We start from the raw sequence: 55,680 nt of genomic DNA, 5'->3' as shown, positions 1-55,680 counted from the left end.
TTTTCAGGACAATCGAGCAAAAATCGCTCGGCTTCGGCGATTTTTCGCTCGCGTGCGACCGAAAAATGGTCGTGAACGACCGAAAATCACTCGCGCATGGCCGAAAATGGTCGTGACCGACCAGAAATCGCTCGTGCACGGCCGCAAAACGGTCGCGCACGAGCCGGGAACGGCCAGCGGGCGGCGCCAATTCCGGCCAGCGGACAAAACAAAGGCGCCCTGCGGCGCCTTTGTCATCCCGCCCCCGCGGTGGCTCAGGCCACGCCGTGGTGCCGGCGCCAGCTGGCCAGGAACACCGCCGTGGCCGAAGCCACGTTCAGGCTTTCCACCGCACCGGTGCCCGGGATCGACAGGCGCAGGTCGCAGCCCTGCGCGAATTCGCGGTCCATGCCCTGCCCTTCGGCACCCATCACATAGACCATGCGCGCCGGCAGCGCCGTGTTGAACACATCGTCGCCGTCCTCGACCAGCGTCGCGGCCAAGCTGAAGCCGGCATCGCGCAGCTGCGCCATAGCCTGCGGCAGTGCCGGCAGGCGAACCAGCGAGACGAACTCGGCGCCGCCCTCGGCCACCCGCGCCGCGGCGCCAGACAGGGCCAGCGTCGATTCAGACGGCAGCAGGATCGCGTTGACCCCGAAATGCGCGGCCGAGCGCAGGATCGCGCCGAAGTTGTGCGGATTGCCCACGCCATCGAGCCACAGCGCCAGCACCGGGCCGTCCTGCAGTCCCCCCAGCCAGGTCGCCAGCGGCAGCGGCTCGGTACGCAGCACGTCGGCCACCACGCCTTCGTGGTGGGTGGTCGCCGCCAGCTTGTTCAGATCGCCCTCGCCCACCACGCGGTAGCCGACGCGGTTGGCCACGCACCACTTCAGCATCGGCTGAAGCCGCGGGATCATCGCCTCGGCCAGGTACAGCTTGCGCATGGCCTCCGGGCGGCGCGCGAACATGGTCTGCACGGCATTGACGCCGTACAGGCGCAGCTCGTCGTTGCCGCGGATCGGCGGGCCGCCGGCGCCGCCCTCACGCGATGGCGCCGGCGGGATCGCCCGCGGCGGGCGGACGGAAGGACGGCGGTTGTTCCAGGGGTTGCTCACTGCATGTCTCTCTTATTTTTTGACGCGCCAGAAATCGGCGTTCTTGATGCCCAGCGCATCCGGATCGAAGACCGGGTCCAGCCCCAGTTTCTTCTGCCGTTCGTAATCGCGCAGCGCCAGCATTGCCGGCTTCTGCAGGATGAAGATGGCGATGACGTTCAGCCAGGCCATCAGACCGACGCCGATATCACCCAGCGCCCACGCCATTTTGGCATTGTGGAAGGCACCGAACACGACCATGCCCATGATGCCCAGGCGCAGCACCAGCGTCGCGGCCGGATGGGTGCGGTTGCTGCCGGCCAAGTAGGTGAGGTTGGTTTCGGCCATGTAGTAATAGGCCATGATCGTGGTGAAAGCGAAGAAGAACAGCGCGATCGCCACGAAGCCGGCGCCCCAGCCGGGCATGACCGATTCCACCGCGGCCTGGGTGAACAGCGCCCCTTCGGAAGGCTGCACGCCGGGCACGCCGCTGATGATGGCCTCCAGCTTGCTCACGCCGCCCTCGGTGACTTCGCGGAACACGTTGTACATACCGGTGGACAGCACCAGGAACGCGGTGGAGGTGCACACCAGCATGGTGTCGAAGTAGATCGCAAAGGCCTGCACATAGCCCTGCTTGGCCGGGTGCGAGACCTCGGCGGCGGCGGCGGCGTGCGGGCCGGTGCCCTGGCCGGCCTCGTTGGCGTAGATGCCGCGCTTGACGCCCCAGGCGATGGCCTGGCCGATGATGCCGCCGAAGGCCGCATGCGCGCCGAAGGCGCTGGAGAAGATGTCGGCGAACATCGTCGGCACCTTGCTGGCATTGAGCATCATCACCACGATGGCCATCAGGATGAAGCCCAGCGCCATGAACGGCACGATCACCTCGGCGAAGCTGGCGATGCGCTTGACCCCACCGAAGATGATCACGCCCAGCAGCGTGGCCACCAGCAGACCGATCCACAGCTTCAGGCTGGCCGCGCCGCCGACCACCGCGCAGGCGTCACCGCCGGTGCACAGCGCATTGACCGCACTGTCGGCGATCGCGTTGGCCTGCACGCCCGGCAGCAGGAAGCCGGCGGCGATGACCGTGGCCACCGCGAAGGTTGCCGCATACCACTTCAGCCCCATCGCCTTTTCGATGTAGTAGGCCGGACCACCGCGGTAGCGGCCCTCGGCGTCCTTGACCTTGTAGATCTGCGCCAGGGTGGATTCCACATAGGAGGTGGAGGCGCCGAGGAAGCCCATCACCCACATCCAGAAGATCGCGCCGGGGCCGCCGTAGGCGATGGCGGTAGCCACGCCGGCGATGTTGCCCACGCCCATGCGCCCGGCCATCGACATGGCCAGCGCCTGGAAGGAGGACACACCGGCCTCGGACTTCTGCCCGCGCACCGTCAGCCGGCACATCTCGGCAAACCCGCGGATCTGCATGACGCGCGTGCGCAGCGTGAACCACAGTCCCGCGCCCAGACACATGAAAATGAGCGCATTGCTCCAGATGATGCCGTTGACGAATTCGACGATAGATTCCACGTAGTTCCCCGGAAAGCTTAAAGTGGCCGGCCCCGGTCTACGGGACCGGCCGATTTTTCCACGATTGTGCAGCCCTGTGCAGGGCCGCCCCCTGTATTACGGCAACATCCGTAGACGGGCGAAGCAGCGCATGTCATGCAGCTGCCCGTCCTTCAGCACTGACTGGCGCTCCACGCCTTCCTCGTCGAATCCGTTCTTCAACAACACCCGCGCCGAGGCCGGATTGCCGGCCATCACCTGCGCGGCCAGCCGCGACAGCGCCAGCTCGGCCATCACCCACGGTGCGTAGGCGGCCACCACCGCGCTCATGACCCCCTGCCCCCAGTAGCGCCGCCCCAGCCAGTAGCCCAGCGACGCCGAATGCCGGCGCTCGCCCTGGCCCCGGGTGACCCCGATCCCGCCGCAGGCCTGGCCGTCGATCACCAGCGCGAACACGGGTCCGTCCAGGTCCAGCACCTGCCCGCCCAGAAACGCCTGGCCATCGGCCCGCGTGTACGGATGCGGAAAGCGCGTGCTCAGCCCGCGCGCGACGGCCGCGTCGTTGGCATGGCGCAGCAGCGATTCCAGATCGCTGCTGCGCCAGCGCCGCAACCGCACGCGACCGTCGAGCAGCGGCTCAGGCATGGCCACCGACCGAGGGCGTTTCCTGCTCCTGCCTGGCCAGTTCATTGGCCACCGTCTCCGGCGACTGCGTGTACGGCGCCAGCAGCGCGTAGAACGCCGGCACCACGAAGAGCGACAGGAAGGTGGACACGGTGACACCGAAGATCACCACCACGCCGATGGTGGCGCGGCTGGCCGAACCGGGACCGCCGGCCACGACCAGCGGAATCGCGCCGACCACGGTGGCGATGGAAGTCATCAGGATCGGGCGCAGGCGCACCATCGCCGATTCGACGATGGCCTGGTGCACGCTGCGGCCCTCATCACGCAGCTGGTTGGCGAATTCCACGATCAGGATGCCGTTCTTGGCCGCCAGCCCGACCAGCATGACGATGCCGATCTGGCTGAACAGGTTGAGCGTGCCGCCGCTGATGTACAGCCCGAGCAGCGCGCCGAGCACGCCCAGCGGCACGGTGAGCATGATCACCAGCGGGTGGATGAAGCTCTCGAACTGCGCGGCCAGCACCAGGTACACCACCAGCAGGGCCATGCCGAAGGTCAGCAGCACCGCGCTGCCGGTGCTCTGGTACTCGCGCGACTCGCCTTTCCAGTCGATCTGCGCGTAGTCGGGCAGCTCCTCACGGGCGGCCTCCTGTACCCAGGCGATGGCCTCGCCCAGGGTGTGGCCGGGAGCGAGGTTGGCGCTGATGGTGATCGAGCGCAGCCGGTTGAAGCGGTTCAGGCTGCCGGCCTCGGCCACCTCGCTGAGCGTGACCAGGTTGGACAGCGGCACCAGTTCACCGGAGCGCGCGCGCACCTGGATGGCGGCCAGATCGGCCGGCGAGGCGCGGCCTTCACGCCCGGCCTGCACCAGCACGTCGTACTCCTCGCCGTTGTCGACGAAGGTGGTGACGCGGCGCGAGCCCATCATCGTTTCCAGCGCACGGCCGATGTCGGTCACCGAGATGCCCAGGTCGGCCGCACGCTGGCGGTCGATGTTGACCCGCATCTGCGGCCGGGTTTCCTTGTAGTCCGAATCGGCGCCGACCAGACCGGGGTAGTCGGCCATGCGGGCGAGCAGACGGTCGCGCCACTGCGCGATCTCGGCGTACTCCGGGCCACCGAGCACGATCTGGAACGGCTGGCCCATGCTGCGCACCAGCCCGCCACCGACCATGGTGCGCACGCGCACCCCGCTCAGGCCGTTCAATTCTTTCTGCAGGTCGTTGGCCACGTCGCTGGTGGCTTCGGTGCGATCACGCCACGGCTGCAGGAACACACTGATGCGGCCGGTGTGCATTTCCTCGCTGTTGCCCCAACCGCCGGGCACGCGCGGGTTGGCGCGGACGATCGGTTCCTGCGGGCCGACGAACTGCGCAACGATCTGCTCGACCTGCTGCACCTGGCCGACGGTGTAGTCGAAACCGGCGCCTTCCGGGCCGTCGATCACAATCTGGAACGAGCCGCGGTCCTCGGCCGGGGCCAGCTCCGAGGGCAGCAGCTTGAACAGGCCCCAGCTGGCGCCCAGCGCGGCCAGCATCACTACGCCGAAGATCCAGGTCCGCTGCACATGCCGGTCCAGCACCCGGCCGTAGGCGGCCGAGACACGTTCCAGCTGGCGGTTGATGAAGCCGTGCAGACGCCCGACCTTGCGCTCGCTATGCGGCCGGAGCAGCTTGGAGGCCATCATCGGCGTCAGCGTCAGCGCCACGAACGCCGACAAGGCCACCGCCGCGGCCAGCGCCACGGCCAGCTCGCGGAACAGGCGGCCGGTATTGCCTTCCAGGAAGCCCACCGGCAGGAACACCGCCACCAGCACCGCGGTGGTGGCGATCACCGCGAACGCCACTTGGGTGGTACCGCGACGGGCGGCCACCAGCGGCGGCTCGCCCAGGTCGATGCGGCGCTGCACGTTCTCCACCACGACGATGGCGTCATCGACCACCAGGCCGATACACAGCACCAGCGCCAGCAGTGTGAACAGGTTGATCGAGAAGCCGAACGCGAACAGCGCGATGAACGCAGCCACCAGACACACCGGCACGGTCACCGCCGGGATCAGCGCCGCGCGCAGGCTACCCAGGAACAGCCAGATCACCACCAGTACCAGCAGCATCGCCTCTACCAGCGTGGCGTAGACGCGCTCGACGGCGGCCTCGATGAAGGTGGTGTTGTCGAAGGCGACGAAAATCTGCGTGCCCTTAGGCAGGCTCGGCGCGATCCGCTCGGCCTCGGCGCGGGTCAGCCGCGCCACGTCCAGCGCGTTGGCGGTGGAAGTCTTGACGATGCCCAGGCCGATGCCCGGCTCGCCGTTGCTGCGGTAGTAGGCGCGACGCTCGGACGAATCCAGCTCGACCTTGGCCACATCGCCCAGCCGCACCACATAGCCGTCGGCGCCCTTGCCCAGCGGGATGCTGGCGAAGTCGGCCGGGGCCACGTAGCTGCGCTCCACGCGCAGGGTGAAGTCGCGGTCGGCCGATTCGATGCGCCCGGCCGGCAGCTCCACGTTCTCGCTGCGCAGCGCGGCTTCCACCTCGCCCACGGTCAGGCCGCGCGCGGCCAGCTGGTCGCGGTCCAGCCACACCCGCATCGCGTAGCGCTGCCGGCCGCCGATGCGGATCTGCGCTACCCCGTCGATGCTGGAGAAACGGTCCACCACGTAGCGCTCGGCGTAGTCGCTCAGCTCCAGCGTGTCCATCGAGCTGGAGCTCATGTTGAACCAGATGATCGGGTCGGCGTCGCTCTCGACCTTGGCGATCTCCGGCGGCCGCGCTTCTTCGGGCATGCGGTCGGCGACGCGGCTGACCGCGTCACGCACATCGTTGGCGGCGGCCTCGATGTCGCGGTTGGCATTGAACTCGATGCTGACCGAGGCGCGGCCATTGGTGCTGCGCGCGTTGATCGTGTCGATGCCCTCGATGCCGGCCAGCGCGTCTTCCAGCACCTGGGTGACGCGGCTTTCGATCACCGCGGCCGAGGCGCCGGTGTAGTCCACCGACACCGACACGATCGGCGGATCGATCGCCGGCAACTCGCGCAGGGTCAGCCGGCTGAACGACATCAAGCCCAGCACCACCAGCAGCAGGCTCATCACCACGGCCAGCACCGGCCGCTTGATCGAAAGGTCGGACAGCTTCATCCGGCAGCCGCCTGCGTGGCGGGCGCCGGCGCGGCGGCGGCCGGCTTGGCATCTTCGATCTTGATGCCCGGACGCAGCTTGCCGGTGCCGTCGATGACGATGCGCTCACCGGCGCTCAGGCCGTCGATGACTTCCACCACGCCGGCGCGGCGGGTGCCGGTCTTGACGTCGACCCGCTCGACGCTGGCATCGTCCTTGACCCGGTAGATGAAGGAGTCACGACCGACCTGGACCACGGCGATCTCCGGGATCACCAGCGCCTGCCGCTCGGGGCGGAACAGGCGCACATCCAGCAGCATGCCCGGACGCAGCGCGTGATCGGCATTGGCGAAATCGGCGCGCACGGTCACCGCGCGGCTGCCCGGATCGACCCGCGCATCGATGGTGCTCACCCGTCCCTCGAAGGTACGCCCGGGCCAGGCGATGCTGCTGCCGACGACCTTGTCGCCAGGCTGCAGCGTCGCCAGCTCGGCCTCCGGCAGCGGGAAATCGACATGCATGCGCGACAGGTCATCCAGCGTGGCGATCGGTGTGCTCGGCGTCAGCAGCGCGCCGGGGCTGATCTGGCGGATACCCAGCACGCCGGCGAACGGCGCGCGGACCTGGCGGTCACCGATATCGGCGCGCATCTGCCGCACGCGGGCCTCGGCGGCATCGCGGATGGCTTTTTGCGTGTCCAAGGTGGAATGGGACACCAGCTGCTGCGCAGCCAGCTCGCGCTGGCGCTGGTACAGCCGGTCGGCCTCGGCGAAGGTCGCCTGGGCCGAGGCCAGCGCGGCCTGCTGGGCGTCGCCGCGCAAGGTGACCAGCGGCGCGCCGGCCGCGACCTGCTGGCCGCTTTCAAAATGCACCGTGTCGACGATTTCGCTGACCTTGGCGGTGATCACCACCGACTCGCGCGCCTTGGTGGTGCCCAGCGCCTGCAAGGTGTCATTCCAGGCCGACAGCTGCACGATCTGGGTGGTCACCGGCACAGCACCAGCGGTCTGGCGTGGCGCCTGGGCGCCTTCACGATTGCAACCGGCCAAGGCCAGCGCCAAGACAGTGCCACCGGCAACGGTGGCGACAAAACGCCCCAACATAGGTAAATCCGTCAGCTACACGATCGGTCAGTCTAGCTGGCCGAAGTGACGGCCGGATGTGCCGTTAGAGGGGGGCGCCCGGATCCGGCCCGCTTCGGGCCGGCCTGACGCTGGCGGCTCAGCGCAGCGCCAGCCGCACCACCTGGTCGACCATCGCCTCCAGCGCCTCGCCATCGGCATACAGGTGCAGCTCGGGGTTCTCCGGCGCCTCGTACGGTGAATCGATCCCGGTGAAGTTGGGAATCTGTCCGGCGCGGGCCTTGCGGTACAGGCCCTTGACGTCACGGGCCTCGGCCACCGCCAGCGGCACATCGACAAACACCTCGATGAATTCACCGTCGGCAAAGCGCTCGCGGGCCATCTGCCGCTCGGCGCGGAACGGAGAGATGAAGCTCACCAGCACGATCAGCCCGGCATCGGCCATCAGCCGCGCCACTTCGGCCACCCGGCGGATGTTCTCCACCCGGTCCTCGTCGGTGAAGCCCAGATCGCGGTTCAGGCCATGGCGCACGTTGTCGCCATCGAGCAGGAAGGTGTGGCAGCCGCGCGCATGCAGGCGTTTTTCCACCTGATTGGCAATCGTCGACTTGCCGGCGCCGGACAGCCCGGTGAACCACAGCACCTTCGGCTGCTGGCCCTTGATCCGCGCGCGCGCGGCCGGGTCCACATCCAGATGCTGCCAGTGCACGTTGCCGGCGCGGCGCAGCGCGAAATCCAGCGTGCCGGCGGCGACGGTGGCATTGGTCTGGCGGTCGATCAGGATGAAACCGCCCAGCGCGCGATTGTGGGCATACGGGGCGAACGCCACCGACTCGTCCAATGACAGGTTGCAGTAGCCGACCTCGTTGAGTTCCAGCCGCTTGGCGGCCATTTTCTCCTGCGTGTTCACATCGATGCGGTGTTTGATCTCGCTGATGCTGGCGGCCACGGTGCGGCTGCCGATCTGCAGCCAGTACGGACGCCCGGGCAGCAGCGCGGTATCGTCCATCCACAGCACATGCGCGGCGAACTGGTCGGCCACCTCCGGCGGATCACCGGCGGCGGCGATCACATCGCCACGGCTGACATCGATTTCATCACTCAGCGTCAACGTCACCGCCTGCCCGGCCGTGGCCACGGCCACTTCGCCATTGACGCCCAGCACCTGCCTGACGGTGGAGCGGCGCGCCGAGGGCAGCACCACCACTTCGTCGCCGGCGCGCACCTGGCCGGCGGCGATGGTGCCGGCAAAGCCACGGAAATCCTGGTTGGGGCGGTTGACCCACTGCACCGGCAGGCGCAGCCCGCTGGTCACGTCGTGCCCGCTGATCTGCACCGTATCCAGATGTTCCAGCAGGCTCGGACCTTCGTACCACAGCATCAGGCTGGAATGGCTGGACAGGTTCTGCCCTTCCAGCGCCGACAGCGGAATGGCCTGCACATTGGCGATGCCCAGCTGCGCGGCCAGCGCGCGGTAATCGGCGACGATCTGCTCGAACACGCTCTGGTCGTAGCCGACCAGGTCCATCTTGTTCACCGCCAGCACCACCTGGCCGATGCCCAGCAGCGAGATGATGTAGCTGTGGCGACGGGTCTGCGGCAGCAGCCCCTTGCGCGCATCCACTAGCACCACCGCCACGTCGGCGGTCGAGGCGCCGGTGGCCATGTTGCGGGTGTACTGCTCGTGCCCGGGGCAGTCGGCGACGATGTACTTGCGGCGGTCGGTATCGAAATAGCGGTAGGCCACATCGATGGTGATGCCCTGCTCGCGCTCGGCGGCCAGCCCGTCCAGCAGCAACGCGTAATCGATGCGCTCGCCCTGGGTGCCATGGCGGCGGCTGTCGGCCTCCAGCGCGGCCAGCTGGTCGTCGAACAGGCGCTTGCTCTCGTACAGCAGGCGACCGATCAGCGTGCTCTTGCCATCGTCCACGCTGCCGCAGGTGATGAACCGCAGCAGCGGCTTGGATTCGTGCTGCTGCAGATAGGAGGCGATCTGTGAAGACGGGGTTGCGGCGTTCATCAGAAATAGCCCTCCAGCTTCTTCTTCTCCATCGAGGCGGACTGGTCGTGGTCGATCAGCCGGCCCTGGCGCTCGGAGGTGGTGGACACCAGCATCTCGGCGATGATCGCCTCCAGCGTGTCGGCTTCGGACTCGATCGCGCCGGTCAGCGGATAGCAGCCCAGCGTGCGGAAGCGCACCTTGCGCAGCTGCGGCACTTCGCCGGGCCGCAGCGGCAGACGCTCGTCATCGACCATGATCAGGCTGCCGTCGCGCTCGACCACCGGCCGCTCGGCCGCCAGGTACAGCGGCACCACCGGAATCTTCTCGCGGTAGATGTAGAGCCAGATGTCCAGCTCGGTCCAGTTCGACAGTGGGAACACCCGCACGCTCTCGCCGGGATGGATGCGGGCGTTGTACAGGTTCCACAGCTCCGGGCGCTGGTTCTTCGGGTCCCAGCGATGGCGGTCATTGCGGAAGGAGAACACGCGCTCCTTGGCCCGCGACTTCTCCTCGTCGCGACGCGCGCCACCGATGGCGGCATCGAACTTCCACTTGTCCAGCGCCTGCTTCAGGCCCTGGGTCTTCATCACATCGGTATGCACGCCGGCGCCATGACTGACCGGGCCAATGTCCTGGGCGATGCCATCGGGATTGATATGCACCCGCAGCTCGGTGCCGGTCTCGGCCACACGGCGGTCGCGGAAGGCGATCATCTCGCGGAACTTCCAGCGCGTATCCACGTGCAGCAGCGGGATCGGCGGCACCCCGGGCGCGAACGCCTTCAGCAACAGATGCAGCAGCACCGAGCTGTCCTTGCCCACCGAGTACAGCAGCACCGGGTTGTCGAAGGCCGCAGCGACTTCCCGCAGGATGTGGATGCTCTCGGCCTCTAGGCGATCCAGGTTGGAAAGGTCGTTGTTGAAATTCATCGAGACGCAGCAGCCCAAAAAATGGCAGGACGATAGGCTAGCAGCATGCACCACTCAGCTAGCTGAAGAAGCGCAAATTTGAGTCATGGGCCTGCCACACGTGAAATAAACGCACTGCATGAGCCGATAACCGCCGGTCCTTTCCGCTGGCGCGGGCCGCTGCCTAGCATCAGCGTCCCTACCCGGACCGGACAGCCCCATGACCTCCGCCGCTGCCGTCGTGCCCCCCAGCCCCTTGCCTGAAGACCGCAGGGTCCTGCTGACACGTCTGGTGGAAGGCCTGGACGGCAACAGCCTATGGTGGTTGTCCGGCTTCGCCGCGGGCTTGGCCCAGGGGCATCCACCGCCGTCGCTGGCGGTCATCCCCGGCGGCCAACCGGTTCCGCAGCCGGCCCAGTCGCGGCTGACGGTGATCTACGGCAGCCAGACCGGCAATGCCCGCCGCGCCGCCGAGCAACTGGTGGCCGAGGTCGAGGCCGCCGGCCTGCCGGTACAGCTGGTCCGCGCCGACGCCTACCCGACCCGCGAGCTGGCCAACGAACGCCTGCTGTACATCGTGATCAGCACCCAGGGCGAGGGCGACCCGCCGGATGACGCGATCGGCCTGGTCGAGTTCATCACCGGCAAGCGCGCGCCCAGGCTGCCGGAACTGAAGTACGCCGTGCTCGGTCTGGGCGACTCCAGCTATGCCCAATTCTGTGGCATCGCCCGCACGCTCGACACGCGCCTGGCCGAGCTGGGGGCCACCCGCCTGCAGCCGGCCGGCGAAGCCGATCTGGATATCGATACCGTGGCTGCGCCATGGCGGGTCCAGGCGCTGCGTGATGCACGCACCCACATCAGCGAGGCAGCCAGCCCGGCACCAAGCAACGTCACCCCGCTGCGCCATGCCAGCGTGTACAGCGCCCAGCACCCGTTCAACGCCGAGCTGCTGTCTCGCCAGCTCATCAGCGGCCGCGACTTCAAGGGCCCGGCCTACGCGCACCATGGCGCCGCCGACAAGCGCGTGCATCACCTGGAACTGTCGCTGGAGGGCAGCGGACTGCACTACGAGCCGGGCGACGCGCTGGGCATCGTGCACCGCAATCCGCCCGCGCTGGTGGAGGCGGTGCTGGATGCCACCGGCCTGGACGGTGCCACTGCCGTCGCCCATGACGGCCACCGCCGCCCGCTGTCGCAATGGCTGGCCGAGCACCGCGAACTGACCCGCATCTCGCGCCCGCTGCTGGCCGCTGTGGCCGAGCGCAGCGCGCACCCGGAACTGGCGCGCCTGCTGGACCCGGCACAGAAGAACGAACTGGCTGCGGTGTTCGAAGACCACCAGCTCATCGATGTACTGAGGCGCTGGCCAGCCGAGTGGAGTGCCGAGGCCCTGCTGGCCACGGTACGCCCCGCCGCCCCACGCCTGTACTCCATCGCCTCCAGCCGCAAGCGCGTGGGCGAGGAAGTCCACCTCACCGTCGACGAGCTGCGCTATGACGCGCACGGCAGCGCCCACCAGGGCGCGGCCAGCAGCTTCCTCGCCGCGCTGGCAGAAGGCGCCCCGCTACCGGTCTACATCGAGGCCAACGAACGCTTCCGGGTGCCGGCTGATGCCAGCCGCGACATCATCATGATCGGCCCGGGTACCGGCGTGGCGCCGTTCCGCGGCTTTGTGCAGGAGCGCGCCGAAACCGGCGCTGCGGGGCGCAACTGGCTGTTCTTCGGCGCGCGCCATTTCAATACCGATTTCCTCTACCAGACCGAATGGCAGGACGCCCTGCGCCGCAAGGAACTGCATCGCCTCGACCTGGCCTTCTCCCGCGACCAGGCCGACAAGATCTACGTGCAGCAGCGCCTGCGCACGCGTGGCCGCGACCTGTACGACTGGCTGCAGAACGGCGCACACCTGTATGTGTGCGGCGCGATCGGCATGGGCAAGGACGTGCATGCCGCGCTGCTGGACGTGGTGCGTGAACACGGTGGACTGGATGAGGACGGCGCACGCGAGTACCTCACGCAACTGCACACGGAGGGGCGCTATGGCCGGGATGTGTATTGACGGCCGAGTGCGGTCGCCGCGGTCGCGGTGATATGCCTGGCGCCTGAACGGCGTGCCTGCCCCTCCCTTTCCGGCATAGCGAACAGAACATGAGCAACCACTCCGTCGAATCCATCAAGGCCGAAAGCAACCGGCTGCGCGGCTCCCTGCTCGAGAGCCTGGCCGATCCGGTCACCGGCGCGCTGCGCGAGGACGACCAGACCCTGATCAAGTACCACGGCAGCTACCAGCAGGATGACCGCGATGTGCGCGACGAGCGCCGCCGGCAAAAACTCGAACCGGCCTACCAGTTCATGATCCGCACCCGCACACCCGGTGGCGTGGTCAGCCCCGAGCAGTGGCTCAAGCTCGATGCCGTGGCCACTTGTTTCGGCAACCACTCGCTGCGCATCACCACCCGCCAGGCCTTCCAGTTCCATGGCGTGATCAAGCGCGAGCTGAAGGCGACCATGCAGGCGATCAACGCCGCGCTGATCGACACCTTGGCCGCCTGCGGCGACGTCAACCGCAACGTGCTGGTCGCGGCCAACCCGCTGCTGTCGCGCGCGCACGCCACGCTGTATGCCGATGCCGCGCGCACCTCCGAGCACCTGCTCCCCAACACCCGCGCCTACTATGAGATCTGGCTGGACGAGGAGCGGGTGGCCGGCAGCGGCAGCGAGGACGAGCCGATCTACGGCGAGCGCTACCTGCCGCGCAAGTTCAAGATCGGCTTCGCGCTGCCGCCGCTCAACGATGTGGACGTGTTCGCCAACGACCTGGGCTTCATCGGCGTGCTGGACGCTGACGATGAACTGCTCGGCTATGACGTGACCCTGGGCGGCGGCATGGGCGCCACCCACGGCGATGCCGAAACCTATCCGCGCCTTGCCAACAACGTCGGCTTCATCCCGCGTGACGCCCTGCTGGATGTGGCCACCGCCGTGGTCACCACCCAGCGCGACCTGGGCAACCGCGAACTGCGCAAGCGGGCCCGCTTCAAGTACACCATCGACGACCACGGCCTGGACACGGTGACCGTAGAGATCCAGCGCCGTGCCGGCATCACCTTCCAGCCCGGCCGCTCGCAGCCGTTCGTCCACAACGGCGACCGCTACGGCTGGGTCGAGGGCGGCGACGGCCGCTGGCACCTGACCCTGTCGCTGTCCTCGGGCCGGATCGCCGACCGTCCCGGCGCGCCGCACCTGACCGCACTGCGCGAGATCGCCCGCATCCACCAGGGCGAGTTCCGCATGACCGGCAACCAGAACCTGGTGATCGCCGGCGTGCCGGCCGACCAGCGCGACCGCATCGATGCGCTGGTGGAAGCCGCCGGGCTCGACATTGGCAACCGCGCGCCGACCGCACTGGCGCGCGCGGCCATGGCCTGCGTCGCACTGCCAACCTGCGGCCTGGCGATGGCAGAAGCCGAACGCTACCTGCCCGACTTCAGCGCCAGGCTGCAGCCGCTGCTGGAGCGGCACGGGCTGGTCGATGCGCCGATCCTTCTGCGCATTTCAGGCTGCCCGAACGGCTGCTCGCGCCCCTATCTGGGCGAGATCGCGCTGGTCGGCAAGGCCCCGGGCCGCTACAACCTGATGCTCGGCGCCGATCACCGTGGCCAGCGCGTGAACACGCTGTACCGCGAAAACATCACCGAGCCGGAGATCCTCGCCGCGCTGGAACCGCTGCTGGCCCGCTATGCCGGCGAGCGCACCGGCGGTGAAGGCTTCGGCGACTTCCTGCACCGCGCCGGCATCGTCGAACTGCCCACCTACCCCACCCACCGCCAGATTCCCGTGGAACTGCACGCATGAGTGCCCTGTCCGCCGCCCCCTCCCCTTCGTTCGCTGCCGGCCTGCCGGACGACCTGGGTCCGTTGAATGCGCAGCTCGAAGCGATGGGCGCAGCCGATCGCGTGCGCTGGGCCCTGCGACATGCCCCGGGGACGCACGTGCTGTCCTCCAGCTTCGGCGCGCAGTCGGCGGTGACCTTGCACCTGCTCAGCAGCCAGCAACCGGACATCCCGGTGATCCTGGTCGATACCGGCTATCTGTTCCCGGAAACCTACCGCTTCGCCGACGCACTGACCGAGCGCCTGAAGCTCAACCTCAAGGTCTACCGGCCGCTGGTCAGCCGCGCCTGGATGGAGGCCCGTCACGGCCGGCTGTGGGAACAGGGCGTGGTCGGTATCGAGCATTACAACAACCTGCGCAAGGTCGAGCCGATGAAGCGCGCGCTGGACGAGTTGCAGGCCGGCACCTGGTTCACCGGCCTGCGCCGTGGGCAGTCGGCCAGCCGCGCCACCACGCCGGTGCTGCAGCGGCGCGGCGAGCGCTACAAGATCAATCCGATCGCCGACTGGAACGACCGCGACGTGTGGCAGTACCTGCAGGAACACCAGCTGCCCTACCACCCGCTGTGGGAACAGGGCTATGTCTCCATCGGCGATTTCCACACCACCCGGCGATGGGAGCCCGGCATGCGCGAGGAGGACACCCGCTTCTTCGGCCTCAAGCGCGAATGCGGGCTGCACGAGGAGATCTGAACCGGCTCAGCGCGCCACGCCCTCCTGGCGTGCCCAGAAATCGCGCAGCTGCTGAAGTCCCGGCGGGTCATCCGCGCCGCCGCCGTCCAACGCGGTCGCTTCGCGGCGCCACTGCTGGCTGCTGAGCTGCTGCAGTACGCTGTTGCCGGTCTGGCGGCAGCCCATGTACCAGTGCCGGAAATACAGCTGCGACACCGGGCCGTGCTGCAGCTCCTGCAGGTCCACATGCAGCCGCGAGGCGCGGATACGCCCGTAGATCCGCGCCACCCCCGCTGCCTCCCCCTCGAAATACTGGAAGAAATGGCGCCCGTCATACAGCAGCACGCCGGTGACGCCCTCCATCCGGTTGTGCGCACGCGCGCCCACCAGCAGATGATCCAGCTCGTCGCTGCCGAGCCCGGACACGGCGGTACTGCGATAGGCCACCGCGGCAAATTCCATGCACATCCCCGAGCTCGTAGAAACGGCCTGCAGCGTAGCAAAGCCTCACCGTGGGCAGATGCGCCAGCTCGAACACACCACCGGCCAGACGGCGACGCCAGCGCGGTCGGTTGCCCGCACCGCCTCAGCTGGTGATGGTCTGGGTCAGTTCTTCCCAGCTCGGCGGCCGCGGCCAGTCGGCCGCCTGGTTGCCGTCGAGCACGCGGCGCAGATCGCGCTTGTCGATCTGCGGGGCCAGCACGTGCACCAGTTCCAGCGCGTAGTCGCGCAGCACCCGGTCGCGCGGCAGCACCGCCCAGGCGATGCACTCGGGAATGGCCGCCGGTGCCGGCCATGCGCGCAGATCGCTGTCACCGGCACTGACGGCCATCTCCGCCAGCAGGCCCACACCCAGACCGGTACGCACATAGGTCTTGATCAGGTCCGCATCCAGCGCGGTCAGCGCCAGATCCGGCTCCAGCTTCTGCGCGGCGAAGGCCCGTTGCAATGACGAGCTCGGCCGCGTCGAGGATTCGTAGCTGATCAGCGGATGGGCCGCCAACGCGGCCATGTCCGGCGCCTTGCCCGGGCGGTCCAGCGGATGGCCCCTGGGTACCAGCACCAGCCGCCGCCAGCGGAACAGCGGCACCGCGATGCCGGTGCTCGGTTCGCCGCCGGCCGTACTGATGATGGCGATGTCGGCATCGCCCTGGCTGAGCAGGTCCAGCGCGTCGCTTTCGGCGGCCTGCTGCAGATGCACGCTGACCTGCGGATAGGCCAGCTTGATCCGCGCCACCGCTGGCGGCAGCACGAACCGGGCCTGGGTGTGGGTGGTGGTGAGGATCAGCTGGCCGTGGCTTTCACGGCGCTGGTTGGCCGCATAGGTGCGGATGTTGTTGGCCTCGGCCAGCACCGCGCGAGCACGGCTGATCACCTCCTCACCGGCCGGCGTCACCGACTCCAGGCTGCGCCCCTTGCGTACGAACAGCAGAAAGCCCAGTTCGTCCTCCAGCTGCTTGAGCTGTTTGGACAGCCCCGGCTGGGTGGCATGCACCCGCGTCGCCGCCAGCGTGATGTTCATCTCGGCATCGGCAATGGCGACCAGATAGCGCAGTTGGGTGAGGGTCATCGCGGGAGACGGAACACCGGTCGAGGGGGACGGAGGACTGTAGGTCAAATTTCCCCTTCAGCTTATAACTGAAAGTCATGTGCGAGGTGGCGCAAGTCATTTCCGGGGATTCCGGGCCGCCGGTACGGTCATTCATCCCTTCCGCAGCCCCGTGCCACCGACCTTGGACACCTCCCTGTTTCCGCTGTTTGCCGACCTGCGGGGTCGGGCCGTCCTGGTGGTGGGCGGGGGAGCGGTGGCCGAACGCAAAGTCCAGGCGCTGCTGCGCGCCGGCGCACTGCCACGGGTCGGCGCACTGCAACTGAGCGAGGCCCTGCAGGAACTGGCGCGTTCCCTGCGCATCCAATGGTTGCAGGGGCCGTTCGCACCCCACTGGCTCGGCGAGGATGTCTGGCTGGTGATCGCCGCCACCGATGATCCGGCGACCAACCAGGCCGTGGCGGCCGCCGCGCACGCGCGCCGCTTGTTCGCCAACGTGGTCGACGATGCCGCGCTGTCGGCCTTCCACGTGCCGGCGGTGGTCGAGCGCGGTCCGCTGCAGATCGCCATTTCCAGCGGCGGCGGCGCGCCGATGGTGGCCCGCCACGTGCGCCGCCGGATCGAAGTGCTGTTCGACCAGGCCTGGGGCCAACTGGCTGCGCTGGTCACCGACCAGCGCGCGCAGATCTGCGCCCGCTTTCCGGAGCCGGGGGCGCGCCGCCGCTTCTTCGACCGGCTGATCGACGGCCCGTTGCTGGACCTGCTGCGGCGCCGGCAGTGGGTCGCCGCCGAAGGCCAGCTGCGGCAGGACATGGCCGGCGAGCCGACCGCGACGCCCGGCTCGGTGGTGCTGGTCGGCGCCGGTTCCGGCGATCCGGGACTGCTCACGCTCAACGCGCTGCGCGCGCTCAACCAGGCCGATGTGATCCTGCACGACCGGCTGGTCAGCACCGAGGTATTGCAGCTGGCGCGACGCGACGCCGATTTCATTGAAGTGGGCAAATCCGCGCAGGGCCACAGCACCGCCCAGGACCACATCCACGCGCTGATGCTGGAACACGCCCGCGCCGGCAAACGCGTGGTACGGCTCAAGGGCGGCGATGCGTTCGTGTTCGGCCGGGGGGGCGAAGAACTGCAGTTCCTGCGGGCACACGGCATCGCCTACGAAGTGGTACCGGGCATCACCGCCGCGCTGGCCTGCGCGGCCTATGCCGGCATTCCACTGACCCATCGCGACCATACCCAGCAGCTGCGCCTGGTCACCGCGCACTGCAAGGGTTCGCTGGACACGCTGGACTGGAACGCGCTGGCGCTACCGCGGCAGACGCTGGTGTTCTACATGGGGGTGGCGACGCTGGCCCAGATCCGCAGCGGTCTGCTCGCAGCAGGCCTGTGCGCGGCGACGCCGTTCGCCCTGGTCGAAAACGGCTCGCGCACCAGCCAACGGGTAGTCCGCGGCCAGCTGGACACCCTGCCCGAGGCCGCCCACCTGTACCGGGTGCAATCGCCGGCGCTGCTGATTCTGGGCGATGTAGCCGCGCTGGCCGACGAGCTGCACTGGTTCGGTCACGCGCCGCTGCAGGTCCCCCCTACCCTTTCCTCACCTCCCGCAAAGACCTCGCCAACGACACTGGCCGACGCCGCCTGACCGCCTTCCCCGGAGCATTCAATGGCTATCTACAACACTATTCTCGACACCATCGGCAGCACCCCGGTGGTCAAGCTCAACCGGCTTGCCCCGGCCGGCGTGGACCTCTATGTGAAGGTCGAATCGTTCAATCCGGGCGGCTCGGTCAAGGACCGGCTGGCGCTGGCGATCATTCTCGATGCCGAGAAAAAAGGCCTGCTCAAGCCCGGTGACACCATCGTCGAAGCCACCTCCGGCAACACCGGCGTGGCCTTGGCCATGGTCGCCGCCGCACGCGGCTACAAGTTCGTGGCGACGATGGTGGAAACCTTCTCCATCGAACGCCGCAAGCTGATGCGCGCCTACGGTGCCAAGGTGATCCTGACTCCCGCGGCCGAACGCGGCAGCGGCATGGTACGCAAGGCCAGGGAATTGGCCGACCAGCACGGCTGGTTCCTGGCCAGCCAGTTCGCCAACCCGGCCAATCCGGCCTACCACCGCCAGACCACCGCGGCGGAGATCCTGCGTGATTTCGCCGGCCGGCGCCTGGACTATTTCGTCAGCGGCTGGGGCACCGGCGGCACCCTCACCGGCGTGGGCGAGGTGCTGAAGGTCGCGCGCCCGGACACCCGCATCATCGCCACCGAACCGGCCGGCGCCGCGCTGCTGGCCGGCAAGGAGTTCACTCCGCACAAGATCCAGGGCTGGACGCCGGATTTCGTCCCGGACGTGCTCAACCGCGCGGTCTACGACCAGCTGCTGGCGGTGCAGGACGACCGTGCGATCGAGACCGCACGCCGGCTGGCCGCCGAGGAAGGCATCTTCGTCGGCATCTCCGCCGGCGGCACCGTCGCCAGCGCGCTGGATATCGCCGCCTCCGCCGACGCCGGCTCGGTGATCCTGGCGATGCTGCCGGACACCGGTGAGCGCTACTTCTCCACCCCGCTGTTCGCCGATATCAACGAGGGCTCGGACGACGACTGGCTGGCCGGCCTGCCGTAATTTGCATTCCAGCAGTGATCGTCCATGAAGGCCGCTACCCGCGGCCTTCATGCTTTCCGGTACCTGCAATCGCAGGCTGTGAGACACGCCAGCGCCAGGCTTCGCTGGCAGCGGGTGCACGCAGGCGCCCGTCACGTTTCTCTCATACAGGGCGGTGGAAGATCGGGACCATGAGCATCGAAATCTGGCACGGCGACATCACCGAACTGGACGTTGACGCCATCGTCAACGCCGCCAACGAAACCCTGCTGGGCGGTGGTGGTGTGGACGGGGCGATTCATCGTGCCGCCGGTCCCGGCCTGCTGGCCGAGTGCTGCCAGCTGCCGGAGCTGCGCCCCGGCGTCCGCTGCCCCACCGGCGAGGTCCGCGCCACCGGCGGCCATGCGCTGCCGGCACGGCATGTGTTCCACACCGTGGGCCCGGTATGGCGCGACGGCCGCCATGATGAGGCCGCGCTGCTGGCCAACTGCTACTGGCAGTCGCTGCGCCTGGCCGAACGGATGGAGCTGCAATCGATCGCGTTTCCGGCCATCAGCTGTGGCGTGTACGGCTACCCGCTACACCAGGCCGCCGATATCGCGGTGACCGAAACGCTGACCTGGCGGAAGAGCCATACCCGCCCGCTGCGCATCATCCTGGTGGCCTACAACGCGGCGGCATTCAAGATCTACCAGCAGGCCCTGAACCGCAGCGGCCAGATCGACAGCAGCGGGGGCAGCTCGGCATTGATGCAGGGTCTGGCGGCCGCGACCTGAGCCAGGAGCCGGGAAGGAAAAACGAAAACGCCGGCACAGGGCCGGCGTTTCGCTGTTTCAGGACACGGAAGAGGCGGTCAGCCTTCCCACTTGCCCAGTGCGGCCAGGCCGTTTTCCTTCGCACGCTCGTACACGGTCTTCTGCGCAGCGGCGTAGTTGCCCTTCATGTCCTTGGCCCACAACTTCAGCGCGGCCTGCTGCATGGCACGGCCGTAGGAGAAGCTCAGCGGCCACGGCAGGGTGCCCAGCTGGTTCATGGCATTGAGGTGGGCGGTGGACTGCTCGTCGCTCTGGCCGCCGGACAGGAACACGATGCCCGGCAGGATCGCCGGCACCACCGACTTCAGGCACATCACGGTCGATTCGGCCACTTCCTCGACATCGGCCTGCTCGTCGCAGCCCTTGCCGGAGATGACCATCGAGGCCTTCAGGATGGTGCCTTCCAGCACCACGTTCTGCTGGTACAGCGCATCGAACAGCGCGCGCAGGGTGGCCTCGGTGACTTCGTAGCAGGTCTCGATGTCGTGGTCGCCGTCCATGATCACTTCCGGCTCGACCATCGGCACCAGGCCGGCTTCCTGGCACAGCGCGGCGTAACGGGCCAGCGCGTGGGCGTTGACCTCGATGCAGGTGCCCGAGGGGATGCTCTCGCCGATGTTGATCACCGCACGCCACTTGGCAAAACGCGCACCGAGCTTGTAGTACTCCTGCAGCCGCGCGCGCAGGCCGTCCAGGCCCTCGGTGACCATCTCGCCCGGGCAGCCGGCCAGCGGATGCGCGCCGGTATCGACCTTGATGCCCGGGATCATGCCGTGGTCGGCCATGTACTTGGCGAACGGCACGCCGTCCTTGGTCGACTGGCGGATGGTCTCGTCGTACAGGATCGCGCCGGAGATGTGCTCGTTGAGCTTCGGCGTGGTCAGCAGCAGCTCGCGGTAGGCACGGCGGTTCTCTTCCGTGTTCTCGATCCCGACACTGGCGAAACGCTTGGCAATGGTGCCAGTGGATTCGTCAATGGCGATGATGCCCTTGCCCGGGGCAACCATGGCCTGGGCGGTTTCAGCCAGCAGTTCGATGCTCATCTCTTTACCTGTGACGGAGTGCGGGAAAACCGCGATTATAGCCCGCCCGCCCTGCGGGCTGGTCGCCCGCAGGGTCTGGCGCGGGTTTCGTCCCGTCCCGACAGGACAAAACCTGTCCGCTCCGATCAGCTTCCTGACCGGAGCGGTGACGCATGACGTCAGAGGTCGCCCAGGCCGCTGGCGCGGCCGTCGGCACCGACTTCGAGCAGGCGCAGGGTATTGGTCGCGCCCAGGGTTTCCATGTGCTCGCCGCTGGTGAAGACCACGCGGTCACCGGCCTGCAGCTGCCCGGCCTCGACCAGCAGGCGGATTGCACCGCGGGCGGCTTCGCGCGGAGTCAGGCCGCGGCTGTCGAAATTGATCGGGAACACATCGCGCATCAGCGCCATCTGCCGGCGCGCGCCATCGTGGCGGGTCACCGCGAAGATCGGCGACTTGGCGCGGAAACGCGACAGGAACCGCGCGGTACCACCGGATTCGGTCATCGCCACGATCGCGCGCACGCCCACGTGCTGGGACAGGAACATCGTGGCCATGGCGATGGCCTGGTCGGCCCGTTGCAGGTTGCGCGGCGAGGCGTTGAAGTCGGTTTCGGTCTGGAACTGGCGCTCGGCCCCCAGGCAGATGCGGGCCATCGCCTCGACCGCCTTGACCGGATAGGCACCGGCCGCGGTTTCGGCAGACAGCATCACCGCATCGGTGCCGTCGATCACCGAGTTGGCCACGTCCAGCACCTCGGCGCGGGTCGGGATCGGGCTTTCGACCATCGACTGCAGCATCTGCGTGGCGGTGATGACCACCTTGTTCTGCGCCAGCGAGGCCTTGATGATCTTCTTCTGCAGGCCCGGCAGTTCGGCATCGCCGATCTCCACACCGAGGTCGCCACGGGCCACCATCACCACGTCGCTGGCCTCGACGATCTCCTCCAGGTTCTCGATCGCCTCGGTGCGCTCGATCTTGGACACCAGCGCGGCATAGCAGCCATGCGACTGGGCGATTTCACGCGCATCGTTCATGTCCTGCGCGTTGCGGCAGAACGACACGGCGATGAAGTCCACGCCGATCTTGGCGACGATGCCAATCAGCTCCTTGTCGCGCTCGGTCAGCGCGCCCAGCGACAGGCCGCCGCCCTGCTTGTTCAGCCCCTTGCGGTCGGACAGCACGCCGTCGTTGAGCACGGTGCTGATGATCCGCTCGCCCTGCACCTCGACCACCTGCAGCTGCATCAGGCCGTCGTCCAGCAGCAGCACGTCACCCGGACCCACGTCCTGCGGCAGCCCCAGGTAGCTGACGCCCACCTGGCTGGCCGTGCCCGGCCCGGCATTTTCGCTGGCGATCAGGTCGAAGCGGTCACCCGCCTTCAACTGCACCTTGCCCTCGGCAAAGCGCTCGATGCGGATCTTCGGGCCCGGCAGGTCGGCCAGGATGCCCACTTCCATACCGACGCGGGCCGCGGCGGCGCGTACTTCGGCGGCACGCTTGGCCTGACCGGAAGGATCACCGTGGGAGAAGTTCAGACGCACCACGTTCACGCCGGCGCGGAACAGATCGTCCAGCACGCCCGGCGCGTCGGTTGCAGGCCCGAGGGTGGCGAGGATCTTGGTACGGCGCTGGCGTTCGATCATTGTGTGGAGTCTCCCTGAAAGACCATCGAAATTAGCATATTCGCGCTATGACAACGATGTCGCGGCGAGTGTCGCCTGACAAATCCCGCGATGTCCCACAGACAGCAAAGACAGCCTGGCCAGACATCGGCGTGCGTACGCCATCGCACGTCCTCGACCACGCCCGTATGCGACACCGCCCTGACCCTTGCCGGTCAGGTGTAAACGACAGAAGTCCCGTCAGGCCATCAGCCCCTTCCCGCGAGACATCCATCTGACACCGGCCGGACAACAAAGACATCGCACCTCATCCCTCTTTTTCAGCGAATCGTCCCACCGTGCGCAAGCGACCAAGCAAAACGCCGGCTCGCGCCGGCGCTTTGCGTTCCATCAGGCCTGCAGCAGCAGCGGAATATCCTCCGGAGCTGCGGCCAGTGCGTGGACGCCGGCGGCCTCCAGTTCCTGCCGCCCGCCAAAGCCCCACAGCACCCCGATGTTGCGCATGCCATGGTGGCGGGCGCCCTCGATATCCATGCGGCGGTCGCCGATCATCCAGCAATCGGCCGGCTGCAGTGACAGCCGCCCCAGCGCCTCGGCCACCAGCTCCGGCTTGTGGCTGCGCGTTCCACACGGGGTAGCGCCGATCACGTCCTCGAAGCAGTCACCGAACGGCAGATGCGCGACGATCCGCTGCGCGTGCGGCTCGTTCTTGGCGGTGACCACGGCCAGGCGGTGGCCGGCGGCTTTCAACGAACGCACCACCTCGCCGACGCCCGGATAGATCTCGTGCTCCTTCCAGCCGTCGCTGTCGAAGCGCTCGCGGTACAGCTCCACCGCCTGCTCGACCTGCTGCCGATCCCCGAACACCGGCGCGAAGCTGGTACGCAGCGCCGGACCGATCCAGCGCCGCAGTTCGTTCTCCGCCGGCACCGGCTGGCCCATCTTCTCCAGCGCATAGGCCACGCAACGGGTGATGCCCACCGACGATTCGATCAGGGTGCCATCCAGATCGAAAAACAGCACATCGCGGCTCACGATCCGCGGGCCTCCAGCGCGGCCACGGCCGGCAGGGTCTTGCCCTCCAGGAACTCCAGGAACGCACCGCCGCCGGTGGAGATGTAGCTCACTTCCTTGGCGATGCCGTACTTGTCCACCGCCGCCAGGGTGTCACCGCCACCGGCGATCGAGAACGCCTTGGAACTGGCGATGGCGCGCGCCAGCGCCTCGGTGCCCTTGCCGAACGCGTCGAACTCGAACACGCCTACGGGTCCGTTCCAGACCACGGTGCCGGCCTTGGCGATCAGCTCGGCGTATTGCGTGGCGGTGGCCGAGCCGATATCCAGGATCATGTCATCGCTGCCCACCGCAGCCACCGGCTTGATGGTGGCCGGGGCGTCGGCGGCGAAGGCCGGGGCCACCACCACGTCGGTCGGCAGCGGAATCTCGGCGCCGCGCGCCTTGGCGTCGGCGTCGATCTTGCGTGCGGTATCAAGCAGGTCGTTCTCGACCAGCGATTTGCCCACGCCATGACCTTCGGCCGCGATGAAGGTGTTGGCGATACCGCCACCGACGATCAGCTGGTCGACCTTGCCGACCAGGCTGGACAGCAGTTCCAGCTTGGTCGAGACCTTGGAGCCGGCCACGATCGCCAGCAGCGGGCGCGCCGGGTTGGCCAGCGCCTTGTCCAGCGCGTCCAGCTCGGCCATCAGCAGCGGGCCACCGGCAGCAACCGGGGCGAAACGGATCACGCCGTGGGTCGAGGCCTGGGCGCGGTGCGCGGTACCAAAGGCGTCCATCACGAACACATCGCACAGCGCGGCGTATTTCTTCGACAGGGCTTCATCGTCGGCCTTCTCGCCGACGTTCATGCGGCAGTTCTCCAGCAGCACGATCTGGCCCGGGGCCACGTCCACGCCGTCCACCCAGTCCTTGACCAGCGGCACGTCCACGCCCAGCAGTTCGGACAGGCGCCTGGCCACCGGCGCCAGCGAATCAGCGGCGCTCCACACGCCTTCCTTGGGGCGGCCCAGGTGCGAGGTCACCAGCACCGCGGCGCCCTTCTCCAGCGCCAGCTTCAGGGTCGGCAGCGAGGCGGTGATGCGCTGTTCGGAGGTGATCTTGCCGTCCCCGTCGATCGGCACGTTCAGATCCTGGCGGATCAATACACGCTTGCCGGAAAGGTCGAGGTCGGTCATACGAACGATGGACATGGCAGGATCTGCTCCGCAGGTGGGGTAGTCCGGCATTTTCGCCCGCCCTGCCAACCGGGGCAAACTGGAGGTCATTGCGATGCAGACACGTCTGTTCCAACCGGAGCTGCACAGCGCGCGGCTGCGGCTGCGCGAAGTCCGCCCCGACGATGCCCCGGCGCTGTTCGCCATCCATTCCGATCCGGTGGTGATGCGTTACTGGAGCTACCCGGCCTGGACGGAGCTGGCACAAGCTCAGGCCAAGATCGCCGAGATCAAGCGCCAGCGCCGCGAGCAGCAGATCCTCATCTGGGCGATTGCCGATGCCGGCAGCGACCGGCTGATCGGCAGCAGCGCGGTGTTCGCGATCGACCCGGATCAGGGCCGGGCCGAGATCGGCTACAGCCTGCACCGCGACTGGCAGGGCCGCGGACTGGCCAGCGAAGCGCTGCGCCTGATCCTTCGCCATCTGTTTGACGGGCTGCAGCTGCGCCGCGTGGAGGCCGATGCCGATCCGCGCAATACCGCCTCGTGCCGGTTGCTGGAGAGATTGGGCTTCGTCCGTGAGGGGCTGCTGCGCGAACGCTGGCGGGTGAACGGCGAGCTTTGCGATACCGCCTTCTACGGTCTGTTGCAGCGGGACTTCGACGCCCGCTGAAGCCGCACAGCCCCCGCCGGCACAGGGCCCGCCCCCTCAATCCTGTTTCTTTTGCTCGCCACCGCCACGCACCAGGCTCAACGCGAACCCCGCGACCGCCAGCGCACCCAGCACCAGTACCGCCCACAGCAGCAGATTCTTCCAGTCGTGCGGCGGCTTGGCCGGCTGGTATGCGGCATCGCCGGCACGCACGGCGCGCTCGCCCAGCATCGCCGTGGCCGGTTGCCACTGCCTGCCATTACGCGCGCGCAGGGCATCGAGCATCGGATCGAGGGCGGCATGCGTGGCGGCCACATTCGCACTGCCGGCCACCAGCAGGTAGGGGGCACGTCCCTGCGCCAAGAACACCGCGCTGCCGGGCCGATATCCCAGACGCAGCAGCGGCGCCCCGGCGGGGAGGGAGCCCGGTTCGGCCTGCAACCGCCACTGGCGATCGGTGAGGGTGCCGGAGGTTTCCAACGGCGCCGAGCGCTGCTGGGTGCCCCCCTCACTCAGGCTCCAGGTATTCCAGCCTGCGGTCAGCCGCTGCCAGTCCGGCGTGCGGCCATCGACACCGGGCCGATCCGGATCGCGACTGGACACACTCCAGCTCACGGCACTGTTGGCCGGCATCCGCACATCCAGCCGCTGCACCGGCACCCGGCCTTGCAACTGGTACAGGTAACCGTCCTTGGCGTTGCCGCCGGCCTCGGCCGTGAGTTCCAGCCACTGCCAGTCGCCGCTGTCCACCGCATCGACCAGTTCACCGCGCAGACCGCGCAAGGCCGGGGCACCGCTGCGCTGCAGCGGCACCAGCCGCAGGTAGCGCAGATCCGTGACGACCTTGAGAGTATTGCTGCGCAGTGCGCGGCCCTGGTTGTTCAGCTGCACCAGACGCACCTGCGGGTCGAGCACCTGCCAGCCACGCAGGTCGTCGCTGGCTTCCAGCCGATAGCCCAGATCCAGTGTCGCCCCGGGATCGGCCCAGTCCACATGCAGCGCGCGCAGCTTGCCGGCGTCCTCGCCCAGATCCACCAGCCAGACCGGATCTGCCGCCCCGACATTGCCGCCGGCCGCGACCGAATTGCGGATCGACAGCAGCTTGCCGCCGCTGTCGCGTTGCACCACCACACTCAGATCGTCATCGGCGGTGGTCGCCGCCACCGGCAACGCGAACCACGGCAGCTCGACCATGCGCGGCAGCCCGGACACCGGCGTGGCCGCCGCGTAGACCGCACTGGCCACCGGCTTGCCGTCGGCATCGAGCACCCGCACATCGCGCAGATCGCGCCAATAGGCGGCGGCATACACCGAAGCTTCCAGCGGCACGCGGTAAGCACCGGCGTCGGGCTGGGACAACCGCAACGGCCACTGGGCGGCGAAATCATCGGCGGCCTGCACGCTCATCGGCAGCAGGGCCAGCCACAGCAAACGCTTGATCATGCGGACGGGTCCTCGTCGTTGTTCGGGATTGCCGATGCGCGACGCGGCGGTGCCGGCGCCAGCCAACCCACCAGCGTGCACAACAGGCCGTAGGCGATGAACGCGCCGATACCGAGCAGATCGCCCAGGTTGTCGCGGTCGATCAGCAGCAGCTTGATCAGCACCACCGCCATCAGGATGGCACCGGCCAACCACAGTCCCCACTGCCCGCGGCGCGAACCGGAGACCCAGCCGACCACCCCCAGCAGGCTCCACACCACGGTCAGACTGGTCTGCGCCAGCTGGCCGCCCAGCAGACGCTCATTCCACGGTTCACCGCCCCAGTGGTGCACCGCGCGCAGCGTCATCACCGTGACCAGCACCAGCCCGGCCAGCGCCATGCCGACCAGCTGCGCCGGCACACTGCGTTGCTTGTGCCCTTGCCACAGACGCATCGCCGCCAGCACCAGCACCGCGATCTGCGCCAGCTCCAGCGGATTGAATCCCACGATCCACGGCAACGGCGCGGCATCGCCAGCGCTGACCAGGGCGGTCAACCACCACAGGCCGAGTACACCGAATACCGCCGCCTGCAACGCAGGTCGCCAGCGATCAAACGCCGCGCCCAGCGGTTGCGCCAGCCACGACCACCGCCGCAGCGACAGCACCGCCAACAGCAGCCAGGGCAATGCCAGCAGCAGACCGACCCAGCCTTGGGCCAGCGCGAAGCGACCTCCGAGGTGCCAGGCCAGCAGCGACAACACGGTCGGCCATAGCAGCCACCACGCCAGCTGGGCCAGCCCTGCCACCGCGCCGCTACTGGCCCGCAGGCACAGCAGGCTGCGCACGCCCAGCGCGGCGAACAGCGCCCACGCCCACAGCCCGTGCCCGGCGAACGGCTGGCCGTATTCGGACAGCTGGGCAAACGCCACCGGGAATGCCAGCACCAGGCCGCCCAGCGTGGTCAGTGACAACGCCAGAGCCGGCGCACGCCGCTGCACCTCGGCCGCCAGCCAGCCGGTCACCCCCAGCATCAGCAGCACCGCATGCAAGCGGCTGCCGGGCTCGACGAAGTCGCCGATCTCCAGCGCGAGGTTGCCCAGCCACCAGGCCAGCCCCCATCCGTAGGCCACGGCGGCGAGCTGCCGCCTGCCCACATCCCGATACAACCAGGCCGTGGCGAAGCCGGCCAGCGCGACCAGCAGTGCCCCCATGAAGCCGGCATTGGCGATGGCCAGCGTATCGACGTGATGGCCCCGGCTGGTCCCCAGCATCAGGGCGGCTGCGGCGGCGAGCTGCAGACCGACGCCGCTCCAGCGCGCCAGTCGCCGATCCTGCATCAGCCCGAGCCAGACCAGCCCGGCGCCTTCCAGCGCGAATACCGAAGCGGTGGCGCCGGCCGACAACGCCAACGGCACCGCCAGCGTGGCAAAGCCCACCGCGAGGATGGCGTAGCCACGGGCCAGCATCTGCAGCCGGTCGCGGTTGAGCAGCGCGCGGGCCAGCAGCGCATACAGCAGCGCCACGCCCAGCGCGCACAACGCCAGCGGCATGCGCTCGCCCTGCAGCAACCCGGCCTGCAGCGAGAAGGCGACCAGCGGTGTGCCGAACAACAGGCAACCATCGATCTGCGCGTTACCGGATGTCGCCGCCTTGCGCGCGTACAGCAGCGGCAGCAGCAGGTAGAAGCCGAAGAACAGCAGCAGGAACGGCTCGGTGCTGGCGAACTTGGCCGGCTCGTAGTCCAGCACGCCCCAGACCGTGCCGATGCCCCAGGTGAAGGCGAATCCCAGCAGGTTGAGAATGCGCCACGGCCGCACCCAGGCGATGGCGAAGATACCGGCATTGAGCAGCGCGTAGTACGAGAACAACGCCACGTGGTTGCCGCTGCCACTGGACAGCCAGATCGGCGCCATGAAGCCGGCCAGCACTCCGAGGAGGGCCAGCGTGCGCGACTCCTGCAGCACCGCCATCACCGACAGGCCCGCGATCAGCACCACGCTCAGCCCAAAGGCCGGGACCACGCCGATCATTCCGTAGTTCTTGCAGGCGGCGAACACCACCAGCAGCAGGATGCCGATCATGCCGCCCTGCATCGCCAGGGCGAAGCTGGGATGGCTTTGGCGCTTGCGCCACGCAAATACCAGGCCGGCCAGTGCCGCAGCGCTGACGCCGGCCAGCTTCACGCTGGCCGGCAGGCTGAACCAGCCCTGGTCCGTGGCGTATTTGAGCAGGGCCGCGACACCGGCCAGCATCACCAGCATGCCGACCTTGATCGGCACGTTGCCTGTGGTGAACCACCGCTTGAGGTGTTCGATGCCGCGCTCGATGAAACTCGGCGCGGGCGGCGGCGTCCCTTCCGGCCGCGGGCGCGGCGCCGGCGCAACCGTGGCCGGCGATGGCGGCACGTGCTCGGCAACCGGCCGCTCCGGCAACGGCGGCGGCGCGGGGGTCACCGGCATCACGGTGGAAGGCGGCGGCGCAGCCAGCGATCCAGGCGGCTGCGGTTCGTCCCGAACCGGCGCGCCCCCGGCAGACCGGTCATCGGCTTCCGGCGCTCGCCACGCAGGCCGCGCGGCGGCGGCCGCATCCTGCGGCGACGGCGCGAGGGCAGCTTCCAGCACCGCCACCCGGCGCTTGAGCGAGGCCACCGAGACCAGCGCCATCACCAGCAGCACCGGTACCAGCAGTGCCACGGCCAGCAACAACAACCCCACGACCACCAGCGTGTCATCCATTTCCTGTCCCTGTCCCCCGACGGAGGGCCGCCACACCTTATCCGGGTGCGGCGCAAACGGAAACTGCCGGCGCGCGTGGCGAGCGCGTGTGCCGCCAGATCCATACAAGACCGGTCCCGGGCCAGTCCGCCCGGTGACTACCCGGGCAGTCCCCACCCTCGCCGGCCGGGCCTGCGCCACCTCCGGCAGCTTTCCCGCCCGGGCTCCGCGCGGCCTGCTCCGGTTGCGCAGCCAAAACAAAGGGCGCCCGAAGGCGCCCTTTGCTCAGCCCAACACGGTACGGATCAGGCCGCGATCACGCGCACCATTTCCAGGCACTTGTTGGAGTAGCCCCATTCGTTGTCGTACCAGGCCACCAGCTTGACGAAGGTGGTATCCAGCGCGATGCCGGCATCGGCATCGAACACCGAGGTGTGGGTCTCGCCGCGGAAATCGGTGGCCACCACCTTGTCCTCGGTGTAACCCAGGATGCCCTTCAGCGCGCCTTCGCTCTGTGCCTTCACTTCGGCGCAGATCTCGGCGTAGGTGGCTTCCTTCTCCAGCTCGACGGTCAGGTCGACCACCGACACGTCCGAGGTGGGCACGCGGAAGCTCATGCCGGTCAGCTTCTTGTTGAGTTCCGGGATCACCACGCCCACGGCCTTGGCCGCACCGGTGGAGGACGGGATGATGTTCTCCAGGATGCCGCGGCCGCCGCGCCAGTCCTTGTTGGACGGACCATCGACGGTCTTCTGGGTGGCGGTGGCGGCGTGCACGGTGGTCATCAGGCCGCGCTTGATGCCCCACTTGTCATTGATGACCTTGGCCAGCGGGGCCAGGCAGTTGGTGGTGCACGAGGCGTTGGAGATGATGCTCTGCCCGGCGTAGGTCTGGTGGTTGACGCCGAACACGAACATCGGCGTGTCGTCCTTGGACGGGGCCGACAGCAGCACCTTCTTGGCGCCGGCATCGAGGTGCTTCTGCGCGCTGGCCTTGTCCAGGAACAGGCCGGTGGATTCGATCACCACGTCCACGTCCACTTCGTTCCACTTCAGGTTGGCCGGATCGCGTTCCTGGGTCAGGCGGATCTTCTTGCCGTTGACCAGCAGGTGGCCACCCTCGATGGCGACATCCGCGTTGAAGCGGCCGTGCACCGAATCGTACTTGAGCATGTAGGCCAGATAGTCCGGCTCCAGCAGATCGTTGATGGCCACGATCTCGATGTCGTCGCCGAAGTTCAGCACTGCCGAACGCAGCACATTGCGCCCGATGCGCCCGAAACCGTTGATGCCGACCTTGATTGCCATGTTCACAAGCTCCTGCAGCCGCAAACCCGTTGCGGCGGGGGTGGAAAGGGGCCGTCATTCTAACAGTAGCCGGTCCCGGTTCCGGTGCGGCAGCAGTGCCCCGCAAATGAGCGCCAGCTGAGTGCAAACGCGTGTTTGATCAGGATCAAAGCGCTACCCGGCCGGCATCCGGACACTGGCGCCACCTCCAACAAGCAATGGAATTACACATGCGCAAGACCTCCGCCCTGCTGCTCTCCAGCCTCGCCGCGGCTATGGCCCTGGCCGCCGCGCCCGCCATGGCCCAGTCCAAGGGCGATTGGACGCTGGGCGTCGGCGTGCACGCGGTTGATCCCACGTCCGACGCCGGTGACCTCAACGGTGCCGCGCTGGGCCTGGGCGCGCTGCCGACCAAGGTGGACAGCGATATCAAGCCGACCGTCACGTTCGAATACTTTGTTGCCGACAACGTGGGCATCGAGGTGCTGGCCGCCCTGCCGTTCAAGCATGAAGTCAGCATCGATGGCGTCGGCAAGGTCGGTGAGACCAAGCATCTGCCGCCGGTGGTCTCGCTGCAGTACCACTTCGCCAACAGCAGCAAGGTCACCCCGTTTGTCGGCCTGGGCGTGAACTACACCAAGTTCTTCGACACCGACAGCAAGGGCGCACTGGATGGCACCAAGCTGAAACTGGAGGATTCCTGGGGCCTGGCCGCCCATGCCGGCCTGGACTACGCCATCAGCGACAAGGGTGCACTGCGCGTGGACCTGCGCTGGGCCGACATCGACACCAAGGTCAAGGTCAATGGCGCCAAGCTGGGCACCGCCAAGATCGATCCGCTGGTCTACGGCGTGGCCTACGTCTTCAAGTTCTGATCCTGCCCCTCCCGGATCACCGCAACGCCCCGGCCCTGGCCGGGGCGTTGTTGTTCCAGCGTCGCCAGATGTGGCAACAGCACCACCTCGCGCAGACGTTAGAATCGGGCCATGAAGAATCTCCCGACCCTGCTGGCCACCGCCAGCCTCGCCCTTCTTGCCAACACCATGGTGGTTTCCGATGCATATGCCTGGGGTGCACAGGGCCACCGGCTGGTCGGCCGGGTCGCCGAAACCGGCCTGAGCCCGACCGCCCGGGCCGAAGTGGACCGCCTGCTTGCCGGCGAACCGGTTCCCTCGCTGGCCGCCATCGCCCCGTGGGCCGACGAACTGCGCGCCAACGATCCCGATCTGGGCAAGCGCTCGGCCAACTGGCACTACGTCAACATGGCCGAAGACGGCTGCGCCTACCAGGCCGCCCGGCATTGCCCGGATGGCAACTGCGTGGTGGAGGCGCTGAAGCAACAGAGCGCCCTGCTGGCCAACCACAAGCTGCCCGATGCAGCACGCCTGCAGGCGCTGAAGTTCGTCGTGCATCTGGTCGGCGACATCCATCAGCCCATGCACGCCGGCTACGGCCACGACCGCGGTGGCAACAGCTACCAGCTGCAGTTCAATGATCGCGGCACCAACCTGCATTCGGTGTGGGACAGCGGCATGTTCTACGCCCTGCAGTTGAATGATGACCAGTTCCTGCAACGCCTGCAGGCACTGCCGGCGCCGACCGGCGTCAGCGCACCGCAGCTGCAGCGTGATGCCGGCCAGTGGGCCGAGCAGACCTGCCATATCGCCACCCGCCCGGGACTGTATCCACCCGGTCGCAAGATCGGCGATGCCTATGCCGCGACCTGGCGACCGGTTGCCGAGGCACAGGTCCGTCTGGCTGGTGAACGTCTGGCCGCGTTGTTGAATGCGTTGCTCGACGGGCATTGATGCCGCCTTTGGAACGTCATCTGAACGATCATATTGAAGAAGCCGCGAGCTCCCGCCCGCGGCTTCTTCATTTACGGCGTCCATCAATTCAAATCGCTGCTTCTCCGTACACGCACCCGGCCCTGCGCCACCTCGAAGGTGAAGCCATACAGCAGCGTCACCGGTACCGGCTCCACCTCGGCAGCACCGGCGCAGTTGCCCGGCGCCAACGCTCCCGTGCCCGGTGCGAAGCGGCAGATCGCCGCCGGGTGGAACCTCCACCTCGCCGTGGCATCCAGTGCCGCCTGCAGCAAGGAGGCATGTTCCGCCTCCGCACCGGCCCTGCAGCGGGTGTGCTCAAGCAGCGACTCCGCACGTTCGACGCTCCCGTCAGCCATCACAATCACCCGCACGCACAGCGTGGTGGGTGGCAAGGTCTGACGTTCATAGCCCGGCGGCAAGGTGGGCGATGGCGCCTGCAGGGGCTCCGGCATACGGAACGTTTCAGTGGCGCCCAGCACGTACGGCTCAATCGCTCCGGCACCGCCCTTCTGTTCGGGTGCCAGCAGCTGCCGCCCGATGTTGTAGCTGCCGGCCAGTTCCCCGTCTGCCACCGGTCGCGTGGCGCAGCCTGCCAGCAGTAACACCAATGCCCCCGTCATGAGCCGCACAATCAGCCTCCCGTGCTTTCTTCGGTATGCGTGGCGCTCTCATCCAGGTCAAACCAGACCGGTACGCGCACCGCGCCAGCAACGGCCTGGCCATCTTTCTGCGCCGGGTTGAATTTCCACTGCCGTGCGGCTTCCACCGCGGCCGTATCGAATACTCCCTCCGGCTGTGAGGTTTCGACCTTTACATCTGTGGGCTGCCCTTCCGCATCCACCTCGATCCGCAGCACCACCTTGCCGCTGACGCCGTTCTCGAATGCAGCCTTGGGGTACACCGGTGGCGTCATGCGATCGGTCGTCGGATCGTTCTCTCCGGCTTCCGGCTCGACCGAAATCTTTCCTGACGACGCGGCTTTCGAGCTGCCGCCAACCTCGTCGGTTTGAAGCTTCAGTGCCAGCAACGAGCTGCCACCACGGGTCGTGACTTCGACAGCAGCCATCTTGCCTGCCGCCACCAGCAGTTCCGGCGAAGACACCAACACCCCATCGGCCTTCAGCGTGCCCTGCAAGTGCAGCTTTCCAGCCTCCGCAGGCACCACAGTGAACTCGGCATCCCATTTCACCCCGTTGGCCGACTCCAGCGTGAAAGCGAACGGCTTGCCTACTGGCTGATGCAGTTCGAACTGCTGCTGCGTTCCATCGGCATCGGCCTGTACCCGCGTTGCGTAGACGGCGCCGGCCTCAGTCATCGCCGCCGTTCCAGGCTGTGCAGCCCAGGCGGTGTAGCCCACGCCACCGCAAAGTCCTGCAGACAACACCACCATCGCCAACCACTGCTTCTTCCCCGGTACCGGACGCTCCAACATGGCAATACGCTCCTTCAATGGATGCTGGTTCTGCCAGTGGCACCCCACCGGCAACGGAGACAGCGCCAGCCCGGTCTTGAGCATGGCGTTGCCATAACTGCGACGTGCACCTGCGGTATGGGCGATGACGCGTTCATCGCAGGAAAGCTCCTGATCCTCCCGACACCGCCGCACGGCTGGCCCGAGCAACGGGTTGAACCAGTACACGCATTGCAGCAGTGCCAAGGCGGCATTCACCCAGAGGTCGCCACGGCGCAGATGCAGCTGCTCATGCAGCATCACCAGCTCGCGCTCCTCGGCGTTGTAACGCTGCTCGAAGTCGGCCGGCACCACAATCCGGGGCCTCAGCACACCGACTATCGCCGGCAACCCGGCGACAGTTTGCGCCTGCCAGTGGCCATCGTCGCGTTGGGTGAGCGAACCCAGCCCACGCATGAAGTGACGCTGCTGCCACAGCAACCACACCGCCATCAGCAGCGCACCAGCCAGCCACAGCGCCAACCAGCCCGGCACTCCTTCGGATAGTGCCGCTGCGGCATCGGGAATGGTCTGGCCCACCTGCACGGCCATGTCGGTCGCGGCCATTGGCACCGTCGTCAATCGCGGCGCGGGCAGCCATACCGCGAACAAGGCTGCCGGCACCATCAACCACATCAGATACGCGGCACTGGCACCGAGCCAATTGCGAACTGCCCCTCGCAACAGCAGTACCACTACCATCGCCGCGCTGGTGGCGACGGCTCCTTCCAGCAATCCCGCCAGAAAATCAGCGCTGCTCATCGTCGAGGTCCTCCAGCAGTTTGCGCAGCTCGGCAACGTCGTCGCGGCTCAATCGCCGATGCTGGCTGAAATGCGCTACCAGCGGCGCAACACGTCCCTCGAACAGGCGTTCGATCAGGCTGCTGCTTTCCTCCAGCACCCAGGTGTCGCGTTGCACCAGCGGCGAATACAGATAACGACGGCCATCCTTCTGCGCGGCGATGGCGCCCTTGTTGAGCAGACGATTGAGCAGGGTCTTGACTGTCGCCTCGGCCCATTCGTTGCCGCCGGGAAGGCGCGCGATCACTTCTTCGGCGGACAACGGATGCTGACCCCACAACACCTCCATCACCACCGCCTCGGCTTCACTGATCTGGACCATCGTTTACGCCTGTAATTTTTTTCGATTACACGCGTAAACAAAATCCCTGTCAAGCGCAACGCCACCGGCACCAAGCTAGGTCCACCCCGGATCGGAGGTGAAGTCGATGGTCAGCCAGAATCCGGCGTCGCGGGCGCCCAGGCGGGTGGCGATCTCGTCGCGCAGCCGGTCCACTTCGCTGATCGAGCCGAAGCTCCACTGCGGGCGGGTGAGGATGTGGATCTCGACGAACTGCATGCGTCCCATCTTGGCCACATGGCTGCTGAAGCCGGAGAAGCCATGCTCGGCGACAAAGGCCTCCATCACCTGCCTGACCCGCCCATCCAGCTCCGGCGGCGCCACCTGCAACACCTCGCGCATCGCCTTCCAGGTCGTGTGCAACGGCAGCGGCAACACCGCCAGGCAGATGCCGGCCAGCACCAGCGAATCCAGGTACGGCACCAGCCACTGCCGGTCACCGCCACTGAGCAGCGTGGCGAGCAGGAATGCGCCCAGCACCGCCAGGCTCATCATGCCGCTCAGGAACCAGGCCCGTGCATCCAGGCTCAGCAAGGCCGACTGCAGCTGCCGGGCCTTGGCGCTGACGTAGAGGGACATCACCAGATTCACCACGCTCAGCAGCGCCGACCAGAACAGGGCGATGCCCAGCTTGACCTCATGCCCGCCAGTGGTCAGGCCGATCACCGCGTTGGCCAGCGCGTAGATGCAGGCCAGCGACAGGATCGCCCCGCCCATCGCCTCGACCATCGGCTCCAGGTGCCAGTAGCCGTACTGGAAACGGGAGCTGCCCTCGCGCGCGACCAGCCGCAGCACCGACAGCGCCACCAGGGTCAGTGCCACGTCCACCAGGCTGTAGACGCCATCGAACAGCACCGCCTGCGAGCCGGCGAGCAGGCCACCGAAGAAGCCGGAGGCACTGACCCCGACCGTCACGCCAATGGACAATTTCAGAATGCGCTGCTCTTGGCTTGTGTCCATGGGCGTCCATGACGGCGGGGCTGGCCGGGTTCAGCCCTTCAATACTTCTACTTTATAGGTGGCGATGCCGCCTTCACGCTCGATGATCAGGCCGTGGACATCGGACTCGAATCCCGGGAAGCGGACGTTCTGCTCGCGGGCGATCCGCAGGGACTGGATGATCGGATCATTGGTCCGGCCAAACCGCTCACCGGGCATGATCGTGGGGATGCCCGGGGGATAGGGAACCAGCATGGTGCCGGCCACGCGTCCGCTCACCTCCTCGATATCCACCCGCTCGATATCACCCCGCACCAGATGGTCGTAGGCCTCGGCCGGTGTCATCACCGGCTCGGGGAGTTCCACGTACATCTCCTTCATCACCCTGGCGACTTCGAACTCGGCATTGAACGTGTGCAGGGCCTGGCACAGGTCCCGCAATCCCCAGCCCGCATAGGCGTGCGGATACGCCGCGGCCAGCGTCGGCAGGGCCTGCGACAACGGGGCGTTGCTGTCATAGAGCTGCTTGAAGGCCATCAGCTCGGTGACCAGCGTGCTCCACTTGCCCTTGGTCACACCCATCGAGAACAGGAACAGCACCGAGTAGAGGTTGGTCTTCTCCACGGTGATACCGCGCGTCCACAGGAACCGGCTGAGAACCGCGGCAGGAATGCCGTTCCGCTCCATATGGCCGTCCATCGCCAGCCCCGGGGTGAGCAGCGTGACCTTGATCGGATCGATCAGCACATAGTCGTCGACCAGCCCCTCGAAGCCATGCCAATGCTCGCCCTTCTGCAGATACCACTGCGAACGCCCGGCGATCTCCGGCGCGGGGCCCTGCTCCTTCGCCAATGCGCGTTCCACCCCGGCGGGCTGCCACACCTTGAACCACCACGTGTCATGGCCCAGATCCTGCTGCACGTGCAACATCGCATGGCGGAACGCGATGGCCTCATCGTGCATCTCCTGCACCAGCGACTGGCCGGCCGAACCGGTCATCATCCGCGACGCCACATCGCAGGAGGCGATGATGCCGTAGTGCGGGCTGGTACTGGTGTGCATCATGAAAGATTCATTGAACCTGGCCACATCCAGATCGCGATTGGCCGAGTTGCGCACATGGATCATCGATGCCTGCGAGAACGCGGCCAGCAGCTTGTGCGTGGAATGGGTGGTGAAGATGATCGCGTCCTGCTCGCGCGCCTTTCCCTTGGCCATGCCGTAGTGGTTCTCATAAAACGGATGGAAGGCGGCATAGGCATACCAGGCCTCGTCGAAGTGCAGGAACTCCACCGTGCTGCCGATGGCCAGGGCGATGCGCTCGGCGTTGTAGCACAGCCCGTCATAGGTGGAATTCGTCACCACCGCGATACGCGGCTTGATGCCCTTTTTCCAGGCGGCCCGGGCCACGGGATTGGCATCGATCGCCGCCGCCATGTTCGCCTTGTCGAACTGGTCCAGACCGATCGGACCGATGATGCCGTGCGCGTTGCGGCTGGGACGGAAATACACCGGAATGCCGCCGGTCATCACCAGCGAATGCAGCAACGATTTGTGGCAGTTGCGATCGACGAACACGATATCGCCGCGGGCCACAGTGCCATGCCAGACGATCTTGTTGGCGGTCGAGGTGCCATTGGTGACGAAGAAGGTGTGGTCGGCGCCGAAGTTCCGAGCCGCCTCGGCTTCGGCGTCCTTGATCGGACCGGTATGGTCCAGCAGCGATCCCAGCTCGGGCACGGAGATGGAAAGATCGCTGCGCAACGTGTTCTCACCGTAGAACTGGTGGAACGCGCGGCCCACGGGAGACTTGGTGAAGGCCACGCCACCGGCATGGCCCGGGGTATGCCATGAATAGCTGCTCTCGGCCGCATGGTGGATCAGCGCCTTGAAGAACGGCGGCAGCAGCTTGTCCATGTAGGATTCGGCCGCGCGCATCACCTGCCTGGCGATGAAATTCTTGGTGTCCTCGAACAGGAACACGTAACCGTGGATGTGCCGGAGCAGTTTGCTGGGCACCTTCTCGATGGTCCGCCGTTCGCCATAGAGGAACACCGGCAGGCCCTTCCGTCGCGCGCTCTGTTCATGCAGGAACGTCTCCAGCCGCTGGAACTGGTCGGGCGTATCTTCGGTCCCGTCGATGGAAATGAGCACCGCCGATGCGGCGATATAGGTTCTCGCGCCGGCCTGGGCATCGGCCAGGGTCAAGCCTGTCAGCACGCGCTGGTCCGTCTTGCGCAGTTCATCAACCAGCTCCCGGATCAGGATCCCGCCAATCCGCGGCGACTCGTAATCGTCATCGATGACGACGATGGGATAGTCCAACGACTTGAAGTACATGATTGTCTCCTGCATCGGGAAAATGAAGCCGGGGAAGGAACGTCACTTGCCTGCCGGAGGCAGCATCTCGTTGCGCTGCTGCCGGCGCTGTTCGCTGAAGAACGGATAGAACACGGTGATGAACAGCACGAACAGGAAGGCGTACTGGACGATGTTCCCCGCCGATCCGTAGATCGCCCACAGGCAATACACCACGGTCACGCTGGTCAGCGTCCAGAACGCGCCGGTGTGGACGATGGTGTGCGACCGCTCGACCACGAAATAGCAGGCCACGCAGGAATAGATATACGGCAGCAGCGTCAGCACCACGGCCGCGGAGGTGATGACATCGAACTGCGCCGATGCGGTCTCCGAGGTCGAGGTCAGCAGCACCGCACTGGTCATCAGCAGCGCGACCACGAGGATGCCCTTGACCGGCACATCCTGGTCGTTGGTACGCCGGAAGATGGACGGGAACAGGCCGTCATCGGCCGCGGCCTTGGCACTTTGCGCGGTCAGCAGGATCCAGCCCCCCAGCGAGCCAGCCGCGCCGAGGAATGCGCACAGGCTCACCACCCCGCCGCCCCAGCCACCCACCGCCTTGGCCGCAGCCAGGGCGAACGGAGCATCGGAGGTCTGCAGCTCGGCATTGGGAACCATGCCCATGATCACCGAGGAGCTGGCGATGTAGGCGACCGCGGCGAGAAATACGCCGGCCAGTGTTGCCCGCGCCACGTTCTTCTCCGGATTCTCGACCACGCCGGCCGTGACCGAGGCGGACTCCACCCCGATGAACGCCCACAGCGTCAGTGCTGCGGCACTGGAGACAGCACCGAAGTTGGATTTTCCCGAGACGTTGTAGGCGCCTTTGAAAATCTCCATGTCGAAGAAGAACCAGCCGAAGATCGCGATGCCCAGGATCGGAACCAGCGCGAAGCTGGTGGTGACGGTCTGCAGCCGGGTGACGAACTGCGGGCCGATGACATTGGCGTAGCTCAACCCCCACACCAGGATCAGCACCGCGATGCAGCGCACCACCGGATCGGACAGGATCGGAAAGAAGTAGCTGAAATAGCCCACCGCCGCGATCGGGATGGCGACATTGCCGATCCAGTTGGCGAACCAGTAGATGGTGTTGGTCTGGAAACCCATGTACGGGCCGAACCAGTCACGCGCATAGGCATAAGGGCCACCGGCCTGCGGTGCCATCTTGCCGAGCTTGGCGAACACGAACGCCAGCAGCAGCGCACCGGCCGTGGTCACCAGCCAGCCCCAGATGGAGGCGGTACCGATCTTCGCCAGGCTGGACGGAAGCAGGAACACGCCCGACCCCATCATGTTGCCGGCGACCAGGAAGGTGGCCCCGACGACACCGATCTTCTTTCCTGTTGCCATGACGACACTCCTTCTGGGTGGATGTCGCCCCGCAGCCGAGGCAACAAGGGGGAAGTGGCTCTATTTGATGAAGTTGTATTGCAGGCTTCCCTGCAGCCGCAGCGCATCGGCGCGGGCGCCGTCCTGCTGCTGCAACCGCCCGTAAAGCAGCTCCATGCCCATGATCCACGAGGGCGCCGGGCTCCAGATCAGGTTGAAGGCGCCGTACTGGCTGCGCCGGAACGCGGTGCTGGAAAGTCCGGGATCACGCTCCAGACGCAGATCGCCGTAGACCAGGTTCGATCGCCACAGCGAGGACCAGTAGTGCGTGTAGGCGACATAGCCGCCATGCACGCCAAGCACCTGCAGACGCCCGTCCGCATCGACAACGCCATCCAGATCCGAGCCGCTGATGTCGGCCACATAGCGGCTGATACCGCTGCCCGCCACCGCGCCGAACAGCAGCAGATCCTGCCCGGACAACGACAGCGAACCGGAGAACGACAGCCCAGCGCCGAACACGTCATCCTTTCCGCTGTCGTGGCGATAGCCCAGTCCGCGCCCCAGGGCCGCCAGCTGCAGATGACCCCAGTCGCGCTCCATCCGTGCGGCGATGCTGACATCGGGAAAGCGGTTGGAGATGCTGGCGTCCGCTCGCGCCGGGGTCAGCTGGCCATCGGGATCTTCGGCCGCCACCGTCAGCGTGTTTCCCCTGCCCAGCGAGAAGCTGTGGTGCACGCCGGCCACCAGCAGGTACGCGGCGCCGCCCGGGCCCTCGAAGTCCAGCGTGTCCGGCAACGCGTCGGCATCCATGAAACTGGAATAGCCGTAGCCCGCATAGGTGTTGCCCAGCTGTCCGTAGGCGTGGCGCAGCCGGAATTCATAGCCCTCGGCGCTGCCGAAAAAATCGTTCTCCAGATAGAAACGGAGATTTCCCTTGGTAGTCGGGCGCCGCGCCTCAAAGCTGAAGCGCGTCTGCCGCGCATGCAGATTGAAACGGGAGGTGTCGTGACGATCGGTGCCCACGGGAATCGTGGAAGTCACGAATTGGTTCTCATCGCCGGCATTGCGCGCATCGGCAATCGCATCGAGCTTGGCATAGCCGCCCAGCCGGAACAGGGTCCGGGTGCCTGGGATAGGAATGAAGCCGCCCAGTTCCGGCTCGGTGGGCGACATCGCGTTGTCGTAGCGGGATGCCGCCGCCGACGGATCGGAAACCGATTCGCGCATCGGCAGGGGGCTGCGTTCCACCGTCCCGGTGTCTGCAACCTGTTGCGCGGGAGCCCGCACCACCTGTTCGCGCTCCGGTGAGGCCGTGCGTTGGCTGTCGTTTTCCTCCAGTACCGCCAGACGCTCATTAAGGGCCTGGAGCGTGCGCTGTACGTGCTCGATCTCGGCCCTCAATCCCTGGACCGTATCCTGCCCGTGGGCCGCCGGGACGCAGCCTGCCAGAACGATTCCCGCGAGCAATGGGTTCCGCTTCATCATCGGATCCTGGTGCGCCATGCAGAAAAAGCCGCACATCGCATGCCGCAGACGCAACACGCCCGATCACAAGGAAGCGGCATCACCATGCCAATGCGCGCGGCTATTGATACGCCGCACGCATGATGGCCTCGTGAAATAGCGTTACTGCGCGGGCCACCATCATCTTGATGACTGCGTGCATGGGCCGGTTGCGGCCCGGTTGTACCGCGCCAGCATTCGCCAACTGCCCGGTACATGATCCGAACGCGGCAGGTCACCGCCCCGATACTGCGCGCAACGCCCAAGGCACGTTTGGCCTGCTGTCCTGTTGCATGTGCGCGGTGACGGCAACGCCGCCGAGCTGGTGCAACACCGCCACGGTCTGGTCCTCGGCAGCGACCGGGCCGTCGGCGATGACTGGCATATTGGCGGCGCACTGGGCTACAGCGACGCGGATATCGACATCGATGACCGTCAGTCCGAGGCCGATATCCGCAGTTACAGCGGGGCGCTGTTCGGCGGAAGGTCGTTCCAGGCCGGCAGCGGCCCGCTCGCTCTGCTGGGCGGCGCGATCCACACCCGGCACAACATCGACACCCGTCGTCATACCCGCGTGGCCGATGCGCCGCAGCGACTCACGGCCGGCTATGGCGGCCACACCACCGAGCTGTTCATCGAACTGGGCTACGTCATTGCCCTTTCGCCGCGCAGCTCCCTCGCCCCGTTTGTCGGGCTGGGCTGGAGCGAAGTGCGTACATCCGGCTTCACCGAAGCGGGCGGCTCGGCGGCATTGACCGGGCAACGCACGCACGACACGCAGAGCAGCAGCGCCCTGGGCCTGCGTGGACAGACCGAAGTGGTGCTCGGGCAAACCAGGGGTCTGCTGAAGGCAACCCTCGGCTGGCAGCATGCGTTTGGTGAGCGGGGCGCATCCCGGACCCTGGCCTTTGCGGGCGGCCAAGCGTTTACCGTGGCCAGCGTTCCGTTGGCCCGCGATGCCGCGATAGTCGAACTGGGCGCCGATCTGCAGATTACCCCGTCCACCACCCTGGGCCTGGGCTACAGCGGCCAGTTCGCCAGCGGCAACCGGGAGCACCGCGGCGTGCTGAGCCTGCAGTGGCACTTTTGAGCCAGGCGCGGCACACCCGCGCTGGCCATCGCCGGCCCTGGACGGAGCTGCCGCAGCACCCATCATGACAAGTGCCGCCCGGCCAAAGCCACTCGCCGGGGCGCCACAACAAGAAAAGGCCGGGGAGTTCCCGGCCTTTTACATAGCTCAAACCGCAGCGGCGATTACTTGCCGACCTGCGCCTTGGCCGCCGCGACCACCGCCTCGGTGGTGATGCCGAAGTGCTTGTACAGCTGGTCGGCCGGAGCCGAGGCACCGAAGCTGTCCAGGCCGATCACCGCACCGTCCAGACCGACGTAGGCACGCCAGAAACCCGTGACGCCGGCTTCCACCGCCACGCGGGCGCGGATGGCGTTGGGCAGCACCGATTCGCGGTAGGCCGCGTCCTGGCGGTCGAACACGTCGGTGGACGGCATCGACACCACGCGGGTCTTGATCCCGGCCGCGTCCAGCTCGGCCTTGGCGGCCATCGCCAGACCCACTTCCGAACCGGTACCGATCAGGATCACATCCGGGGTACCGGCCGCGTCGGCCAACACATAGCCGCCGCGTTCGATCTGCTTGACCTGCTCGGCGCTGCGCGCCTGGGCCGGCAGATTCTGGCGGCTGAACACCAGGCAGCTCGGGCCATCCTTGCGGGTGATCGCCGCCTTCCAGCTGACCGCCGATTCGGCCGCATCACACGGGCGCCACACATCGTTGTTGGGGATGTAGCGCAGCGAGGCCAGGTGCTCGACCGGCTGGTGGGTCGGGCCGTCTTCGCCCAGACCGATCGAGTCGTGGGTGAACACGTGGATGACCTGCGCCGGGATCAGCGCACTCATGCGCAGCGCGTTGCGGGCGTAGTCGCTGAACACCAGGAAGGTGGCGTCGAACGGCAGGAAACCGCCGTGCAGGGCCAGGCCATTGGCGATGGCGCTCATGCCGAACTCACGCACGCCGTAGTGCACGTAGTTGGCATCGGGGTCTTCGCCGACCACGGTCTTGCTGGCCTTCCACAGGGTCAGGTTGGAACCGGCCAGATCGGCCGAACCACCGATGATTTCCGGCAGCAGCGGCGCGAACGCTTCAATGGCGTTCTGCGAGGCCTTGCGCGAGGCGATGTTCGGCGCTTCGGCCTGCACCTTGGCGATGTAGGCATCGGCCTGGGCGATGAAATCTTCCGGCAGCTCGCCATGCGAACGACGGGTCAGCTCTTCGGCCTGGGCCGGGAACTGCGCGGCGTACTTGTCGAACTGCTGTTCCCATTCGGCTTGGCGCAGGGTGCCGGTACCGCCGGCACGCCAGCCGGCGTAGATCGCTTCGGGGATCTCGAACGGACCGTATTCCCAGCCCAGCGCCTTGCGGGTGGCTTCCAGCTCGTCCTTGCCCAGCGGTGCGCCGTGGCTGGATTCCTTGCCGGCCTTGCTCGGCGAGCCAAAACCGATGGTGGTCTTGCAGCAGATCAGGGTCGGCTTGTCGGCCTGCGACAGCGCCGCATCGATACCGGCCTTGATGCTTTCCGGATCGTGCCCATCCACGCCCCGCACCACGTTCCAGCCATAGGCCTCGAAACGCTCGGGCGTGTTGTCGGTGAACCAGCCTTCCACTTCACCGTCGATGGAGATGTTGTTGTCATCCCAGAAGCAGACCAGCTTGCCCAGGCCCCAGGTGCCGGCCAGCGAGGCGGCTTCGTGCGAAACGCCCTCCATCAGGCAGCCGTCGCCCAGGAACACCCAGGTGCGGTGGTCGACGATTTCGAATTCGGGCCGGTTGTAGCGCTGTGCCAGCAGCTTCTCGGCCAGTGCGAAACCCACCGCGTTGGCCAGACCCTGGCCCAGTGGACCGGTGGTGGTTTCCACGCCGGGGGTTTCGTGGTGTTCCGGGTGACCGGCGGTCTTGCTGCCCAGCTGGCGGAACGCCTTGAGCTGCTCGATCGGCAGGTCGTAGCCGCTCAGGTGCAGCAGTGCGTACTGCAGCATCGAGCCGTGGCCGTTGGACAGGACGAAGCGGTCGCGGTTGAACCACTTCGGATTGTTCGGGTTGTGGCGCAGATAGTCATTCCACAGCACTTCGGCGATGTCGGCCATGCCCATCGGCATGCCGGGATGACCGGAGTTGGCGGCTTGGACCGCATCGGCGGCGAGGAAACGGATGGCGTTCGCCAACTGGCGGCGGGTGGGCTGCGTCATGGTTCGTCGTGTCGGGAGGCTCCCGCGGAGCTGCGGGCGGCCTATTGTCCCACAGAGCACCCGGCCGGTCAGGCCGGAACCCGGCACTGTCAGTGATGAAATCCGCTTGTTTCACAATGTGGAACGGCCGCCCTTCACAGAGCGGCCGTTCATTCATATCTGCGGCAGCCGCCGATCAGTCGCGGGGGTGGTGGCGACCGACGGTTTCGTCGCTTTCGCCGCGTGCCACCAGCGTGGTCAGGGCCAGATCGCCGGTCACGTTCAGCGCCGTGCGGCACATGTCCAGGAAATGGTTGACGCCCAGGATCAGGCCGATGCCGACCGGATTGACGCCGACCATGGCACAAATCAGCGCCACCACCGGCAGCGAGCCCGACGGCACGCCGGCGGTGCCGATACCGCCCAGGATGCAGACCACCATCACCATGAACTGCTGGCCGATGCTCAGGTCCACGCCGAAGAACTGGGCCAGGAAGATCACCGTGACGCCCTCGAACAGCGCGGTGCCGTTCTGGTTGGCGGTGGCACCCACGGTCAGCACGAAGCGCGAGACCTTGCGCGGGAAACCCATCTGGTCGGCCACGCGCATGGCCGTTGGCAGGGTCGCGTTGGACGAGGCGGTGGAGAACGCCATCAAGGTGGCCTCCTGGGTCTGCCGGAAGAACTGCAGCGGCGAGCGGCCAGCCAGCTTCACCGCGATGCCGTAGCTGATGAACATGTGCAACGCCAGCGCCAGCACCACCACCCCGACGTAGGCGCCCAGTTTGACCAGCAGGCCGAAGCCGAAGATCGCGGCCAGGTTGAACATGAAACAGGCCACCGCATACGGCGCCAGGCGGATGACCAGATTGATCAGGGTCATCGAGATCTCGAACAGACCCTCGATCGCCTTGCGCAGCGTGGCCACTTTTTCCGCCGGCGAGAGCACCATGCCGATGCCCAGCATCAAGGCGAAGAACATCAGCGACAGGATCTTGCCGTTGTCGGCGGCAGCAGCCAGCACGTTGTTGGGGACAATGGACAGCAGCATTTCCAGGCCCTTGGGCTGGGCGCCGACCCCGGCCACGATCTCCCTGCTGCGCTCGGCGTTCTCGGCCAGCAGCTGTGCGGCCACTGCCGGGTCCACGCCGGCACCGGGCTTGAGCACATTGACCAGCACCAGACCGATCAGCACCGCCACGCCGGACAGCACGATGGTGTAGGCCAGCGACTTCCAGCCGATGCGCCCCAGCGCGCGGATATCGCCCATCTCCGACACGCCCATCACCAGCGCCGAGAAGATCAGCGGCACGATGAGCATGAAGATCAGGTTGAGGAACAGCCCCGAAACCGGCGTGGTCAGGTAGCTGGTGACCAGATGCACCCAGGACGCCCCGGGACTCAGCATGTGCACAAGCAGGCCAAGCAGCAGACCGATACCGAAGCCGATCCCGATCTTCCAGTGGAACGGCATGCTGGCGGGGGTCTTTGCTGCATTGACCATAGGTATATGTCTCTCCGATGAAGGGGGCAGCTTAGCAGAGGCCTACGGCTGCCTTTTTCCGCGCGTCTGCGGGTAAAGAGGGTCGAGCAGCGGCTTCTCCGCCACCTCCCGCACCCGCCAGCGCGGCCCCTGCCGGAACACCTCGCGCAGCCGCGCCCGTGCCAGGACGATATCGCCCTGGCCTGCCCAGCGCGCCCGTTGCATACGCTCCAGCGCCTGCCGCTGGTCGGCATCCTCCAGTTCGGCCAGCAACGCATCCAGGCTGTCGACCCCGGCCATGGCGAGCAGGATATGGACCACTTCTTCCAGCCCGCCAGCATCGAGCGCACGGCGCAGATCGGCTTGGCTGTAGCGTGTGCCAGGCGCCGGCGACGACAGCGCGGCGGCGGTTTCCGGCGGTGCAAGCGGGCGTTTGCGCAGCAGCGCCCACACCAGCGTCAACAGCCACAGCAGCGCGAAACCGGCCGCCAGTCCGCGCCACAGCCAACGGTTTTCGGCCGGCGGCGGCGCTGTCACCACGGCCGTGTCCTGCGACGCGGACACGGCCGGCGGCTGCACCACCGGTGGCGCCACCAGTCCCGGGCTGCCGGCGGCAACCTGCAGCTGCAGATCCGGCACCGAGGCGGTGCGCGCCTGCACGGCCTGCACATCCCACCAGGCCATCTGCACGCCGTTGAGCGACAGCACGCCCGCCTGCTGCGGCACGATCGAATAGCGCCGGGTGAGCTTCAGCTGCGGGCTGCTGCCGCTGAAGGTCTCGTCATACTGCGGCGGCTCGGCAAACACCTGCGCCGTATCGCCCAGCGAAGGCACCGGCAGTTCGGGGAACTGCGCCCTGGTGGCGCCGGTCGCGATGGCCTCCACCTCGAAGCTCACCGCCTCGCCGACCCGTGCCGACTGCGGCGCGGCCACATAGCGCAGGCGCAGCTCCTTGAGCGGCAGCCACGGCTGCGGCGCAGCGGCCGGTACCGCCCGCACCTGCAGGGTCTGGTCCGGTGCGCGGGCACTGAGCCGGCCACTGTCGCGCCCGAAAAAATCATCGAAGAAACCGCCCACGCCGGTACCGCTGAAACGCGCACCGGCCAGCAACAGCGGACCACTGCGCTCGGGGATCAGCAGATAGCGCCGCTCGACCACGTTGTAGCGGCGGCCATTGATCTCACGCGTGGAACTGCGATCCTCGCCGATCCGCTGCAGCGACGCGCCCGCCGGGGTATCGAGCACCAGCTCGCCCGACGCCAGCTGGGTGGCGAAATACAGCCGTACCACCACGCCGACGCTCTGCTGCACGTAGGGCCCGGTGGCATCGACCTCGGTTTCCACGAAAGTCATGGTGTCGGCATCGCGCTGTGGGGCCGCCACCGCGCGGACGTCCAGCCGCAGCGGGCCACTCCGCTCGCTGCCCACCCGCAGCGCCGGCACCGCCAGCACACCGGCATGGCGTGGCGTGAGCGATACCTCGAACAGCGACTTCTGGACCCGTCGCCCGTTGGCCAATTGCCACTGCCGGCTGCTGCGTTGCCCATTGAGGATGAAATCGGCCTGCAACGGCGTGTAGTCGGGACTGACCCCGGCCTGGTCGGTTTCGATCAGCAAGGTGGTGCTTTCACCCTCGGCCAGGCTGTCGCGGTCCAGCCACATGCGGGTTTCGGCCACCGCCAGTCCGCTGCCCAGCAGCCACACCGCCAGCAGCGGCCACAGCAGCCACCCCCGTGTTTTCCGGCTCTTCATCGCCCTTCCCGCTTGCGCCGCTCGTACTCGAGCTGGAATTTGGTTTTCAGCAGATTGCCCGGCTCATCCGGCACACGCTGCATCCAGGCCTCGACCGCCTGGCGCCGCTCGCGCTCTTCGGCCGTCATCGGCGGACCTTGCCGTGCCGGTTTTCCATTTGCCTCGCCCTGCTGCCCCTGGCCCATCGCCTGGCGCATGCGCTCCCGCTGGGCCTGGTCGGCGGCCTGCTGCTTGCCCGCATCTTCACCCTGCGGTGGTGTCTGCTCAGGCGTGGGTTGCGCCTGACCGCCGGGCTGCGGGGACTGGGAAGGTGCCGCAGCACTGTCCTTGCCCTGCGCCGACGGCGATGAAGGCGTCCCGTCGTTCTGCGGCTGACCGTCCTTGCCGGCTTGCGGAGGTGAAGATTCCGGCTTGCCCTGGTCGCCCTTCTGGTCCTGCTGCCCCTGTGGGCCTTGCTGGCCCTGTTGCGACTTGCGCTTGCGTGCGGCATCGACCGCGGCGCGATTGGCCAGCGCATCAGGCATCCCCGGCTGCTGTTTCAAAGCGCGGTCATAGGCCTGGATGGCTTCGTCGTACTTGCCCTGGCGCGCCAGCGCATTGCCGAGGTTGTACCAGCCCTGATCCGTAGCGATGCCTTCGAAATGGCGTTGCGCTCCGGCAAAATCGCCCTTGCGGTAGGCATCCACGCCCTCGGCAAGACGCTGGTGATCCCGCTGGTCGGCCCGCTGCCACCAGTTCGACTCCGCCGCCTGTGCCGGCAGCGCGAGCGGCAGCAGCACGCACAGCAACAGCGCCGAGATCCCACCGACGCGCCGGAAGGCGAGCAACGCCAGCAGCATCAGCGGCAGCAGCAGCCAATAACCTTCGTCCTGCCAGATCTTGCCGGTCTTCTCTTTCGGGCTGTCGCCGCCATGCAGGCGCGGCTCCAGCACGCCCAGTGCCTGCAGATCCGCATCGCTCGCCGTCAACTGCAGGTAGCGACCCGCGCCAGCGCTGGCCAGCGCCTGCAGCGCCGGGGCATCCAGATGGGTCTGAACGATCTGTCCGCGCCGGTCACGATAGGCCGCGCCTTTCACCGTGCCCAGCCCCAGCACCGAAACCCGGTAGCCGGCCGCCACAGCCCGCACCGCCGCGGCACGTGATCCGGCGTCGGCCGCGCCGGTCAGCAGCAGAATGTCCCCGTGGCGCGCCTGCGCCTGTTGCAGCAATCCCACCGCCCAGTCGATCGCGCCGCCCGCGTTCTGCCCGTCCACCGGCATCACCTCCGGCGCCAGCGCGTCCACAAACAACGCCACGTTGGCCGCATCGGCGGTCAGCGGCGCGACGGTGAACGGCTCGCCGGCATACACCAGCAGCGCCACCTCGCCGCCTTTGCGCTCACGCAGCAAGGTCGCCAGCTTGGCGCGTGCCTGCAGCAGGCGCGATGGCGGCAGATCGGTTGCGCCGGTGCTGCTGGAAAGATCCAGGGCGATCACCAGGGGGGTCTTCGCCTCCCACAAGGGTTGCTCCAGCTGGCGCCAGCTCGGTCCGGCCAGCGCGACAACCGCCAGCAACAGACCGGCAAGCAGCGCCAAGACGCCGCCGATTCCGCTGCCGAGCCCCTGTTGCAACAGGTGGGGCAGCAGGTGCGGATCCACCGCGCTCTGCCAGCGGCTGCGACGTCGCCGCCGGTACCAGCCGACCAGCACGGCTGCAGGCAGCAACAGCAGCGCCCACAGCCACTGCGGGCGCAGAAAATGCAGGCTGTTCCAGAGATCCAGCACACTCATAGGCGTCGCCCTGGCCATACCAGCCCCAACACTGCGAACAGCAGCGCCAGCGCCAGCGGCAACGGGTAGCGCTCGATCTTTGGGCGCACCACCGGACCGCTCGCGGCGACCGGCTCCAATCGATCCAGCTCGGCATAGATGCCGGCCAGTTCGTCGGTGTTGCGCGCACGGAAGAATCGCCCGCCGGTCTGCTCGGCGATCGTTGCCAGGGTTTGCTCATCGATCGGGTCTTCGCCGGTGGGCAACTTCATGCCGAACATGCGGATCTCGCCACTGCCCCCGAACGCGATGGTATGCACGCGGACGCCTTCGGCCTTGGCCAGCTCGGCCGCTTTGAGCGGCTCCAGCACGCCGGCGGTGTTGACGCCATCGGTCAGCAGGATCAGCACCCGCTGCCCATCGGGCTGCTCACGCAGACGCTTCACCGACAGCGCGATGGCATCGCCCAGTGCGGTCTCGCGCCCGGCCAGCCCCACCACACTGTCCCGCAGCTGCTCGCGCACGCTGGCGCGATCACTGGTCAGCGGCGTAAGCGCATAGGCGCGCTGGCCGAACACCAGCAGACCGATGCGATCGCCCTCGCGCCGCTCGAGAAAATCCGCCAGCACCGCCTTGGCGGCCGTCAGCCGTTCGACCACACGCCCGCCCAGCTGCATATCCGGTTCGCTCATGCTGCCGGACAGGTCCACCGCCAGCATCATCTGCCGCGCCTGGCGCGGTGGCTCGATCGGCTCGCCCAGCTGCTGCGGGCGCGCGGCGGCGGCACACAGGCACAGCCAGCCCAGCCACAGCAGCAGCCCGCGTAACGCCGGCAGGCGGCGCGCGGCCAACATCCCCTGGAAGCGCGTCATTTCATAAGGCATGCGCAACGCCGGTGTGTGATCGTCACGCAGCGGCCACCAGCGCATCAGCCACGGCAAGGGCAATGCCAGCCACACCCACGGCCAGGCGAATACCGGCAAGGCTTCACTCAACCAGGACAGGTACGGGCTGTTCATCGATGCCCCGCCATCAGTTCCAGAAACCGGCGCCGCGCCAACACCAGTGCACGGGCGGCCGCCACTTCATCGACCGCCGGCCGAAATCCGCCATCCAGCAGCCACCGGCCATCGCCGGCAGTGAAGTCGGCACCGCCGCTTCCGTCGAGAAAGCGCAGCCACGCCTCATCCTGCAGACAGGCCGCTTCGGGTTGCATGCGCGCCGCCGCACGCCGCAGCAGTTCGGAGGCGGCCGCCAGCTGCGCGGCGCCGGGGCCTGCGGCGCCTATCTGGCGATCGAACAGCAGTGTCCAATTCCGCCGCCGACGCCTGCGCCGGGACCACCATGCGCCGCCGGCCAGCACTACCAGCGCCAGACACCCCAGCACCAGCCACCCGCCGGGCGCCAACGGCCACCAGCCCGGCGCTGCAGGCAGATGTACATCACGCAGCGGCAACTGGAGGGGCGTCATCTCTGCGCTCCGCCCGATCCACCGTTCAACCACGCGTCACTGGGTGCATCACTGGACAGTACCTGTACCCGCACGCGTCGCCCCGGCAGCATCCGGCACAGGGTTTCGACCGGTGCGATGAAAGCCGCATGCCATGCCTCGCGAGTGGACGCCGATGCCAGGTCAAGCTCCAGGCGACCGTCCGGGGTAGCCAGCGGCAGCACACATGCGGAGGGCGCCAGTTCCAGGGGATCCACCAGCAGGATCAGGTGTACATCCACATGCATCGACAACGCCGACCAGATGGCGGCCGGGACGGCCAGCGCACTGGCCGGATCGGCCATCACCACCACCCGGGCTCCGGGATGCGCCAGCCGTCCGGCTTGCTCCAGCGCGGTCGGCAACCCGGCATCGGCCGCTGGCGGTTCGCGATACCAGCGCACCAGCGCATCCAGCACCCGCAGCGCTCCCCGTGTGCCGCCGGCCGGAGGCACCGGCGACTCTTCGCGGGTGCCGCGCAGCGCCGCCAGGCGGTCACCCTCGCGCAACGCCGCCCACACCGCCACCGCACCGGCACGCGCGGCCTGCACCGATTTGAAGCGCACGCGGGTGCCGAAATACAACGCGGCCGAGGTATCGGCCACGATCAAGGTGACACGCTCGCGCTCGGTCTGGAACGTCTTGGTCTGGGTGGCGTTGGTGCGCGCACTGAGCTTCCAGTCGATATGCCGGGCATCGTCGCCGGCCACATATTCGCGCGACTCGGCGTACTCCATGCCGCGACCGCGCATTGCCGAAGCGGCCTGACCGGAAACCCCCTGACGCCCGCGCCGCCGGCTACGTCCGCGAACCGCAGTGCCACGCAGCGCGATCAACTCCGCCAGCGTTGGCACGACACCCTCGCTGGAAGTGGGCGACGCGGCCGGCATCACCTGCGGCTGCACCGGCCTCATGCCACCACTCCTGCGGTGGCGGGGATCGCCGTGGCGCGCGGCAATAGAGTTTCATGCCCGGCATCAACCGCCATCGTCAGGTACTCAGGGCAACGGCACGCGATCGATCAGGGCGGCGACGAGCCGATCCCCGTCCCAGCCCTCCGCAGCCGCTTCGTAGCTGGGCAGCACCCGGTGACGCAGCACATCCGGCGCGACCGCACGCACGTCATCCGGCGTGACATAGTCGCGCCCGCACAACCACGCACGGGCTCTGGCGCAGCGCTCCAGCGCGATCGAGCCACGGGGACTTGCCCCCCAGGCGATACGTCGTGCCAGCACCGGGTCGTAACCGCTGGCATCGCGTGAGGCCAGCACCAGCTCAATGAGATAGCGCTCCAGCTGCGGTGCCATATGCAGCTCCAGCACCGCGCGGCGCGCCTGCTCGATCTTCTGCAGCGAGAGCTTTTCGTGCGGCGGTGTTGTCGGTGCCAGTTCGCGCAAGGCCCGTTCGCGCGCAAGCCGCAGGATTTCCGCCTCCGCCCCCGCATCGGGGTAGCCGATACGCACGTGCATCAGGAAACGGTCCAGCTGCGCCTCGGGCAGCGGGAAGGTTCCTTCCTGCTCGATCGGATTCTGCGTCGCCATGACCAGGAAGATGGAAGGCAGCGGATAGGTGTTGCGACCGACCGTCACCTGCCGTTCGCCCATCGCCTCCAGCAGCGCGGACTGCACCTTGGCCGGCGCGCGGTTGATCTCGTCGGCCAGCAGGATCGGATGGAACACCGGGCCCGGCTGGAACTCGAACCGCCCTTCCTGCGAGCGCCAGATATCGGTGCCGGTGAGGTCGGCCGGCAACAGGTCCGGGGTGAACTGGATACGGGCGAAACTGGCGTCGATGCGCGAGGCCAGGGCGCGGATCGCGGTGGTCTTCGCCAACCCCGGTGCGCCCTCGACCAGCAGATGTCCGTCGGCCAGCAACGCGATCAACAGCCGCTCCACCAGCACCGACTGACCGACAATCTCGCTCGAAAGCGCGTCACGCAAGGACGCGAACTCCCGCTGCAGCCCTTCATTGATTGCGGGTGCAACGGCCGGCTCAGGAAGATGCGGAGGTAGATTCATAGGCGCATTTTGACCGATCTGCCGTGAAAGGGTTCCCCATCAGCCGCAAACAAAAAAGGGCCGCTAAAAAGCGGCCCTTTCTGTTCCCACGCTGGACTCAGTTGGCGGCTTTTGCGACGCGAAGGATCTTCGGCGTCACAAATACCAGCAACTCGGCCTTGTCCTTGTTGCGACCGCGTTTCTTGAAGAGATTGCCCAGGAACGGGATGTCCCCCAGGAACGGCACCTTGCTGACGCTGCTGCGGTCAGTGAACTCGTAGACACCACCGATCACAACCGTCTGGCCATCTTCAACCAGCACTGCCGTATTGATCTCGCGGCGATTGATGATTGGCACGGTACCGTAGTCGGTGACCTCCAGGAACGTATCAAACTCGTCCTTCTTCACATTCATGTTAAGAAAAACGCGATTGTCCTGGGTGATGGTCGGGGTGACTTTCAGCTCCAACAGGACTTCCTTGAACTGGACATTCGCCGTCGGTGCGCCACCCAGGCCACCACCGCCTGAAATCGTCACATAACCAATTTCCTTACCCTGCTTGATCACGCCCTCGCGCTGGTTGGCGGTGACGATACGGGGATTGGAAACAACCTCACCGCGCCCCTCCTCCTGCATCGCGGACAACTCGACATCCAACGAAAAGTTGGCGCCAAGCAATGTATAGGCCAAAGCACCCACCGGACTCTTGGTATAGGTGTTCGCCGGCAGGTTGACGTTCAACCCTTCATTGGTGACAAGCCCGTCGTTGATGATCGACGAGTTACCCGCCAAAGAGCCGCTGATGGCCTGAGTGCGATCACCGATGCGACGTCCCTGTACACCAAACTTCGCACCAAGGTTACGGGCAAACGTATCCGTCGTGATAACGATGCGTCCTTCAATCAACACCTGGTCGACCGGACGATCGATAACTTTGATCAAATCGCGCATTTGAGCGATTTTCTTCGGAATATCGCTGACCATCAGCGTATTGGTACGCTCGTCCGCGACAATCATCCCTCGCGGAGACAGGAATCCGTTTTCCTGCTTATCGCTGTTGCCGCTGCCACCGCTGCTGCCGCCATTACCGCTGTTGCCGATTCCCTTTGCCTCAGTCAAGGCTTTGAAAATGGCTTCCGCGCTGTGGTAATTGATCTGAATGTAGTCGGTCACAAGGTCCACGCGATTGTCAATCGCGATACGCGCGTCTTCCTTGTCCTGCTCAAACTTCGCCAACTCCGGCTGCGGGGCAACCCATATGACGCCACCCTCACGGCGCTTGTCCAGCCCCTTGGCACGCAGCACGATATCCAGCGCCTGATCCCACGGCACGTTGACCAGACGCAGCGTTACATTGCCCTAGACGGTGTCCGAGGCGACGACGTTCAGGTTGGACTCCTCCGCGATCAACTGCAGGACGGTGCGGACTGGCACGTCCTGGAAATTGAAGGTCACCGGCCGCCCGCTGTAACCACGCGCAGCAACCGTCGCCGCGGCCTGGGCGACCGTCTTGGCGGTTACCGCACCGGTCGCCACTTCCGCCTGGCGCGGAGAAATCTCCACCACATACTCGTTGCCGGTCTGGTAGGCGAGCGAGTCGAATGGCGCGCCGGTGCTGAGTACCAGCTGCGCGCCGGTTCCGGACGGCTTCGCGTCGATGCGCTGAACCGGCGTAGCGAAATCCATCACGTTCAACGGACGCTGCAACTCGGCCGGCAGCGTCGCATTACCCACGTCGATCACCACATTGGTGCCTTGATTGCGCAGATCCGGGCTCGCCCCCTGACCATCGAACTGGAGAATCAACCGGCCTGCGCCGTCGTCTCCGCGTTTGAAGTCGATCTTCGTCACCGCCACGGTTGCCGCGGCGGGTTTGGCCGCAATCGTAGCGGTGGCGGGCATGGCAAACGCCATCGTTGTCGAGCCGCAAGCCAACACCAGCGCCACTCCCAGAGCGCGGGCATTAGCCATCGCTTGGCGCCGGACGGGACGCAGGCTCAGGGCTTTTGAAAAAGTCATCGTGCTATCCCCTAGTCAATCATCGATCATCAAGCGCGAGCGAGGCCGGACGTTCCAGCCAGCCCCCCGCACCATCCGGCACAAGTTCAATCAGTTCAATGCCATCTTCGCGGACGCTGGTCACCCGGCCATCGCTCTGGCCCATATAGATGCCTGGACGCACGCGGTAGGTCACCTTGTCTGGCCCCATCACCAGCGCAACTGCTCCAGCTCCCCGACCGATCGTCCCGACCATATCCAGACTGTCGAGCGGGAAAGCTTCCAACGGTTCTTTGCGACGATCCGGGTCCGGGCGCAGCGAGCTGCCGCCTTCCGGATTCACCCATGCGTCGGTGAAGGGATCGCGCAGCCCCTGGGCCGCATACTCGAACGTCTCGAACTGCTGCATTACCGGCAATGGATCCAACGGCTCAGCCGGACGTGCGCGCACATCGGCAACCCAATTCTGCAGATTCGGAGCATCACCCGGTGTGCTGACCACGCTGCGCGCGCAGCCAGCCACAACCAGCACCAGCGCTACGGCTCCCAGCAGTCGGCAAGAAAGGTACTGGCGCATCACTTTCCTCCCTTTTTGGTCTGCTCGGCCGCTGCCTTCTCCTGCGCCTCGAGCTCGGTATCGTCGAGGTAACGATA

The 55,680-nt window shown here is 67.0% G+C and carries 44 protein-coding genes and 1 pseudogene (1 of these 45 running past the window's edge); 10 read left to right on the top strand and 35 right to left on the bottom strand.

Translation table 11 applies throughout. The features are described from left to right. Positions 1–254 precede the first annotated feature (254 nt). The 7 genes and pseudogenes from ARC78_RS02170 to cysD all read right to left on the bottom strand — a co-directional run bounded on the left by ARC78_RS02170 (position 255) and on the right by cysD (position 10,343). Positions 255–1,094, bottom strand: coding sequence for a TrmH family RNA methyltransferase (locus ARC78_RS02170; RefSeq protein WP_057505636.1), 840 nt, complete (start codon positions 1,092–1,094; stop codon positions 255–257). 12 nt (positions 1,095–1,106) lie between these two features. Then, positions 1,107–2,609, bottom strand: coding sequence for an alanine/glycine:cation symporter family protein (locus ARC78_RS02165; RefSeq protein WP_057505635.1), 1,503 nt, complete (start codon positions 2,607–2,609; stop codon positions 1,107–1,109). Between the two features lie 96 nt (positions 2,610–2,705). Beyond that, a complete protein-coding gene (locus tag ARC78_RS02160) occupies positions 2,706–3,233 on the bottom strand; it encodes a GNAT family N-acetyltransferase (RefSeq protein WP_057505634.1) in 528 nt (175 codons plus the stop codon). Further along, positions 3,226–6,351 (bottom strand): efflux RND transporter permease subunit, encoded by a 3,126-nt coding sequence (locus ARC78_RS02155; RefSeq protein WP_057505633.1) that lies wholly within the window; start codon positions 6,349–6,351, stop codon positions 3,226–3,228. Before ARC78_RS02155 ends, ARC78_RS02160 begins: the two co-directional genes overlap by 8 nt. Continuing rightward, positions 6,348–7,433, bottom strand: coding sequence for an efflux RND transporter periplasmic adaptor subunit (locus tag ARC78_RS02150; protein ID WP_057505632.1), 1,086 nt, complete (start codon positions 7,431–7,433; stop codon positions 6,348–6,350). The genes ARC78_RS02155 and ARC78_RS02150 overlap by 4 nt, the downstream gene beginning before the upstream one ends. A gap of 118 nt (positions 7,434–7,551) precedes the next feature. Continuing rightward, positions 7,552–9,405 (bottom strand): annotated as a pseudogene (gene cysN / locus ARC78_RS02145) (sulfate adenylyltransferase subunit CysN); the annotation flags it as partial. A gap of 26 nt (positions 9,406–9,431) precedes the next feature. Beyond that, positions 9,432–10,343, bottom strand: coding sequence for a sulfate adenylyltransferase subunit CysD (gene cysD / locus ARC78_RS02140; RefSeq protein ID WP_054659263.1), 912 nt, complete (start codon positions 10,341–10,343; stop codon positions 9,432–9,434). Positions 10,344–10,542: 199 nt separating this feature from the next. Here cysD and ARC78_RS02135 point away from each other — a divergent pair, with 199 nt between their 5' ends. The 3 genes from ARC78_RS02135 to ARC78_RS02125 all read left to right on the top strand — a co-directional run bounded on the left by ARC78_RS02135 (position 10,543) and on the right by ARC78_RS02125 (position 14,911). Further along, positions 10,543–12,384: an assimilatory sulfite reductase (NADPH) flavoprotein subunit gene (locus tag ARC78_RS02135; RefSeq protein ID WP_057505631.1), complete on the top strand. Its 1,842-nt coding sequence runs from the start codon at positions 10,543–10,545 to the stop codon at positions 12,382–12,384. An 89-nt stretch (positions 12,385–12,473) separates the two neighbouring features. After that, the gene (gene cysI, locus ARC78_RS02130; protein WP_057505630.1) at positions 12,474–14,180 is read left to right on the top strand and encodes an assimilatory sulfite reductase (NADPH) hemoprotein subunit; all 1,707 of its coding nucleotides are present in this window, start codon (positions 12,474–12,476) and stop codon (positions 14,178–14,180) included. Further along, positions 14,177–14,911, top strand: a complete 735-nt coding sequence (locus tag ARC78_RS02125) for a phosphoadenylyl-sulfate reductase (RefSeq protein WP_425478360.1) — start codon at positions 14,177–14,179, stop codon at positions 14,909–14,911. Before cysI ends, ARC78_RS02125 begins: the two co-directional genes overlap by 4 nt. A gap of 6 nt (positions 14,912–14,917) precedes the next feature. Here ARC78_RS02125 and ARC78_RS02120 read toward each other — a convergent pair whose 3' ends face one another. Together ARC78_RS02120 and ARC78_RS02115 are read right to left on the bottom strand one after the other, a co-directional pair. Further along, positions 14,918–15,352 carry a BLUF domain-containing protein gene (locus ARC78_RS02120; protein ID WP_158499972.1) on the bottom strand — a complete coding sequence of 145 codons (435 nt, stop codon included), beginning with the start codon at positions 15,350–15,352 and terminating at the stop codon, positions 14,918–14,920. Between the two features lie 124 nt (positions 15,353–15,476). After that, positions 15,477–16,460 (bottom strand): LysR family transcriptional regulator, encoded by a 984-nt coding sequence (locus tag ARC78_RS02115; RefSeq protein WP_057505629.1) that lies wholly within the window; start codon positions 16,458–16,460, stop codon positions 15,477–15,479. 163 nt (positions 16,461–16,623) lie between these two features. Here ARC78_RS02115 and cysG point away from each other — a divergent pair, with 163 nt between their 5' ends. The 3 genes from cysG (at position 16,624) to ARC78_RS02100 (ending at position 19,823) form a co-directional block, all read left to right on the top strand. Next, on the top strand, positions 16,624–18,087 hold the full coding sequence (gene cysG / locus ARC78_RS02110; protein WP_057505628.1) for a siroheme synthase CysG: 1,464 nt from the start codon (positions 16,624–16,626) through the stop codon (positions 18,085–18,087). A 21-nt stretch (positions 18,088–18,108) separates the two neighbouring features. Beyond that, positions 18,109–19,068, top strand: a complete 960-nt coding sequence (gene cysK / locus ARC78_RS02105; protein ID WP_057505627.1) for a cysteine synthase A — start codon at positions 18,109–18,111, stop codon at positions 19,066–19,068. A 170-nt stretch (positions 19,069–19,238) separates the two neighbouring features. After that, positions 19,239–19,823, top strand: coding sequence for an O-acetyl-ADP-ribose deacetylase (locus ARC78_RS02100; protein ID WP_057505626.1), 585 nt, complete (start codon positions 19,239–19,241; stop codon positions 19,821–19,823). Positions 19,824–19,900: 77 nt separating this feature from the next. Here ARC78_RS02100 and ARC78_RS02095 read toward each other — a convergent pair whose 3' ends face one another. From ARC78_RS02095 to ARC78_RS02080, 4 genes are all read right to left on the bottom strand, one after another. Next, on the bottom strand, positions 19,901–20,905 hold the full coding sequence (locus tag ARC78_RS02095) for a class I fructose-bisphosphate aldolase (protein WP_057505625.1): 1,005 nt from the start codon (positions 20,903–20,905) through the stop codon (positions 19,901–19,903). 158 nt (positions 20,906–21,063) lie between these two features. Further along, positions 21,064–22,530: a pyruvate kinase gene (gene pyk / locus ARC78_RS02090; RefSeq protein ID WP_054658804.1), complete on the bottom strand. Its 1,467-nt coding sequence runs from the start codon at positions 22,528–22,530 to the stop codon at positions 21,064–21,066. Between the two features lie 369 nt (positions 22,531–22,899). Continuing rightward, entirely contained in the window at positions 22,900–23,547 is a 648-nt protein-coding gene (locus ARC78_RS02085; protein WP_057505624.1) for an HAD-IA family hydrolase, read from the bottom strand. Next, positions 23,541–24,719 carry a phosphoglycerate kinase gene (locus ARC78_RS02080; RefSeq protein ID WP_054658802.1) on the bottom strand — a complete coding sequence of 393 codons (1,179 nt, stop codon included), beginning with the start codon at positions 24,717–24,719 and terminating at the stop codon, positions 23,541–23,543. Before ARC78_RS02080 ends, ARC78_RS02085 begins: the two co-directional genes overlap by 7 nt. 79 nt (positions 24,720–24,798) lie before the next feature. Between ARC78_RS02080 and ARC78_RS02075 the strand changes: the two genes are divergently transcribed. Continuing rightward, positions 24,799–25,356, top strand: coding sequence for a GNAT family N-acetyltransferase (locus tag ARC78_RS02075; protein WP_089153149.1), 558 nt, complete (start codon positions 24,799–24,801; stop codon positions 25,354–25,356). 36 nt (positions 25,357–25,392) lie between these two features. Here the strand turns inward: ARC78_RS02075 and ARC78_RS02070 are convergent, their stop codons facing one another. The 3 genes from ARC78_RS02070 to gap form a co-directional block, all read right to left on the bottom strand. Continuing rightward, positions 25,393–26,778, bottom strand: a complete 1,386-nt coding sequence (locus ARC78_RS02070; RefSeq protein ID WP_054658798.1) for a DUF3999 domain-containing protein — start codon at positions 26,776–26,778, stop codon at positions 25,393–25,395. Then, a complete protein-coding gene (locus ARC78_RS02065; protein WP_057505623.1) occupies positions 26,775–29,495 on the bottom strand; it encodes a DUF2339 domain-containing protein in 2,721 nt (906 codons plus the stop codon). Before ARC78_RS02065 ends, ARC78_RS02070 begins: the two co-directional genes overlap by 4 nt. A 284-nt stretch (positions 29,496–29,779) precedes the next feature. Continuing rightward, entirely contained in the window at positions 29,780–30,781 is a 1,002-nt protein-coding gene (gene gap, locus ARC78_RS02060; RefSeq protein WP_057505643.1) for a type I glyceraldehyde-3-phosphate dehydrogenase, read from the bottom strand. A 209-nt stretch (positions 30,782–30,990) separates the two neighbouring features. Between gap and ARC78_RS02055 the strand changes: the two genes are divergently transcribed. Together ARC78_RS02055 and ARC78_RS02050 are read left to right on the top strand one after the other, a co-directional pair. After that, the gene (locus tag ARC78_RS02055) at positions 30,991–31,635 is read left to right on the top strand and encodes an OmpW/AlkL family protein (RefSeq protein WP_054657438.1); all 645 of its coding nucleotides are present in this window, start codon (positions 30,991–30,993) and stop codon (positions 31,633–31,635) included. Positions 31,636–31,746: 111 nt separating this feature from the next. Continuing rightward, positions 31,747–32,568: a S1/P1 nuclease gene (locus ARC78_RS02050; protein ID WP_057505622.1), complete on the top strand. Its 822-nt coding sequence runs from the start codon at positions 31,747–31,749 to the stop codon at positions 32,566–32,568. An 83-nt stretch (positions 32,569–32,651) separates the two neighbouring features. On the opposite strand, the gene ARC78_RS02045 is transcribed toward ARC78_RS02050, so the two are convergent. The 7 genes from ARC78_RS02045 to ARC78_RS02015 all read right to left on the bottom strand — a co-directional run bounded on the left by ARC78_RS02045 (position 32,652) and on the right by ARC78_RS02015 (position 41,297). Then, positions 32,652–33,209: a hypothetical protein gene (locus tag ARC78_RS02045; RefSeq protein ID WP_145974264.1), complete on the bottom strand. Its 558-nt coding sequence runs from the start codon at positions 33,207–33,209 to the stop codon at positions 32,652–32,654. Positions 33,210–33,220: 11 nt separating this feature from the next. Continuing rightward, positions 33,221–34,801: a TonB family protein gene (locus ARC78_RS02040; protein ID WP_054657442.1), complete on the bottom strand. Its 1,581-nt coding sequence runs from the start codon at positions 34,799–34,801 to the stop codon at positions 33,221–33,223. Then, a complete protein-coding gene (locus tag ARC78_RS02035; protein WP_054657444.1) occupies positions 34,788–35,162 on the bottom strand; it encodes a BlaI/MecI/CopY family transcriptional regulator in 375 nt (124 codons plus the stop codon). Before ARC78_RS02035 ends, ARC78_RS02040 begins: the two co-directional genes overlap by 14 nt. Positions 35,163–35,237: 75 nt before the next feature. Further along, the gene (locus ARC78_RS02030; RefSeq protein ID WP_057505621.1) at positions 35,238–36,140 is read right to left on the bottom strand and encodes a cation diffusion facilitator family transporter; all 903 of its coding nucleotides are present in this window, start codon (positions 36,138–36,140) and stop codon (positions 35,238–35,240) included. A gap of 30 nt (positions 36,141–36,170) precedes the next feature. Further along, complete coding sequence (locus ARC78_RS02025; protein ID WP_054657446.1) at positions 36,171–38,459, bottom strand: Orn/Lys/Arg family decarboxylase; 2,289 nt, start codon at positions 38,457–38,459, stop codon at positions 36,171–36,173. 42 nt (positions 38,460–38,501) lie between these two features. Beyond that, entirely contained in the window at positions 38,502–39,833 is a 1,332-nt protein-coding gene (gene adiC, locus ARC78_RS02020) for an arginine/agmatine antiporter (RefSeq protein ID WP_054657448.1), read from the bottom strand. Positions 39,834–39,893: 60 nt separating this feature from the next. Then, on the bottom strand, positions 39,894–41,297 hold the full coding sequence (locus tag ARC78_RS02015) for a DcaP family trimeric outer membrane transporter (protein ID WP_057505642.1): 1,404 nt from the start codon (positions 41,295–41,297) through the stop codon (positions 39,894–39,896). A 316-nt stretch (positions 41,298–41,613) separates the two neighbouring features. Between ARC78_RS02015 and ARC78_RS02010 the strand changes: the two genes are divergently transcribed. After that, positions 41,614–42,408, top strand: a complete 795-nt coding sequence (locus ARC78_RS02010) for an autotransporter outer membrane beta-barrel domain-containing protein (protein WP_241772622.1) — start codon at positions 41,614–41,616, stop codon at positions 42,406–42,408. 164 nt (positions 42,409–42,572) lie between these two features. Here the strand turns inward: ARC78_RS02010 and tkt are convergent, their stop codons facing one another. The 12 genes from tkt to ARC78_RS01955 form a co-directional block, all read right to left on the bottom strand. Further along, positions 42,573–44,579: a transketolase gene (gene tkt / locus ARC78_RS02005; protein WP_057505620.1), complete on the bottom strand. Its 2,007-nt coding sequence runs from the start codon at positions 44,577–44,579 to the stop codon at positions 42,573–42,575. A 175-nt stretch (positions 44,580–44,754) separates the two neighbouring features. Beyond that, the gene (locus ARC78_RS02000) at positions 44,755–46,062 is read right to left on the bottom strand and encodes a dicarboxylate/amino acid:cation symporter (protein WP_054657452.1); all 1,308 of its coding nucleotides are present in this window, start codon (positions 46,060–46,062) and stop codon (positions 44,755–44,757) included. Between the two features lie 42 nt (positions 46,063–46,104). Continuing rightward, positions 46,105–47,793 (bottom strand): BatD family protein, encoded by a 1,689-nt coding sequence (locus ARC78_RS01995; protein ID WP_057505619.1) that lies wholly within the window; start codon positions 47,791–47,793, stop codon positions 46,105–46,107. Continuing rightward, on the bottom strand, positions 47,790–49,562 hold the full coding sequence (locus ARC78_RS01990) for a tetratricopeptide repeat protein (RefSeq protein WP_057505618.1): 1,773 nt from the start codon (positions 49,560–49,562) through the stop codon (positions 47,790–47,792). The genes ARC78_RS01995 and ARC78_RS01990 overlap by 4 nt, the downstream gene beginning before the upstream one ends. Continuing rightward, positions 49,559–50,545 carry a vWA domain-containing protein gene (locus tag ARC78_RS01985; protein ID WP_057505641.1) on the bottom strand — a complete coding sequence of 329 codons (987 nt, stop codon included), beginning with the start codon at positions 50,543–50,545 and terminating at the stop codon, positions 49,559–49,561. Before ARC78_RS01985 ends, ARC78_RS01990 begins: the two co-directional genes overlap by 4 nt. An 11-nt stretch (positions 50,546–50,556) precedes the next feature. After that, positions 50,557–51,012 (bottom strand): DUF4381 domain-containing protein, encoded by a 456-nt coding sequence (locus ARC78_RS01980; RefSeq protein WP_057505617.1) that lies wholly within the window; start codon positions 51,010–51,012, stop codon positions 50,557–50,559. Then, positions 51,009–51,944, bottom strand: coding sequence for a DUF58 domain-containing protein (locus ARC78_RS01975; protein WP_057505616.1), 936 nt, complete (start codon positions 51,942–51,944; stop codon positions 51,009–51,011). The genes ARC78_RS01980 and ARC78_RS01975 overlap by 4 nt, the downstream gene beginning before the upstream one ends. A gap of 84 nt (positions 51,945–52,028) precedes the next feature. Then, the gene (locus ARC78_RS01970; protein WP_054657075.1) at positions 52,029–53,048 is read right to left on the bottom strand and encodes an AAA family ATPase; all 1,020 of its coding nucleotides are present in this window, start codon (positions 53,046–53,048) and stop codon (positions 52,029–52,031) included. Between the two features lie 97 nt (positions 53,049–53,145). Further along, positions 53,146–54,333 carry a type IV pilus secretin PilQ gene (locus ARC78_RS17115; RefSeq protein ID WP_425478290.1) on the bottom strand — a complete coding sequence of 396 codons (1,188 nt, stop codon included), beginning with the start codon at positions 54,331–54,333 and terminating at the stop codon, positions 53,146–53,148. 54 nt (positions 54,334–54,387) lie between these two features. Next, entirely contained in the window at positions 54,388–55,047 is a 660-nt protein-coding gene (locus ARC78_RS17110) for an AMIN domain-containing protein (RefSeq protein WP_425478289.1), read from the bottom strand. 19 nt (positions 55,048–55,066) lie between these two features. Beyond that, positions 55,067–55,603 (bottom strand): pilus assembly protein PilP, encoded by a 537-nt coding sequence (locus ARC78_RS01960; protein ID WP_054657073.1) that lies wholly within the window; start codon positions 55,601–55,603, stop codon positions 55,067–55,069. Beyond that, positions 55,603–55,680: the 3' end of a type IV pilus inner membrane component PilO gene (locus ARC78_RS01955; protein WP_054657071.1), read on the bottom strand. Its footprint extends 588 nt past the window's final position; only the last 78 of its 666 coding nucleotides appear in the window; the start codon falls outside the window, past its right edge — the gene reads right to left on this strand; the stop codon is at positions 55,603–55,605. The genes ARC78_RS01960 and ARC78_RS01955 overlap by 1 nt, the downstream gene beginning before the upstream one ends.

The organism is Stenotrophomonas pictorum JCM 9942, assembly GCF_001431585.1.
Lineage (GTDB): Bacteria > Pseudomonadota > Gammaproteobacteria > Xanthomonadales > Xanthomonadaceae > Stenotrophomonas > Stenotrophomonas pictorum.
Note: the sequence above shows the minus strand (reverse complement) of the source record. Positions and strands in the feature narration are given on the sequence as shown.

Coding starts and splice junctions, on each gene's coding strand:
- ARC78_RS17110 (WP_425478289.1), bottom strand. CDS start 55,047: ATGACTTTTTCAAAAGCCCTGAGCCTGCGTCCCGTCCGGCGCCAAGCG.
- ARC78_RS02035 (WP_054657444.1), bottom strand. CDS start 35,162: ATGGTCCAGATCAGTGAAGCCGAGGCGGTGGTGATGGAGGTGTTGTGG.
- ARC78_RS02080 (WP_054658802.1), bottom strand. CDS start 24,719: ATGTCCATCGTTCGTATGACCGACCTCGACCTTTCCGGCAAGCGTGTA.
- pyk (WP_054658804.1), bottom strand. CDS start 22,530: ATGATCGAACGCCAGCGCCGTACCAAGATCCTCGCCACCCTCGGGCCT.
- ARC78_RS02115 (WP_057505629.1), bottom strand. CDS start 16,460: ATGACCCTCACCCAACTGCGCTATCTGGTCGCCATTGCCGATGCCGAG.
- ARC78_RS02070 (WP_054658798.1), bottom strand. CDS start 26,778: ATGATCAAGCGTTTGCTGTGGCTGGCCCTGCTGCCGATGAGCGTGCAG.
- ARC78_RS02120 (WP_158499972.1), bottom strand. CDS start 15,352: ATGGAATTTGCCGCGGTGGCCTATCGCAGTACCGCCGTGTCCGGGCTC.
- ARC78_RS01960 (WP_054657073.1), bottom strand. CDS start 55,603: ATGCGCCAGTACCTTTCTTGCCGACTGCTGGGAGCCGTAGCGCTGGTG.
- ARC78_RS02160 (WP_057505634.1), bottom strand. CDS start 3,233: ATGCCTGAGCCGCTGCTCGACGGTCGCGTGCGGTTGCGGCGCTGGCGC.
- cysK (WP_057505627.1), top strand. CDS start 18,109: ATGGCTATCTACAACACTATTCTCGACACCATCGGCAGCACCCCGGTG.
- gap (WP_057505643.1), bottom strand. CDS start 30,781: ATGGCAATCAAGGTCGGCATCAACGGTTTCGGGCGCATCGGGCGCAAT.
- ARC78_RS02025 (WP_054657446.1), bottom strand. CDS start 38,459: ATGTACTTCAAGTCGTTGGACTATCCCATCGTCGTCATCGATGACGAT.
- ARC78_RS02155 (WP_057505633.1), bottom strand. CDS start 6,351: ATGAAGCTGTCCGACCTTTCGATCAAGCGGCCGGTGCTGGCCGTGGTG.
- cysI (WP_057505630.1), top strand. CDS start 12,474: ATGAGCAACCACTCCGTCGAATCCATCAAGGCCGAAAGCAACCGGCTG.
- ARC78_RS02095 (WP_057505625.1), bottom strand. CDS start 20,905: ATGAGCATCGAACTGCTGGCTGAAACCGCCCAGGCCATGGTTGCCCCG.
- ARC78_RS02055 (WP_054657438.1), top strand. CDS start 30,991: ATGCGCAAGACCTCCGCCCTGCTGCTCTCCAGCCTCGCCGCGGCTATG.
- ARC78_RS02135 (WP_057505631.1), top strand. CDS start 10,543: ATGACCTCCGCCGCTGCCGTCGTGCCCCCCAGCCCCTTGCCTGAAGAC.
- tkt (WP_057505620.1), bottom strand. CDS start 44,579: ATGACGCAGCCCACCCGCCGCCAGTTGGCGAACGCCATCCGTTTCCTC.
- ARC78_RS01990 (WP_057505618.1), bottom strand. CDS start 49,562: ATGAGTGTGCTGGATCTCTGGAACAGCCTGCATTTTCTGCGCCCGCAG.
- ARC78_RS02045 (WP_145974264.1), bottom strand. CDS start 33,209: ATGACGGGGGCATTGGTGTTACTGCTGGCAGGCTGCGCCACGCGACCG.
- ARC78_RS02125 (WP_425478360.1), top strand. CDS start 14,177: ATGAGTGCCCTGTCCGCCGCCCCCTCCCCTTCGTTCGCTGCCGGCCTG.
- ARC78_RS01975 (WP_057505616.1), bottom strand. CDS start 51,944: ATGAGGCCGGTGCAGCCGCAGGTGATGCCGGCCGCGTCGCCCACTTCC.
- ARC78_RS02150 (WP_057505632.1), bottom strand. CDS start 7,433: ATGTTGGGGCGTTTTGTCGCCACCGTTGCCGGTGGCACTGTCTTGGCG.
- ARC78_RS02000 (WP_054657452.1), bottom strand. CDS start 46,062: ATGGTCAATGCAGCAAAGACCCCCGCCAGCATGCCGTTCCACTGGAAG.
- ARC78_RS02050 (WP_057505622.1), top strand. CDS start 31,747: ATGAAGAATCTCCCGACCCTGCTGGCCACCGCCAGCCTCGCCCTTCTT.
- ARC78_RS01970 (WP_054657075.1), bottom strand. CDS start 53,048: ATGAATCTACCTCCGCATCTTCCTGAGCCGGCCGTTGCACCCGCAATC.
- adiC (WP_054657448.1), bottom strand. CDS start 39,833: ATGGCAACAGGAAAGAAGATCGGTGTCGTCGGGGCCACCTTCCTGGTC.
- ARC78_RS02100 (WP_057505626.1), top strand. CDS start 19,239: ATGAGCATCGAAATCTGGCACGGCGACATCACCGAACTGGACGTTGAC.
- ARC78_RS02040 (WP_054657442.1), bottom strand. CDS start 34,801: ATGAGCAGCGCTGATTTTCTGGCGGGATTGCTGGAAGGAGCCGTCGCC.
- ARC78_RS02015 (WP_057505642.1), bottom strand. CDS start 41,297: ATGAAGCGGAACCCATTGCTCGCGGGAATCGTTCTGGCAGGCTGCGTC.
- cysD (WP_054659263.1), bottom strand. CDS start 10,343: ATGAATTTCAACAACGACCTTTCCAACCTGGATCGCCTAGAGGCCGAG.
- ARC78_RS01995 (WP_057505619.1), bottom strand. CDS start 47,793: ATGAAGAGCCGGAAAACACGGGGGTGGCTGCTGTGGCCGCTGCTGGCG.
- ARC78_RS02030 (WP_057505621.1), bottom strand. CDS start 36,140: ATGGACACAAGCCAAGAGCAGCGCATTCTGAAATTGTCCATTGGCGTG.
- ARC78_RS01980 (WP_057505617.1), bottom strand. CDS start 51,012: ATGACGCCCCTCCAGTTGCCGCTGCGTGATGTACATCTGCCTGCAGCG.
- ARC78_RS02065 (WP_057505623.1), bottom strand. CDS start 29,495: ATGGATGACACGCTGGTGGTCGTGGGGTTGTTGTTGCTGGCCGTGGCA.
- ARC78_RS02075 (WP_089153149.1), top strand. CDS start 24,799: ATGCAGACACGTCTGTTCCAACCGGAGCTGCACAGCGCGCGGCTGCGG.